Annotated in this window: 53 protein-coding genes, 1 tRNA gene, 1 other RNA gene, 2 pseudogenes and 1 riboswitch (1 of these 58 cut by a window edge); of the genes and pseudogenes, 25 read left to right on the forward strand and 32 right to left on the reverse strand. The window is 64.7% G+C overall.

Translation table 11 applies throughout. The features are described from left to right. Together CFE42_RS03745 and panC are read left to right on the forward strand one after the other, a co-directional pair. A protein-coding gene (locus CFE42_RS03745; RefSeq protein ID WP_004632115.1) for a ScpA family protein crosses the window boundary here: on the forward strand, positions 1-801 show its 3' portion. It extends 81 nt beyond the left edge of the window; only the last 801 of its 882 coding nucleotides appear in the window; its start codon lies off the left edge, out of view; its stop codon occupies positions 799-801. Between the two features lie 38 nt (positions 802-839). Continuing rightward, the gene (gene panC, locus CFE42_RS03750) at positions 840-1,691 is read left to right on the forward strand and encodes a pantoate--beta-alanine ligase (protein WP_004632112.1); all 852 of its coding nucleotides are present in this window, start codon (positions 840-842) and stop codon (positions 1,689-1,691) included. Positions 1,692-1,739: 48 nt separating this feature from the next. On the opposite strand, the gene CFE42_RS03755 is transcribed toward panC, so the two are convergent. Both CFE42_RS03755 and CFE42_RS03760 read right to left on the reverse strand, forming a co-directional pair. Continuing rightward, a complete protein-coding gene (locus tag CFE42_RS03755; RefSeq protein WP_004632110.1) occupies positions 1,740-2,405 on the reverse strand; it encodes a ParA family protein in 666 nt (221 codons plus the stop codon). A 74-nt stretch (positions 2,406-2,479) separates the two neighbouring features. Beyond that, positions 2,480-3,976: a cobyric acid synthase gene (locus CFE42_RS03760; protein ID WP_004632108.1), complete on the reverse strand. Its 1,497-nt coding sequence runs from the start codon at positions 3,974-3,976 to the stop codon at positions 2,480-2,482. 61 nt (positions 3,977-4,037) lie between these two features. Between CFE42_RS03760 and cobU the strand changes: the two genes are divergently transcribed. The 4 genes from cobU to CFE42_RS03780 are packed head-to-tail and all read left to right on the forward strand — an operon-like array spanning position 4,038 to position 7,561. After that, a complete protein-coding gene (cobU, locus tag CFE42_RS03765; RefSeq protein WP_004632106.1) occupies positions 4,038-4,613 on the forward strand; it encodes a bifunctional adenosylcobinamide kinase/adenosylcobinamide-phosphate guanylyltransferase in 576 nt (191 codons plus the stop codon). Beyond that, a complete protein-coding gene (gene cbiB, locus CFE42_RS03770) occupies positions 4,610-5,590 on the forward strand; it encodes an adenosylcobinamide-phosphate synthase CbiB (protein ID WP_004632104.1) in 981 nt (326 codons plus the stop codon). Before cobU ends, cbiB begins: the two co-directional genes overlap by 4 nt. Beyond that, on the forward strand, positions 5,587-6,594 hold the full coding sequence (cobD, locus tag CFE42_RS03775) for a threonine-phosphate decarboxylase CobD (RefSeq protein WP_004632102.1): 1,008 nt from the start codon (positions 5,587-5,589) through the stop codon (positions 6,592-6,594). The genes cbiB and cobD overlap by 4 nt, the downstream gene beginning before the upstream one ends. 10 nt (positions 6,595-6,604) lie before the next feature. Beyond that, a complete protein-coding gene (locus CFE42_RS03780; RefSeq protein ID WP_004632100.1) occupies positions 6,605-7,561 on the forward strand; it encodes a cobalamin-binding protein in 957 nt (318 codons plus the stop codon). Positions 7,562-7,573: 12 nt separating this feature from the next. Here the strand turns inward: CFE42_RS03780 and cobC are convergent, their stop codons facing one another. From cobC to CFE42_RS03815, 7 genes are read right to left on the reverse strand one after another with little or no spacing between them, the layout of a single operon-like run. Beyond that, positions 7,574-8,152, reverse strand: a complete 579-nt coding sequence (gene cobC / locus CFE42_RS03785; RefSeq protein WP_004632097.1) for an alpha-ribazole phosphatase — start codon at positions 8,150-8,152, stop codon at positions 7,574-7,576. Next, a complete protein-coding gene (locus CFE42_RS03790) occupies positions 8,137-8,907 on the reverse strand; it encodes an adenosylcobinamide-GDP ribazoletransferase (protein WP_004632095.1) in 771 nt (256 codons plus the stop codon). Before CFE42_RS03790 ends, cobC begins: the two co-directional genes overlap by 16 nt. Continuing rightward, positions 8,904-9,968, reverse strand: coding sequence for a nicotinate-nucleotide--dimethylbenzimidazole phosphoribosyltransferase (gene cobT / locus CFE42_RS03795; RefSeq protein ID WP_004632093.1), 1,065 nt, complete (start codon positions 9,966-9,968; stop codon positions 8,904-8,906). The genes CFE42_RS03790 and cobT overlap by 4 nt, the downstream gene beginning before the upstream one ends. Beyond that, the gene (gene cobO, locus CFE42_RS03800; protein ID WP_037044387.1) at positions 9,968-10,588 is read right to left on the reverse strand and encodes a cob(I)yrinic acid a,c-diamide adenosyltransferase; all 621 of its coding nucleotides are present in this window, start codon (positions 10,586-10,588) and stop codon (positions 9,968-9,970) included. Before cobO ends, cobT begins: the two co-directional genes overlap by 1 nt. After that, entirely contained in the window at positions 10,578-11,423 is an 846-nt protein-coding gene (locus tag CFE42_RS03805; protein WP_004632090.1) for an ABC transporter ATP-binding protein, read from the reverse strand. Before CFE42_RS03805 ends, cobO begins: the two co-directional genes overlap by 11 nt. Next, positions 11,420-12,430 carry an iron ABC transporter permease gene (locus tag CFE42_RS03810; RefSeq protein WP_004632087.1) on the reverse strand — a complete coding sequence of 337 codons (1,011 nt, stop codon included), beginning with the start codon at positions 12,428-12,430 and terminating at the stop codon, positions 11,420-11,422. Before CFE42_RS03810 ends, CFE42_RS03805 begins: the two co-directional genes overlap by 4 nt. Beyond that, on the reverse strand, positions 12,427-14,310 hold the full coding sequence (locus CFE42_RS03815; protein ID WP_004632085.1) for a TonB-dependent receptor: 1,884 nt from the start codon (positions 14,308-14,310) through the stop codon (positions 12,427-12,429). The genes CFE42_RS03810 and CFE42_RS03815 overlap by 4 nt, the downstream gene beginning before the upstream one ends. Positions 14,311-14,449: 139 nt before the next feature. Further along, positions 14,450-14,698, reverse strand: a riboswitch (cobalamin riboswitch). A 167-nt stretch (positions 14,699-14,865) separates the two neighbouring features. Here CFE42_RS03815 and CFE42_RS03820 point away from each other — a divergent pair. The 5 genes from CFE42_RS03820 (at position 14,866) to CFE42_RS03840 (ending at position 17,353) form a co-directional block, all read left to right on the forward strand. Further along, entirely contained in the window at positions 14,866-15,180 is a 315-nt protein-coding gene (locus CFE42_RS03820) for a hypothetical protein (protein ID WP_004632083.1), read from the forward strand. Between the two features lie 2 nt (positions 15,181-15,182). Beyond that, complete coding sequence (locus CFE42_RS03825; protein ID WP_004632081.1) at positions 15,183-15,500, forward strand: cell division protein ZapA; 318 nt, start codon at positions 15,183-15,185, stop codon at positions 15,498-15,500. A gap of 216 nt (positions 15,501-15,716) precedes the next feature. Then, a non-coding RNA gene (ssrS, locus tag CFE42_RS03830) (6S RNA) lies at positions 15,717-15,936 on the forward strand. Positions 15,937-16,087: 151 nt separating this feature from the next. Continuing rightward, complete coding sequence (locus tag CFE42_RS03835) at positions 16,088-16,558, forward strand: EVE domain-containing protein (protein WP_009277425.1); 471 nt, start codon at positions 16,088-16,090, stop codon at positions 16,556-16,558. 93 nt (positions 16,559-16,651) lie between these two features. Continuing rightward, on the forward strand, positions 16,652-17,353 hold the full coding sequence (locus CFE42_RS03840; protein WP_004632077.1) for an SIMPL domain-containing protein: 702 nt from the start codon (positions 16,652-16,654) through the stop codon (positions 17,351-17,353). 66 nt (positions 17,354-17,419) lie between these two features. On the opposite strand, the gene lgt is transcribed toward CFE42_RS03840, so the two are convergent. Together lgt and CFE42_RS03850 are read right to left on the reverse strand one after the other, a co-directional pair. After that, positions 17,420-18,322, reverse strand: coding sequence for a prolipoprotein diacylglyceryl transferase (gene lgt, locus CFE42_RS03845; protein ID WP_004632074.1), 903 nt, complete (start codon positions 18,320-18,322; stop codon positions 17,420-17,422). A gap of 14 nt (positions 18,323-18,336) precedes the next feature. Continuing rightward, a complete protein-coding gene (locus CFE42_RS03850; RefSeq protein ID WP_004632073.1) occupies positions 18,337-19,281 on the reverse strand; it encodes a LysR family transcriptional regulator in 945 nt (314 codons plus the stop codon). 128 nt (positions 19,282-19,409) lie between these two features. Between CFE42_RS03850 and ilvD (CFE42_RS03855) the strand changes: the two genes are divergently transcribed. Continuing rightward, positions 19,410-21,083, forward strand: a complete 1,674-nt coding sequence (gene ilvD, locus CFE42_RS03855) for a dihydroxy-acid dehydratase (protein WP_004632071.1) — start codon at positions 19,410-19,412, stop codon at positions 21,081-21,083. A 55-nt stretch (positions 21,084-21,138) separates the two neighbouring features. Here the strand turns inward: ilvD (CFE42_RS03855) and CFE42_RS03860 are convergent, their stop codons facing one another. The 3 genes from CFE42_RS03860 to CFE42_RS03870 are packed head-to-tail and all read right to left on the reverse strand — an operon-like array spanning position 21,139 to position 23,520. Further along, positions 21,139-21,564, reverse strand: coding sequence for a DUF2486 family protein (locus tag CFE42_RS03860; protein WP_004632069.1), 426 nt, complete (start codon positions 21,562-21,564; stop codon positions 21,139-21,141). Then, entirely contained in the window at positions 21,561-21,989 is a 429-nt protein-coding gene (locus tag CFE42_RS03865) for a DNA polymerase III subunit chi (RefSeq protein ID WP_004632068.1), read from the reverse strand. Before CFE42_RS03865 ends, CFE42_RS03860 begins: the two co-directional genes overlap by 4 nt. 22 nt (positions 21,990-22,011) lie before the next feature. Then, positions 22,012-23,520 carry a leucyl aminopeptidase gene (locus CFE42_RS03870; protein WP_004632067.1) on the reverse strand — a complete coding sequence of 503 codons (1,509 nt, stop codon included), beginning with the start codon at positions 23,518-23,520 and terminating at the stop codon, positions 22,012-22,014. Positions 23,521-23,658: 138 nt separating this feature from the next. Between CFE42_RS03870 and lptF the strand changes: the two genes are divergently transcribed. The 3 genes from lptF to CFE42_RS03885 are packed head-to-tail and all read left to right on the forward strand — an operon-like array spanning position 23,659 to position 26,341. After that, a complete protein-coding gene (gene lptF, locus CFE42_RS03875; protein ID WP_004632066.1) occupies positions 23,659-24,777 on the forward strand; it encodes an LPS export ABC transporter permease LptF in 1,119 nt (372 codons plus the stop codon). Continuing rightward, positions 24,777-25,970, forward strand: a complete 1,194-nt coding sequence (gene lptG / locus CFE42_RS03880) for an LPS export ABC transporter permease LptG (protein WP_004632063.1) — start codon at positions 24,777-24,779, stop codon at positions 25,968-25,970. Before lptF ends, lptG begins: the two co-directional genes overlap by 1 nt. After that, positions 25,970-26,341, forward strand: a complete 372-nt coding sequence (locus CFE42_RS03885; protein WP_004632061.1) for a CbiX/SirB N-terminal domain-containing protein — start codon at positions 25,970-25,972, stop codon at positions 26,339-26,341. Before lptG ends, CFE42_RS03885 begins: the two co-directional genes overlap by 1 nt. A gap of 10 nt (positions 26,342-26,351) precedes the next feature. Here the strand turns inward: CFE42_RS03885 and CFE42_RS03890 are convergent, their stop codons facing one another. The 8 genes from CFE42_RS03890 to CFE42_RS03925 form a co-directional block, all read right to left on the reverse strand. After that, positions 26,352-26,753: a 5-carboxymethyl-2-hydroxymuconate Delta-isomerase gene (locus tag CFE42_RS03890; protein ID WP_004632059.1), complete on the reverse strand. Its 402-nt coding sequence runs from the start codon at positions 26,751-26,753 to the stop codon at positions 26,352-26,354. 134 nt (positions 26,754-26,887) lie between these two features. Further along, positions 26,888-27,697: a uroporphyrinogen-III C-methyltransferase gene (gene cobA / locus CFE42_RS03895; protein WP_004632057.1), complete on the reverse strand. Its 810-nt coding sequence runs from the start codon at positions 27,695-27,697 to the stop codon at positions 26,888-26,890. 56 nt (positions 27,698-27,753) lie between these two features. Then, positions 27,754-29,085 (reverse strand): sulfate adenylyltransferase subunit 1, encoded by a 1,332-nt coding sequence (locus CFE42_RS03900; RefSeq protein WP_004632055.1) that lies wholly within the window; start codon positions 29,083-29,085, stop codon positions 27,754-27,756. 2 nt (positions 29,086-29,087) lie between these two features. Continuing rightward, positions 29,088-30,038 carry a sulfate adenylyltransferase subunit CysD gene (gene cysD / locus CFE42_RS03905; RefSeq protein WP_004632053.1) on the reverse strand — a complete coding sequence of 317 codons (951 nt, stop codon included), beginning with the start codon at positions 30,036-30,038 and terminating at the stop codon, positions 29,088-29,090. 10 nt (positions 30,039-30,048) lie between these two features. After that, complete coding sequence (locus tag CFE42_RS03910) at positions 30,049-30,852, reverse strand: phosphoadenylyl-sulfate reductase (protein WP_004632050.1); 804 nt, start codon at positions 30,850-30,852, stop codon at positions 30,049-30,051. Continuing rightward, a complete protein-coding gene (locus tag CFE42_RS03915; RefSeq protein WP_004632048.1) occupies positions 30,849-31,397 on the reverse strand; it encodes a DUF934 domain-containing protein in 549 nt (182 codons plus the stop codon). Before CFE42_RS03915 ends, CFE42_RS03910 begins: the two co-directional genes overlap by 4 nt. An 18-nt stretch (positions 31,398-31,415) precedes the next feature. Continuing rightward, positions 31,416-33,077 (reverse strand): nitrite/sulfite reductase, encoded by a 1,662-nt coding sequence (locus CFE42_RS03920; protein WP_004632045.1) that lies wholly within the window; start codon positions 33,075-33,077, stop codon positions 31,416-31,418. A 125-nt stretch (positions 33,078-33,202) separates the two neighbouring features. Beyond that, the gene (locus CFE42_RS03925; RefSeq protein WP_004632043.1) at positions 33,203-33,976 is read right to left on the reverse strand and encodes a sulfite exporter TauE/SafE family protein; all 774 of its coding nucleotides are present in this window, start codon (positions 33,974-33,976) and stop codon (positions 33,203-33,205) included. A gap of 153 nt (positions 33,977-34,129) precedes the next feature. Here CFE42_RS03925 and CFE42_RS03930 point away from each other — a divergent pair, with 153 nt between their 5' ends. The 5 genes from CFE42_RS03930 to ilvD (CFE42_RS03950) all read left to right on the forward strand — a co-directional run bounded on the left by CFE42_RS03930 (position 34,130) and on the right by ilvD (CFE42_RS03950) (position 39,419). Beyond that, positions 34,130-35,071 (forward strand): CysB family HTH-type transcriptional regulator, encoded by a 942-nt coding sequence (locus CFE42_RS03930; protein ID WP_004632041.1) that lies wholly within the window; start codon positions 34,130-34,132, stop codon positions 35,069-35,071. A 40-nt stretch (positions 35,072-35,111) separates the two neighbouring features. Continuing rightward, positions 35,112-36,281: an ABC transporter substrate-binding protein gene (locus CFE42_RS03935; RefSeq protein ID WP_004632040.1), complete on the forward strand. Its 1,170-nt coding sequence runs from the start codon at positions 35,112-35,114 to the stop codon at positions 36,279-36,281. Between the two features lie 41 nt (positions 36,282-36,322). Then, entirely contained in the window at positions 36,323-37,207 is an 885-nt protein-coding gene (locus tag CFE42_RS03940) for an NAD(P)-dependent oxidoreductase (RefSeq protein ID WP_004632038.1), read from the forward strand. A 65-nt stretch (positions 37,208-37,272) separates the two neighbouring features. Then, positions 37,273-37,357 (forward strand) — tRNA-Leu (locus CFE42_RS03945). A 202-nt stretch (positions 37,358-37,559) separates the two neighbouring features. Then, positions 37,560-39,419, forward strand: a complete 1,860-nt coding sequence (gene ilvD / locus CFE42_RS03950) for a dihydroxy-acid dehydratase (RefSeq protein ID WP_004632036.1) — start codon at positions 37,560-37,562, stop codon at positions 39,417-39,419. Between the two features lie 84 nt (positions 39,420-39,503). Here the strand turns inward: ilvD (CFE42_RS03950) and dkgB are convergent. From dkgB to CFE42_RS03965, 3 genes and pseudogenes are all read right to left on the reverse strand, one after another. Beyond that, positions 39,504-40,311, reverse strand: a pseudogene (gene dkgB / locus CFE42_RS03955) (2,5-didehydrogluconate reductase DkgB). Between the two features lie 24 nt (positions 40,312-40,335). Further along, positions 40,336-41,538: an MFS transporter gene (locus CFE42_RS03960; protein ID WP_004632032.1), complete on the reverse strand. Its 1,203-nt coding sequence runs from the start codon at positions 41,536-41,538 to the stop codon at positions 40,336-40,338. Next, a pseudogene (locus CFE42_RS03965) lies at positions 41,535-41,636 on the reverse strand (LLM class flavin-dependent oxidoreductase); the annotation flags it as partial. The gene CFE42_RS03960 and the pseudogene CFE42_RS03965, both read right to left, overlap by 4 nt. A gap of 252 nt (positions 41,637-41,888) precedes the next feature. Here CFE42_RS03965 and CFE42_RS03970 point away from each other — a divergent pair. Further along, positions 41,889-42,326 (forward strand): helix-turn-helix domain-containing protein, encoded by a 438-nt coding sequence (locus CFE42_RS03970; RefSeq protein ID WP_004632030.1) that lies wholly within the window; start codon positions 41,889-41,891, stop codon positions 42,324-42,326. A gap of 4 nt (positions 42,327-42,330) precedes the next feature. After that, on the forward strand, positions 42,331-44,148 hold the full coding sequence (locus tag CFE42_RS03975; RefSeq protein WP_004632028.1) for a chloride channel protein: 1,818 nt from the start codon (positions 42,331-42,333) through the stop codon (positions 44,146-44,148). 2 nt (positions 44,149-44,150) lie between these two features. On the opposite strand, the gene CFE42_RS03980 is transcribed toward CFE42_RS03975, so the two are convergent. Together CFE42_RS03980 and CFE42_RS03985 are read right to left on the reverse strand one after the other, a co-directional pair. Next, entirely contained in the window at positions 44,151-45,818 is a 1,668-nt protein-coding gene (locus tag CFE42_RS03980; RefSeq protein ID WP_004632026.1) for a sensor domain-containing diguanylate cyclase, read from the reverse strand. A gap of 1 nt (position 45,819) precedes the next feature. Continuing rightward, positions 45,820-46,821: an NAD-dependent epimerase/dehydratase family protein gene (locus CFE42_RS03985; RefSeq protein ID WP_193747929.1), complete on the reverse strand. Its 1,002-nt coding sequence runs from the start codon at positions 46,819-46,821 to the stop codon at positions 45,820-45,822. A gap of 82 nt (positions 46,822-46,903) precedes the next feature. Here CFE42_RS03985 and CFE42_RS03990 point away from each other — a divergent pair, with 82 nt between their 5' ends. The 3 genes from CFE42_RS03990 to CFE42_RS04000 all read left to right on the forward strand — a co-directional run bounded on the left by CFE42_RS03990 (position 46,904) and on the right by CFE42_RS04000 (position 49,970). Continuing rightward, positions 46,904-47,953, forward strand: a complete 1,050-nt coding sequence (locus CFE42_RS03990) for a CDP-6-deoxy-delta-3,4-glucoseen reductase (RefSeq protein WP_004632022.1) — start codon at positions 46,904-46,906, stop codon at positions 47,951-47,953. 271 nt (positions 47,954-48,224) lie between these two features. Then, on the forward strand, positions 48,225-49,412 hold the full coding sequence (locus tag CFE42_RS03995; protein WP_004632019.1) for an acetylornithine transaminase: 1,188 nt from the start codon (positions 48,225-48,227) through the stop codon (positions 49,410-49,412). 81 nt (positions 49,413-49,493) lie between these two features. Beyond that, positions 49,494-49,970, forward strand: a complete 477-nt coding sequence (locus CFE42_RS04000) for a GNAT family N-acetyltransferase (RefSeq protein ID WP_004632017.1) — start codon at positions 49,494-49,496, stop codon at positions 49,968-49,970. Between the two features lie 67 nt (positions 49,971-50,037). On the opposite strand, the gene CFE42_RS04005 is transcribed toward CFE42_RS04000, so the two are convergent. The 5 genes from CFE42_RS04005 to CFE42_RS04025 form a co-directional block, all read right to left on the reverse strand. Continuing rightward, positions 50,038-50,754, reverse strand: coding sequence for an ABC transporter ATP-binding protein (locus CFE42_RS04005; RefSeq protein WP_004632015.1), 717 nt, complete (start codon positions 50,752-50,754; stop codon positions 50,038-50,040). A gap of 16 nt (positions 50,755-50,770) precedes the next feature. Beyond that, positions 50,771-51,547: an ABC transporter ATP-binding protein gene (locus CFE42_RS04010; RefSeq protein ID WP_004632013.1), complete on the reverse strand. Its 777-nt coding sequence runs from the start codon at positions 51,545-51,547 to the stop codon at positions 50,771-50,773. Positions 51,548-51,560: 13 nt separating this feature from the next. Then, complete coding sequence (locus CFE42_RS04015; RefSeq protein ID WP_004632011.1) at positions 51,561-52,688, reverse strand: ABC transporter ATP-binding protein; 1,128 nt, start codon at positions 52,686-52,688, stop codon at positions 51,561-51,563. A 13-nt stretch (positions 52,689-52,701) separates the two neighbouring features. After that, a complete protein-coding gene (locus tag CFE42_RS04020; protein ID WP_004632009.1) occupies positions 52,702-53,637 on the reverse strand; it encodes a branched-chain amino acid ABC transporter permease in 936 nt (311 codons plus the stop codon). Between the two features lie 210 nt (positions 53,638-53,847). Continuing rightward, positions 53,848-55,053 carry a branched-chain amino acid ABC transporter substrate-binding protein gene (locus CFE42_RS04025; protein WP_004632007.1) on the reverse strand — a complete coding sequence of 402 codons (1,206 nt, stop codon included), beginning with the start codon at positions 55,051-55,053 and terminating at the stop codon, positions 53,848-53,850. Positions 55,054-55,499 lie beyond the last annotated feature (446 nt).

The raw sequence follows: 55,499 nt of genomic DNA on the forward strand, positions 1-55,499 counted from the left end.
CAGGTCGACGGCCTTGCCTTTGCGCGGCTCTACGGCGAGCCACTGTTCAAGCTCCCGCAGGATCTCTACATCCCGCCCGACGCGCTCGAAGTCTTTCTCGAAGCGTTTGAAGGGCCGCTGGACTTGCTGCTGTACCTGATCCGTCGCCAGAACTTCAATGTGCTGGACATTCCGCTGGCGCAGGTCACCCGGCAATATCTGGCATACATCGAGCAGATTCGCGCGACCAACCTGGAGCTGGCCGCCGAATACCTGCTGATGGCGGCCATGCTCATCGAAATCAAGTCGCGCATGCTGCTGCCGGTCAAGAAGACCGACTCAGGCGACGAGCCCGAAGACCCGCGCGCCGAACTGGTGCGCCGCCTGCTCGAGTACGAGCAGATGAAGCTCGCCGCGCAGAAGCTCGACACCGTGCCGCAACTGGGCCGCGACTTCCTGCGCGCCCAGGTCTATATCGAGCAGAGCCTCGCGCCGCGCTACCCCGACGTCAATTCCGACGACCTGCGTGTCGCCTGGGCCGACGTGCTGCGCCGCGCCAAGCTCACGCAGCACCACAAGATCTCGCGCGAAGAGCTGTCGGTGCGCGAGCACATGAGCCAGATCCTGCGTCGCCTGCAGCACGCGCGGTTCATGGAGTTCACCGAGCTATTCGAAGAAGCGATCCAGTCCGGCAAGGGCGCACCCATCGTGGTCGTCAACTTTGTCGCCATGCTTGAGCTTTCGCGCGAATCGCTGCTCGAAATCACGCAGGCCGAACCGTACGCGCCCATTTACGTGCGCCTCGCCTATTCTCCGACGTAATTCGTCCGGCCTGACCCGGGCCGAATCACACAACAACTATGAAAGTCATCTCGTCGATCCAGGAACTGCGCGACCAACTGCGCGGCCAGAACCGCGTCGCCTTCGTGCCGACCATGGGCAACCTGCATGAGGGCCACCTGAGCCTGATGCGCCTGGCGCGCCAGCATGGCGACCCGGTGGTGGCGTCCATTTTCGTGAACCGCCTGCAGTTCGGCCCGAACGAAGATTTCGACAAATACCCGCGCACCCTGCAGGACGACATCGAAAAACTGCAAAAGGAAGGCGTGTACGTGCTGTTCGCGCCCACCGAGCGCGACATGTACCCCGAGCCGCAGGAATACCGTGTCGAACCGCCGCATGATCTGGGCGACACGCTCGAAGGCGAATTCCGCCCTGGCTTCTTCAAGGGCGTCTGCACGGTGGTGATGAAGCTGTTCTGCTGCGTGCAACCACGCGTGGCCGTGTTCGGCAAGAAGGACTACCAGCAGTTGATGATCGTGCGCCGCATGGCGCATCAGTTTGCGTTGCCGGTCGATATCGTCCCGGCCGAAACGGTGCGCGCGGATGATGGCCTGGCGCTATCGTCGCGCAACGTCTACCTGACCAACGAAGAGCGGGCCGAAGCGCCCGAGCTCTACCGCACGCTGCATCAGGTGCGTCAGGACGTGCTCGAAACTGTGCTGCAAGGCCAGGCGTCGCACGAAGAGGTGACCACCAAGGCGATGGACTATCTGCGTGGCCGCGGCTGGCAGCCCGACTACGTGGCCGTGCGCCGCCGCTCCGACCTGCAGAAGCCGACACCCGAGAACATCGCCGCCGGCGAGCCGCTGGTCGTGCTGACCGCCGCGAAGCTCGGCAAGACGCGCCTGATCGATAACCTCGAAATCTGAGCGACGCAGCCTCGTTCCACGAAAAAGCCCGGCAGTGCCGGGCTTTTTTCATGCCGCCGCCGACGTGTCGGCAACCCTGGCCTGCGGGGGCGATTCCCCGAGCCAATTGAGAATGCCGCTCCACTGCTCCACATCCTTTGCCACACGCGAGGGCGCCACGTCCCACAGCGTCAGGCCATGCGCGGCCAGTTGCACGTAATTCTGGGTATCGCGCAGATAGCCAAGGATGGGCACTTCCAGCCCCTGTACGAAACGTTGAAGCTGTTCAGCGGCGCGCGTGCGCATATCCACGCGCATGCCGACCACGCCCAGTTTGACCTCGCCATGGCGCACGGGCTTTTCATCGGCCAGTTTGCGCAGGAAGGTCTGCGTGGCAAGGATGTCGAACATGGAAGGCTGCAGCGGCACGATCACGTAGCCCGACATCTTGACGAGATCCCCCAGCCGCCAGCCGTGCAGGCCCGCCGGCGTATCGAGCACCACGTGCGTCGTCCCCTTGGGCGGCTTGGCGATGTGGTCGGCGTTGATTTCCCATGTGCGGATGGGCTTGGCGGTCTCCGGGCGCAAGGCGAGCCATTCGCGTGAGGACTGCTGGCGGTCGGTGTCTCCCAGCATCACGGCGTGATCCCGCGCGGCAAAGTAGCCGGCCAGATTGGTGGCCAGCGTGCTCTTGCCCACCCCGCCCTTCGGATTCGCTACAACGGCCACCGGCATGCCCGCCTCCTTGCGCTCGTTGAATCATGTGTCGATTTGATCACTCGACAGATCTGTCCATCGGTAATTATGGCTCAGCCTGCACGTGGCGGCGTTCGCAGCAACGCGGCAAGGTCGAGATGCGCTTCGCAGGTGTCGGCCAGACGCTCGAGCGAAGCCTCACGCAATGCGGCGTAGTCCTGCGTCTGCGCATCACCCACGCCGGCCCAGGCTAGCAGCGCGCAGCACGCCTGTGGCGCATCGAACAGACCATGCAGATACGTGGCGAAGATCTGCCCATCGGCCGAGATCGCGCCATCTGCGTGGCCATCATCGAGCAACACGGCGGGGCATGCCAAGGCTGGCCCCGCGGTCACGCCCATGTGGATTTCGTAGCCGGCGACGGCCGCACCGCCTTCCGCCAGGCTGCCGCGCACCTGACGCAACTTCTTGCTGGTCTCCAGCGTGGTCTCGAAATCGAGATAGCCGAGTCCCTCGACGCTACCGGGCGCGCCCTCAAGCCCTAGCGGATCATGCAACCACCGCCCCAACATTTGCATGCCGCCGCAGATGCCGATCAGCTTGCCGCCATAGCGCAGATGTCGCGCGATGGCCGCTTCCCAGCCATTGGCGCGCAGCCAGGCGAGATCCGCCTGCACGCTCTTGCTGCCGGGCAGGATGATGAGGTCGGCGGGCGGAATCGGCTGGCCAGGGCCGACCAGTCGAACGTCCACCTGCGGATGCGCGCGCAGCGCATCGAAATCGGTGTGGTTGGACACACGCGGCAACACCGGAATAACGACGCGCAGCCCATCGGGTGAAGCTGCACGCTGCGCCGTCTGCACCGCGTCTTCTGCGTCGAGATGGAGGCCGGGCAGATATGGCAGCACGCCAAACACCGGCTTGCCCGTCTGCGCGGTCAGCCAGTCGAGCCCCGGCGTCAGCAATGAAATGTCGCCGCGGAACCGGTTGATGATGAAGCCCGTCACGCGCGCGCGTTCGCTGTCAGACAAGCAGGCGAGCGTGCCAACAAGGTGCGCGAACACGCCGCCGCGATCAATGTCGGCGACGAGCACGACGGGACAATCGACGGCTTCGGCAAAGCCCATGTTGGCGATGTCGCGGTCGCGCAGGTTGATCTCCGCCGGGCTGCCGGCGCCCTCTACCAGCACGAGGTCGTACTGCCCACGCAGCCGCGTGTGCGATTCGAGCACAGCGGCCATGGCGGTGGGCTTGTAGTCGTGGTACGCACGGGCGTCGAGGTCGCAGCGCGGCTGACCGTGGATGATGATCTGTGCGCCGGTGTCGCTGTTGGGCTTGAGCAGGACGGGGTTCATGTCGACCGTGGGCACGACGCCCGCCGCCTGCGCCTGCAACGCCTGCGCGCGGCCGATCTCGCCGCCGTCTGCGGTGACGGCGCTGTTGAGCGCCATGTTCTGCGGCTTGAACGGCGCCACGCGCACACCGGCGCGATGCGCGACACGGCACAGGCCGGCGACCAGCGTGCTCTTGCCGGCATCGGACGTGGCGCCCTGGATCATCAGCGTGCCCCGAAGCGAGTCCGGCGGCACAGAAAATGGAGCTTTCGACATGCGCGGATTATCGCACCCACCTTGTTATGCCTGGCTGCCGCGCCCTCGCTAAAATGCGGGAATGTCACGCCGTCTCACACTTGTCCTCGGTGGTGCCCGCTCGGGCAAGAGCCACCACGCCGAACAGCTCGCGCTGCAATGCGTCGGGCCGGTCACGTACGTTGCCACCGCTGGCGAGGACGATGAGGAGATGCAGTTGCGCGTGGCCCTGCACCGCGCGCGGCGTCCGGCCAATTGGGCGCTGGTCGAAGAGCCCGTGCACCTGGCCGAAGCGCTCTACACGCACGCGCAGCACGGTGGCTGTGTGCTGGTCGATTGCATGACGCTGTGGCTCAACAATCTGCTCTTTTCCGAACATCATGAATATCCCGAGACAGGCCTCGTCACGCCGCCCGAAGCCTGGACGGCCGAGATCGACGCGCTGCTGACCGCCCTGCCGCTGCTGCCCGGCGAGGTCATCCTCGTGAGCAACGAAATCGGCCTGGGCGTGGTGCCGATGGGTGCCGTCACGCGCTTCTACGTGGACGAACTGGGCCGGCTGAACCAACGCCTCGCCGCTCTGGCCGACAACGTGCATCTGCTGGTGGCCGGCATTCCGATGGTGGTGAAAGGGCCGGCACTCGGCACCGCAACGTGAGCTTGCCGTCGGGCGGCGTGTTCGATCTCGGGTGGCCCCTCGTGACGCTGGCAGCACTCGCGGGCGTGCTGCTCGATCAGGTATTCGGCGAGGTGTCGCGCTGGCATCCTTTGGTCGGCTTCGGGCGCATCGCCGCAGCGATTGAGCGCTGCATGAACCGCGCACCGGCTGCGTTGGCCAGGTCGCGCATAGTCGGTCTCGTCGCTTGGGCAGTCGCCGTGTTGCCGTTCGTGCTGCTGGCGGCATGGCTCGTCGTGATGGCGGGCGATGTGTCGCCACGGCTGGTGGTGGCGCTTGATGCGATTGCCCTCTATTTCGCCATTGGCGCGCGCAGCCTGTATGAACACATTGCGCCGATCGCGCTTGCGTTGCGCGATGCGGATTTGCCCCGCGCACGCGCCCTCGCCTCGCGCATCGTCTCGCGTGATCTCACACAAGCCGGCGACGAGCCCATTGCGCGTGCCGCCGTGGAATCGGCGCTGGAGAACGGCAGCGATGCCGTCTTCGCGCCGCTGTTCTGGCTTGTTGTGGCCGGCGCGCCCGGCGTGATGCTGTACCGGCTGGCCAACACGCTCGATGCAATGTGGGGCTACCGCAATGCGCGCTTTACCGGCTTTGGATGGGCAGCCGCACGCATCGACGACGTGCTCAACTGGATTCCCGCGCGACTCACGGCGATGAACTACGCGCTGCTTGGCCACACCGCCGATGCGCTGCGCTGCTGGCGCACGCAAGCCCCGCAATGGTCGAGCCCGAACGCGGGCCCGGTCATGGCCGCCGGCGCGGGCAGCCTGCGCGTCCGGCTTGGCGGCGCAGCACGCTACGAAGGCGTGGAAGAAGCGCGCCCGCCGCTCGGCACCGGCAAGCCGGCAACCGCTGTCGATATCACGCGTGCGTTGACGCTCGTATCGCGCACATTGTGGCTGTGGCTGGGCGTACTTGGCCTGATCGCAACATCGGCGCGGGGCTTGTCGTGAGCGTCATCGTCCACGGCGGCAATCTCGCCGCCGCACGCGCGCAGTACGGAGAGCCTGAAGGCGGCTGGCTGGATCTGTCCACGGGCATCAATCCGCACGGCTACCCCATCCCGTCGATCCCACCCGGTGCGTGGTTGCGCCTGCCCGAAGACGATGACCTCGAAGCGCTGGCCGCCGCGCACTACGGCGTGATCGATGCGCGCGCCGTGCTCGCGGTTGCAGGGTCGCAGGCGGCGATCCGCACGCTGCCGACCCTGCTGCCGCGAGGGCGAGCCGGCATCGCGCAGATCGGCTACAGCGAATATGCGCCGGCCTTTGCGCGCGCCGGCCACGACGTCGTACCACTGCCCGAAGCCGCCTTCCTCGGTGACGTGCCAAACGACGTGCAGCACCTGGTCGTCGTCAATCCGAACAACCCCACGGCACGCCTTCTGCCCGCCGAAATCCTGCGCAATTGGCACAGGCGCCTGCATGCGCGCGGCGGTACGTTGATCGTGGACGAGGCCTTTATCGAGGCGTTCGACGATGGCCCCACATTGGCGCCCCTGGCTGGCGTGCCGGGGCTTGTCGTGCTGCGCTCGATCGGCAAATTCTACGGGCTGGCGGGCGCCCGCATCGGCTTCGCGCTGGCCGCGCCTGAGCTGGTGTCTGCGCTACGCGAGGCGCTGGGGCACTGGACCGTCAACGGCCCCGCCCGTGCTGTGGTACGTGCGACGCTGGCCGATACCGCTTGGCAAGTTTCAACGCGCGCGCAACTCCAGCATGCCGGCGCACGGCTCTCGGCGTTGCTTGATCGCCACGGGCTGCCGAATGCCGCCACCCCGCTGTTTGCCTGGGCATCCGCCCCACGCGCGCAAGCGCTGCATGCAAGCCTGGCGCGCCTCGGCATCTGGACCCGCCTGTTCGATGCGCCCATCAGCGGCTTGCGCTTCGGCCTGCCCCCGGATGAGCCCGGATGGCAACGCCTTGCCGATGCGCTAGCATCGCTGTCGCACTCCGCTTGACCTCCCCCCGATGCCCACTCGTCTCTCTCGCCTCACCCGTCGCCTGTATGTGTGCGGCCTGTCCGCCATTGCGCTCACGATCGCTGCCGTACCGGCATGTGCGGCCATTTCCGTCACAGACGATAGCGGTGCCATCGTTACGCTGCAGCGCCCCGCACAACGCATCGTCAGCCTCGCGCCGCATGCGACCGAGTTGCTGTTCGCGGCGGGCGGCGGAGCACGCATTGTTGGCACTGTGGCTTACAGCGACTACCCGCCGCCCGCGCGCGACATTCCTCACGTAGGCGACAACCGCTCGCTCGATCTGGAGCGCATCGCCGCCCTCAAACCCGATCTGGTGGTGGTCTGGCGCCACGGCAACGCGCAGAAGCAGATCGCCCGCCTGCGCGCGCTCGGCATACCGCTGTTCTTCTCCGAGCCGCATCGCATGAGCGATATTCCGCGCTCGATCGAGGCGCTCGGCACGCTGCTCGACACCCACGCGAGCGCGCACGATGCGGCCCAGCAATTCCGCCAACGCGCCGATACGCTACGACAGCGCTACGCGAGCCGGCCGGCGGTTTCGGTGTTCTATCAGGTGTGGGAACAGCCGCTGATGACGCTCAATGGCCAGCACATCTTCTCTGACATGCTCGCGTTGTGCGGCGGCCGCAATGTGTTTGCGGGAGAGCCGTTGCTGGTGCCGACCGTATCGCCCGAGGCGGTGATCGCAGCCAACCCGGAAGTGCTATTGACCGCCAGCATGGGCGCCACGCAAGGCAGCCGTCCGATCGATACGCTCGACGCATGGAAGCGCTGGCCGCAATTGCTCGCTGTGCAGCGCGGCAACCTTTTCAGCATCAACGGTGACCTGATCAACCGCTTTGGCCCACGCCTTGTGGAAGCCGCGACCCTGTTGTGCGAAGACCTGGAACAAGCCCGCATGCGGCGCCTCGGTTCACAGGCCACCAACGGGCCGGGTCGTTAAACCGCGCGCCGCTCAACGATTCCAGAACAGCAGCACAGGCAACGTGTCGGGCAGCACGCGAAAACCGCAGGCTGCCCCCCATTGCAACGGCCATTGCAGGGTCTCGATTAGTGGCCGCTGCAGCCAATGCGCCGCCAGCGCACGCATACAGCCGGCATGCGTCACCGCCCATACGCAAGACGTGGGCATCGCGGTGGTTGCTTCAGCCCAGGTCGTCACGCGCGCCAGCAGATCCGCCGCCGATTCTCCGCCATGCGGATTGCCGAGCACGAGATCGCGCGCCCAATGGTCGATTTCCGCGCGCGGGATCTCATCCCACTGGCAGCCTTCCCAAGCGCCGAAATCGAGTTCCATCAATTGCGCATCGATTTCAATGGCGGGCAGCTGCGCCGCTTGCGCCATGGCTTCAGCCGTCAGGCGGCTGCGCCGCAACGGGCTTGCCAGCAGACGATGCGGAGTGTGGGCGGCGAGTTTCTCGACGATGGCCGACGGCTCCGGGTCCATGGGCGAGACCAACTCCAGATCGGTGCGGCCATAGCAGAGGCCCGCCGTCATGGCGGGCCGCGCGTGGCGGATCAGGATGACATCCATGCCAGCAACCCCCACAGGATCAGCAGCTCGAAAATCTGCTGCGCCATGCCCAGGCAATCGCCTGTGATGCCGCCGATGCGGCGCACGAAATAGCGACCCAGCAGCCAGCGCGCAAGGATCAGGCCGACAACGATGAGCGCCGCGCACATCGGCCCGAACCACAGCAACGGCACGACACCGAATACGCCAGCCCACAACGCGTCACTCCATCGCATGCGTTGCGCAACTGGCTTGGCCTTGCCTTCCGCCCGCACGTAGTCATGCGTGAGCAGGTGGCTGACAGCTGCGGCCCGGCTGGCAGCATGCGCAGCCACCATTGCAACGAGGATGCCTATGCTGTGCGGCGCCATCGCGCTCAGCAATTGCCACTTCAGCAGCAACGCCATGCACACGGCAATCGCCCCGAACGCGCCGATGCGCGAATCGTGCATGATGCGCAGCCGGTCTTCAGGCGTGTAGCCGCCGCCAAAGCCGTCGGCGCAATCGGCCAGCCCGTCCTCGTGAAACGCGCCGGTCAGCAACAGCGTAGCCCCCATCGACACGGCCACCGCCACACCTTGCGCGGGCACCGTGCGCAACACAAGCCAATACACCGCCGCTGCCACGGCGCCCACCAACCAGCCGATCAGCGGAAAGTAGCGCGCCGCGCGATTCAAGCCCGCTTGCGAGAACCCAACCGACGCCGGCACGGGGATGCGGGTGAAATACCCGACGGCCGTCCACAGCGCCTGCCAATGTTCGCGCAACGCGTTCATGGCGATGCGCGCTCGCTCACGCCTGCGCTGGCGAAGGTCGCCATTTCGCGCAGGAACGCCACCGCCGACACGACCACCGGATACGCCAACACCGCGCCGCTGCCCTCGCCCAGCCGCAACGACAGCGACAGCAGCGGCCGCGCATCGAGCAGCTCCAGCAAGGCGCGATGCCCGCGCTCGTCCGACACATGCCCGAACACGCAGAAGCGCAGCACATCGGGCGCCACGTGCGCGGCCACCAGCACGGCGGCCGTCGCGATAAACCCGTCGACGAGGATGACCATGCGGCGCTGCGCCGCCTCAAGCACCGCCCCCACCATCGCTGCGACCTCGAAGCCGCCGAAGCAAGCAAGCACGTCCAGCGGCTCGCTTGCGTCAGCGTGCCTGGCCATCGCAGATTCCAGCACGGCGCGCTTGTGGGCCAGGCCGTCATCATCGAGCCCGGTGCCGCGGCCAACGCATTGCGCGACCGGCAAATTGCATAAGCGCGCCATCAGGCACGCGGCAGACGCCGTATTGGCGATGCCCATTTCGCCCAGCGCGATCACGTTGGTGCCAAGCGCCGCATGGTGTGCCACCCGTTGCGCGCCGAGCGCCATGGCGCGGTCGCGCTCCTCAGTGGTCATGGCGGCTTGCTCAACACTCTCGTCGGCAAAGTTGCGTGTGCCGGGGCCGACAGGTGCATCGACCAGGCCCGGCGCATCTGCCGCCCACAACGGTGCGGCGACACCGGCGTTTACCACCTCCAGCGCAAACCCATGCTGGCGGCAGAACACGTTGACGGCTGCACCGCCCGCGATGAAATTGAGCACCATCTGCGCGGTCACCGCTTGAGGGTACGCGCTCACGCCTGCGTGCGCGATGCCGTGGTCTGCGGCAAACACCACCATCGCGGGGCGCGTCAGCTGCGGTGTGTCGGTGTTCTGGATCAGGCCGATCTGCACGGCCAGCGATTCAAGCCGGCCCAGTGCGCCGAGCGGCTTGGTCTTGCTGTCCACGGCCGCCTGCAGGCGCACGCGCAACGCATCGTCAAATGGCGGAATGTGCATGGTTTGGTTCATCACAATTCGACTCCGGGCTGGGCCTGGATGCCTCGGGAAAAGGCGTGCTTGACGAGCGTCATGTCGGTCACGGTATCCGCCGCCTCGATCAGCTCGGGTGGCGCACCGCGCCCGGTAATCACCACATGCTGCGCGGGCGGCCGCGCGCGCAAATCGGCCAGCACCGTCTGCACGTCAAGGTAGTGGTACTTGAGGGCGATGTTCAGCTCATCCAGCAGCACCAGGCCGACGGTGGGATCGCTCAGCAGCTCGCGTGCGCAGGCCCATGCAGCTTGCGCCTTCTCGATGTCGCGCGTGCGGTCCTGCGTCTCCCATGTGTAGCCTTCGCCCATCACGTGGAAGCTGCATTGCTCGGGAAAGCGTCGCAGGAAGCGCTCTTCGCCCGTCGGGATTGCGCCCTTGATGAACTGCACCACGCCGACCTGCATGTCGTGACCCATGGCGCGGATCACCATGCCAAAGCCGGAGCTGGATTTGCCCTTGCCGTTACCGGTGTTAACGAGCAGTACGCCGCGCACGTCCGTGGCGGCGACAATCTTGGCGTCCACCACGGCCTTCTTGCGCTGCATGCGGGAGCGGTGGCGCTCGTTCAGCGCGTCATTGTTCTCTTCAGTCGTCATCGGAATCATCAGGAATCAAGGCCGTATGGCGGCCGTTGGCCACCTCGGCAATGGGCGTGCGCAGCACACGTGCGCAATGCTCGGGGGTCAGCACCTCGGCCGCGATCCCGGCGGTCGTGTGACCGGCGCCGTCCATCAGCAGCGCATGCGTCGCGAAGCGGCGCGCGAGGTTCAAGTCGTGCACGGTCAGCACGACCAGCCAGCCCTGTTTGCGGCAGCCTTCGCGCAGCAGGCGGAGCACGGCAACCTGCTGATGCAAATCGAGGTGTGCGACGGGCTCGTCGAGCAGCAGCACGCGCGCCTCCTGCGCCACCACGGCAGCCATCGCCACGCGCTGACGCTCACCGCCAGAAAGCGTGCGCACATCGCGTTGTACCAGCGGCTGCAACTGCAGCGCAGACACCGCTGCGTCAACGGCGCGGACATCGGCGTCGCCCTCCCACTCCCAGCGCGCCAGGTGCGGGTGGCGGCCGGTCATCACCGCTTGGTACACGGTGATGGGGAACGAGTCATGCAAGGTCTGCGGCAGAAACGCGCGACGACGCGCCATCGCCAGTGCCGGCCAATCGGCAAGTGCTACACCGTCGAGCGTGACGCTGCCGCCGTCCGCCGAACGCAGGCCCGCCAGCACGGAAAGCCATGTCGACTTGCCCGCGCCGTTCGGGCCGACCACGCACCAGAGCTGGCCCGCGTTGGCCGTCAACGACAACCGCTCAATCAACACGCGCCCGTCGATGGTCACGCGCAGGTCGCGCAGCGCGAGTTCGGGCGCTGCATCCAAGTGCGCGAATGCATCCGGTGCAGGGGCCCGACGTGCACGACGCAACCAGCTCATCGCGTGCTCCGCATCAGCAGGTAGAGAAACGTCGGCACGCCAAGCATGGTGGTGATCACACCCACCGGCAGTTGCGTTGGGGCGATCAGCGTCCGGGCGATCAGGTCGGCCAGCATCAGCAGCCCGCCGCCGGCCATCGCCGTAGCGGGCAAGTGGATGCGCACGTCGCGGGTCCACGCCAGGCGCACCATATGCGGCACCAGCAGGCCGACAAAAGCGACCGAGCCCGCAATGGTCACCGCTACCGCCGTGCACAGCGACGCCACCACGTAGATCAACGCACGCACGCGCGCCACGGGCACCCCAAGCGCACGGGCGCGGGTTTCGCCGGTCAGCAGCACGTTCAGGTCGCGCGCATGCGGCAACACCACGGCCACCGCCGCCACGAGCGCCATCAACGCGCCCGCATAACGATCGGCGCCACCCAGGTCGCCGACCATCCAGAAAATCATGCCGCGCAGCTTGTTCTCGGGCGCCACCGTCAAGATGAGCGTGATCAGGCCGACCCAGCCGGAGGCCATCACCACGCCACCGAGCAGTAGGCGCGCATTGGCCTCGCCGGGCTCACCGCGCCACAGGTGCTGACGCGCCAACGCCGCCACCAGCGCCATCGACAGCAATGCTCCCGCGCCGGCACTCGTCTGCACCAACCACCACGGCAGCGAAAACAACATCGCCGTGAGCGCCGCCACTGCCCCGCCACCGGACACGCCCAGGACATACGGATCGGCCAGCGGATTGCGCAGCAGCATCTGCATGAGCGCCCCGGCAAAGGCCAACAGCCCGCCAGCAGCAAATGCAGCGCCCGCGCGCGGCAGGCGCAATTCGATGACGATGCCCGCAGCCAGGCTATCGCCACCGCCGATCAGCGCCCGCCAGACTTCAGCGAGCGACAGCTTCACACTGCCGAGCATCAACGACGCCGCCAGCACCACCACGCACGCGAGTGCCAGCAGCGACCACAGTCGCCAGGCAAAACCGCGTGCGGGCAGTGCAGGTGTTGTCATCGCTTCGGTTCGTGCTGTTGCCACGACAGCGTGAAGAACACCCCACGCGACGCCGTGTTGTACGGATAGATCAACTGGTAGTTCTTGTTCGTCACGTTTTCAACACGTGCCGACACTGCCCAGTCAGGCGTGATCTGGTAGCGGCCGACCAGGTTCAGCAGGCCATAGCCACCGAGCGTCTTGGTCGAATCCTGGCGGTCACCCGCTGCATTCCACTCCACGCCCGCCGAGAACGGCCCGAACGTCTTGTACGCCGAGACGCTGCCGAAGTGCCGTGCGCGGCGCGAGAGCAACTGGTTGGCCGACAGGTCCTGCGGGTTCTGCATGGTAAAGCTCGCACGCAGATCCACGCCATAGATCGAACCCCGATACGACGTCTCCAGCCCGTTCACGCGTGCGCGGTTGACGTTGGCTGCCGAGCAATTGAAATCTGCATCGCATACCGCCGTGATCAGGTTGCTGTAGTCCGTCTCGAACACCGTCACGCGCACCAGGCCGATCGCGCCGCTGTATTCCACGCCGCCTTCCACCGAGCGCGCCTTCTCGGGCTGCACGTTCGGGTTGCCGAAGAACGGGTAGTACAACTCGTTGAAGCTGGGTGCGCGGAAGGCATTGCTCACACTCGCAACCGCCTTCCATTGCGGGTTGAATGCGAAGCCGTAGCCGGCGTAGTAGCTGTTGGCGCCACCGAAGTCCGAGTAGCGGTCGCGGCGCAGGTTCAGCTGCAACTGGTGCGGGCCAAACTTGCCTTCGTAACCGATGTAGCCGGAATCAACGTTGCGCGTGGGCACGTTGTAGGCATCGCTGTCGATACTGGTCTGCAGATGCTCCAGGCCCACCTTGAGCAGCTGATTGGGCATGAAGGCCCAGTCGTTCTGCCAGCTCGCCGTCTGATTGCGTGTGTTGAAGCGCGCCGGCACCTGCAACACGCCGTTCGTGTAATTCAAGCTGCGGTCATCGCCCTGCGACAGCGTCAGGCGCGTCTTCCAATCCTGCGTTACCTTGCCGTCCACGTAGGCCGACATCGAGCGCACTACGTTGTGTGCGACGTTGTCATCGGTCGGCTTGCCGAAGGCGTTGTCGTAACTGACATCGCCCCAGGTCTGGAAGTACGTCAGGCCCGCTTGCCAATCTGCCGAGAAGCGATGCGACAACTGCGCCGACACGCTCTTGTTCGTGTACGGGTTGTCGTTCGGGTTGGCCTTGGGCGCCTGCTGCGGGTTGATGGTCGAGAAGCCGTTGGTCTTGAATTCCGACACCGACACCGCGAACGATGTATCGCCGTTCTCGCCCAGCGAGCCGCTGATGCCAGCCTGCGCGCGCTTGGTATTGCGGGCGCCGTACTCGATCTCTGCATTGGCCAGCGGGCCATGGCCACGGCCGTTGCGCGTGAAAATCTGCACCACGCCGCCAATCGCATCGGAGCCGTACAGCGCAGACACGTTGCCGCGCACAACCTCGATGTGATCGATCTGATCGGCCATCAATTGCGCGATCTGCGCGCCGCCCGAGGTGCCGGACGCCACACGCACACCGTCAATCAGAACCAGCGTCTGATTGGAACCGGCGCCGCGCATGAAAAGGCTGGCGTTGGTGCCTGGGCCGCCGCTCTGCGCGATTTCGATGCCGGCCTCGCGGCGCAGCAGCGTCACGGCGTCCGGCGCCTGCGAGCGCTCGATATCGGCGCGGCTGATGACCGTCGTATGCGGCAGTGCATCGGACAGGGGCTGCTCGCTGCGCGAGGCGGTCACCACTGTCGGATTCAGCTCGCCGACGGGCGTGCTGGCTACTTGTGTATTGCTTTGTGCCCAGGCCGGCGCAACCGCACCTGCCATGGCCCCCGCAACAACCCCCAATCGTGCGCTGGCAAGCGCGCGCATGGCCGTCCGGGGCATCCGGAGTGGCCGCTTTGTAGTCAAGCTCATGCTGAAAAGACAAGAAGCGTCAGCCGGACCCGTTCCCCCGCGGGTCGCTGGCAGCAGGATCTCGATGCGGTTCCCTCCAGGGTTGCACATCGGCTCTGAGATCCACCGTCCTGGCCGGTATCCGGGCTGGCGAAGCGGCCTGTCCGCCTTCCCATTCCGAAAGGAACAGTGGCGTATGGACAGACCGCGCGGCACCCATCTTCTTCGCGAGATGGCGGGTACACGCGACGTTCGCTTACCGTTGCGGGGGCAGCGCAGGTTGGCGCATCGCTTGGGGCGCGCGCTCCCTGCTTCCCGTTTAACTGCAGATGGTGCTGCGGGCACCAGGACGGGGCGAAGTTTAACGGAAAAGGCATTCCAAACCCGTCGCAGTCGCGGTAAAAACACACCCACCGCCCGTTGTGCCCGCCGCGTCGCCTCATTCCCCCGCATATTGCGCATCCGTATGGAGGACAGGCGCGAAGCGCATGATCGGCTAAAATCCCCCCACTCGATTCTGATTGACACCCAATGCTGAACGAACTCGAACAACTTGCCGGCAAGATCGCGCGCGTGCTGCGTCACGCCGATGCGCTCGCCGCCGAGAACCAGCGCCTGCGCGCCGAAGTCGAGCGGCTTCAGGCGGAAGCCGAGGCGTCCAAGACCGAGCGCGACGCGATGGTCGCCGATCGCAGCGTGCTCAATGCCAAGATCGAAGAAGCGCAACTGCGCATCCAATCGATTCTCGACAAGCTGCCCACGGCCACCGACGCGCGCCAGCTTGATCTCCTCGGCCAGGCCGCAGGGGCCGATGAAACAGCGGCCGCCCCGCATTCGGAGACCTAAGCATGAGCAGCAAGCAAATTGAAGTGAACATCGCCGGGCAGCCCTACAAATTTGCAGTCTCGGTCGATAACGAAGCCGCCCTGCGTGAAGCCGCCGCCATGGTCGACAACCAGATGACGCGCATCAAGAACGGCTCGAACACCAAGGGCATCGAGCGCGTCGCCGTGATGGCCGCCATCAGCATCGCATCGGATTTGCTGTCGATGCAACGCCAGGCCGCATCAGATTCCGCCCTGCCGATCGACACGATTCGCGCCAGACTGGCCGACTTGAACGCCCGCACCGACGAGGCTCTGCGCCAGTACGGCGAAGTGATTTAGCGAAGGTCAAAACGGGTTTGTAACCGGATCGCATCCGGGCTTGGGTTCGGATGCGAACGGGTGTATAGTGTCACGTAATGGCTTCCGAAATCTCCTGCAAACCCTTATGGTATAAGGCTTTAGCGGCTGCAGGGTAGAGAAAAAGCGGTTGCCTGCGATGAATCTCTCAGACGCATCGCCATGCGCTCGAAACACAGCGTGATGATGCGTCTGACAGTTTCCCTGCCTGGTTCGCCATGGCCATTAATTCCTTGAACCGATAAGCATTGCTTGGTGCGGGATATGCCGTGTGGGCGAGCGCGTCTTCCAGTGCATAGCGTGCGACGCAAGTCGTGGGCTCCCTGCGCCGGTGATGTACCCGAAATGCGGCTTCCGCTGCCACTCTGAACCTCACTTGGGTTCAGGATGCGGGTCTAGCGGCCAAGGTGGGGACCCAACAAAAGGCGGTAGTGCACATGTGCGCTACCGCCTTTTTCTTTGCCTATCTGCGATACGCCCCCGTTGCCGCACCGCCAATGGCAACGCCGCGGCCGTGTTGCTATGCTGCGCACACCGTCACTTCCGCACGTCGCCCGCGCATCCCAACGATGGCCACCCAATACTGGTTGATGAAGTCCGAGCCCGACGAGGCCAGCATCGACACGCTGCACGCCGAGGGCACCTTGCCCTGGACTGGCGTTCGCAACTATCAGGCACGCAACTTCATGCGCGACCGCATGCGCATCGGCGACGGCGTGCTGTTCTACCACTCGTCCTGTCCGCAGCCGGGCATCGCGGGGCTGGCGGAAGTCTGCTCGACCAGCTACCCAGATCCCACGCAGTTCGACGCCAAGAGCCACTACCACGACCCTGCATCGAAGCCGGAAGCGCCGCGCTGGATGCTCGTCGACGTGAAGTTCGTGCGCAAATGCGCGCTGATCGATCTGCCGACCTTGCGCGCACAGGAACAGCTCGCCGACATGACGGTGCTGCAACGCGGCAACCGCCTGTCCATCACGCCCATCACGCCCGCGCAATGGCGTTACATCACGACCAAATTGATGCGCGATCCTGAGTGAATGGCTGGCGCCGGCAGGGAATTGTTACAAACGTGATGAACGATGCGCGTAACAGCCAGTCAGACGCATCACATTGCTTTTTGGGAGAACACAATGAAATCTGTCCTGGCCGCAACCATTTTGGGGACCGCAATTATGACGACCGCTTTCGCGCAAGCCGCTCCTGAAGCGAATCATTCTGGCGTGCTGTCGCTGGATGCGCAGGCCGTGACGGAAGTCCCCACCGACACCGTCACACTGACGCTGAGCGCCGAGCAGGAAGGGGCAGACCCGGGCGCGATCTCCACCGCACTGTCGCGCAAGGCCGACGACGTGATCAACCAGGCAAAGCGCACCTCCGGCGTGCAGGCAGAAACGGGCGGCTTCAATATCTATCCGAACACCGATCGCAACGGCAAGATCAGCGTGTGGCGCGGCCGTGCCGAAGTACGCATCACGTCGAAGGACTTTGCAGCGGCGTCCAAGCTGGCGGGCCAGCTGGCCAATCAGATGCAGGTGCAGAACGTGAACTTCACGCTCTCGCGCGAGGCGCGCACAGCGGCGGAAGCCAAGCTCATCGATCAGGCTGTGAATTCGTTCCGCGACAAGGCACTGACGACCACCAAGCTGTTTGGCTACACGAGCTACACGATCCGCGACGTGCACGTGAGCGAGGGCAGCAACAACCCAGGCCCGCGTCCGATGATGCGCATGGCAGCCGCTCCGGCATCGTTCGATTCGGCGCCGGTGCCCATCGAGGGCGGCAAGGCGCAGGTCACGGTGACGGTTTCCGGCGCCGTGCAGATGCTGAAATAAGCAGCGATCCGCTCCATGAAAAAAGTCACCGAAGTTCGGTGGCTTTTTCTTTGCGCGGTTGCTGCGTCAGGCGTGCGCCTGGTTTTTTTCACCGTTGCCTGCACGACGATAGGACCAGACCAGCATGGCGATGCCGATCAGGATCATTGGCAGCGACAGCCACTGGCCCATCGACAGGTTCGCCGCGAGCAGGCCGAGAAAGTTGTCCGGCTCACGCGCGAATTCCGCGGCGAAGCGGAACACGCCGTAGCCAAGCAGGAATGCGCCGGACACCGCGCCCATCGGCCGCGGCTTGCGCGCATACAGCCACAGCAGGATGAAGAACAGCACGCCCTCGCCGAGGAACTGGTAGATCTGCGAGGGGTGGCGCGGCAGCATGTGGTACTGGTCAAAAACGGCCTGCAGGCCGCTGGTGACGGCCTCTTGCGCATGCGAAAGCAACCATTCACGGTCTTCGCCCTGTGCCTGCGGGAACATCATCGCCCACGGCAGATTGGGCGACGACACACGGCCCCACAGCTCGCCGTTGATGAAGTTGCCGAGGCGCCCCGCTGCGAGACCGCACGGGACCATCGGCGCGATGAAATCAGTCACCTGCATCCACGATCGACCGCGCATGCGCGCATACAGCATCATCGCCACGACCACACCGAGGAAGCCGCCATGGAAGGCCATGCCGCCTTCCCAGACCTTGAAGATGTCGAGCGGGTGGGCGAAATACCAGTCGGGCTTGTAGAACAGCACGTATCCCAGGCGCCCGCCGAGAATCACACCGAGCACGCCGTAGAAGAGCATGTCGTCAAGGTCGCGGCCGCTCCAGCCTTCGGCGGCGATGTGCGGCTGGCGCGTGCGCAGGCGGCCGAACCACAGGAACATGATGAACGCCGCCAGATACATCAGGCCGTACCAGCGGATGGCGAGCGGCCCCAGATGCAGGGCGACGGGGTCGAATTGCGGATGGATGAGCATGAATCCTGTGGGTTTCAGGTTTGGTTGTCTTCTTGCAGCTTGGCGACGGCTTCGGCACTGGACACGAACCACGGCAGCACCGGCGAAGCGGCATCGCGTCGCCACACCAGCCCGGTCTCGATGATCGGGCTCGGCGCGGCGAGTTCGAGATAGACCACGCCAGTCCGCTGGAGGTTGCATAGCGATGCCGGCACCAGCGCAACGCCCATCTCGGCGGAAACAAGGCTGACGATGGTCTGCATCTGGATGGCTTCCTGGCCGATGCGCGTGGCAGCGCCGGGGTGTTCGGGACGGCCGCCGTGCGCGGCATGATAGCCGGTAATGATGTCATACAGCGCGGGCGCGGACCGGCGCGGGAAGATGATGAGCGGTTCGGCCGCTGCATCTGCGAGCGCAATCGCCTGGCCCGGCGCCACGCCCCATTGCGCCGCGCGCGACACGGGCACCGCCAGCACGAGACGCTCGCGCACCAGCGGGCGGTATTCCAGCTCGCCCGGCACGGAGCCGGCGTGATGCGCAATCACGACGCCGGCATCCACATCGCCGGCCAGGAGCGCTTCGATTTGCACATCGCTGGTGGCCTCGCGCAGCAGAAGCTGCACATCGGGCCGCGCGTCGCGAAAGTGCCGCAGCAAGGCGGGCAGGATGCCGTAATCGGCGGTGCTGACGAAGGACAGCGACAGCGAGCCGACCTCGCCGCGCGCCAGCCGCTGCGCGAGCCCGGGCAGTGCATTCGCCTCCGCCAGCACACGCCGCACCTCAACCAGCCAGCGCGCACCGACAGCCGTCAGCGCCACGGAGCGCTGCGTGCGATGGAACAGCGTGACGCCCAATTCGTCTTCGAGCGCGCGAATCTGCTGCGACAGCGGCGGCTGCGTCATCGAAAGCCGCTCGGCGGCGCGCCCGAAATGCAATTCCTCGGCAACGGTTACGAAATAGCGAAGTTGGCGCAGGTCCATATCGGAGATTAATACTATTTACGACTCAATAAGCTATGAATAATATATTTGACGCCCTATTTCCTCAAGCGCATGCTGGGCGCCAAGCCGTTGACTACAACAATAGAGCCGACCCCACGGAGACCCCCATGCCAGACAACAAGCGTTCCCAGCACATCACTCAGGGCGTGGCGCGCTCGCCCAACCGCTCGATGTACTACGCGCTGGGCTACACAAAAGACGACTTCAACAATCCGATGATCGGCGTGGCCAACGGCCATTCGACCATCACACCGTGCAATTCGGGGCTGCAGAAGCTGGCCGATGCCGCCGTGGCTGCAATAAAGGACGCCCGCGCGAATCCGCAGATCTTCGGCACGCCCACCATTTCCGATGGCATGTCGATGGGCACGGAAGGCATGAAGTTCTCGCTGATCTCGCGCGAAGTGATTGCCGACTGCATCGAGACCTGCGTCAACGGCCAATGGATGGATGGTGTCGTCGTCATCGGCGGCTGCGACAAGAACATGCCGGGCGGCATGATCGCCCTGGCGCGCACGAATGTGCCGGGCATCTACGTGTACGGCGGCACCATCAAGCCGGGGCACTGGAAGGGCAAGGACCTGACCATCGTCTCGTCGTTCGAGGCCGTGGGCGAATTCACCGCCGGCCGCATGAGCGAGGAAGACTTCGAGGGCATCGAAAAAAACGCCTGCCCGTCGAGCGGTTCGTGCGGCGGCATGTACACGGCCAACACGATGAGTTCGTCGTTTGAAGCGCTAGGCATGTCGTTGCTGTATTCATCGACGATGGCCAATCCCGATCAGGAGAAGGTCGACAGCGCCGCCGAATCCGCTCGCGTGTTGGTTGATGCCGTGCGCCGCGACCTGAAGCCGCGCGACATCATCACGCGCAAGTCCATCGAGAACGCTGTCGCCGTCATCATGGCAACCGGTGGCTCGACCAACGCCGTGCTGCACTACCTGGCCATCGCTCACGCTGCGGAAGTGGAATGGACGATCGACGACTTCGAGCGGGTGCGCCAGCGCGTGCCCGTCATCTGCAACCTCAAGCCGTCGGGCCAGTACGTGGCCACCGACCTGCACGAGGCCGGCGGCATCCCGCAGGTGATGAAGCTGCTGCTCAACGCCGGCCTGCTGCATGGCGATTGCATCACCATCACCGGCAAGACGCTGGCGGAAGAACTCGCGAATGTGCCCGACCAGCCGCGCGCTGATCAGAACGTGATCCTGCCGATTGACAAGGCGCTCTACAAGGAAGGCCACCTCGCCATCCTGAAGGGCAACCTGGCCGAAGAAGGCGCCGTGGCGAAGATCACCGGGCTGAAGAATCCCGTCATCACCGGCCCGGCCCGCGTGTTCGAGGACGAGCAAAGTGCGATGAGCGCGATCCTGGGCGACCAGATCAAGGCCGGCGATATTCTGGTGCTGCGCTATCTGGGGCCGAAGGGCGGCCCCGGCATGCCGGAGATGCTGGCCCCGACCTCGGCCATCATCGGCAAGGGCCTGGGCGAGTCAGTCGGCTTCATTACCGACGGACGCTTCTCGGGAGGTACGTGGGGCATGGTGGTCGGCCACGTCGCACCGGAAGCCTACGTGGGAGGCACGATTGGATTGGTGCACGAAGGGGATTCGATCACCATCGACGCGCACCAGCGGCTGCTGCAATTGAACGTGCCGGACGACGAGCTTGCCCGCCGCCGCGCCGCATGGAAGCAACCTGCGCCGCGCTATACGCGTGGCGTGCTGGCGAAGTTTGCAAAACTGGCGGCAACGGCCAGCAAGGGCGCGGTAACGGACTGAGTGGTTGGCGAAACCAACAAAAAACCCGCCAGACGGCGGGTTTTTCTTGATCCGATCAGCGCTGCGGCGGTTTCTGCTGCGCGGCGAGTGCGTCGTCCAGCGCGGCGCCCAGCCAATCCATCAGGCGGGCCTCCAGCGTACGGGTCAATTCCGCCGCCAGTTGTTCACTCAGCAGCGACAGGCGCGACTCCATGGCGGCACGGCACTGCGCTTCGATCAACGCCGGCCATTCGGATTGAAAACGCCACATCACGTCGCCCATCACGCGGGCGGCATCGGTGCCTGCGGGCGGCATGGCCGACGTGGGCGCAAGCCCCTGCTCGCGCAGGGCGGGCGGGACGTCCACATTGGGCACTTCAGCGGGCGCGCGTGGCGGCGCAGCGGGCGCTACCGCGGGTGCCGCGTCCTCCAGTTCGACGATCTCCGTCAGAACAGGGATGTTGTTGTCCGCCTGGGACCCGGGATAGCGTCCGTCGGTCATGCGCGCCCCACGTCGTGGTGTTGGATCGGATAACCGCGATCGCGGTAGAAACGGAAGCGATCGCGCGCGGCGGCGCGGTCGGCATCGTCATCACTCACGATTTCGATCAACCGGCTGAAGCGCGCGAACAGCGCAGGCGGCTCAGGCGAGAGGTTGACCAGGATGTCGTGATGCGGCGCGTCGTCCAGGGGCTCGGTTGCATCAGCCAGCAGGATGGGCGTCTGCGCGGCGAGCGGATGCCGCAGGCCGCAGTGCGGCAGGAAATCGAGCTGGCTGAATGTCCACAACTGCGTGTCGAACGCCTCCAGCGCAGCCGGATCTCCGACCACGATCACTTTCTGGCCCGCGCCGTAGGCCTTGCGCACGAGCCGGCAGGCATACGCCAGCTTGCCGGGCACATTGCTGTGGAAATCGACGCGGGTCATACGGTGCAGTGCCTCCGGCTGATCAACCGCGGTCCATCAGGAAGCGCGTCAGCAACGGCACCGGGCGGCCCGTGGCGCCCTTGGCTGCACCGCTCTTCCAGGCCGTACCGGCGATATCCAAGTGGGCCCAGTCGTACTTTTCGGTAAAGCGCGCCAGGAAGCAGGCGGCCGTCACGCTGCCGGCCGGGCGACCGCCGATGTTGCCCATGTCCGCAAAGTTGGATTTGAGCTGTTCCTGGTATTCCTCGTCCAGCGGCATGCGCCACGCGGTGTCGAGCGACTGCTTGCCCGCCGCCACCAGCGCATCGGCCAGCGCATCGCTGCGGGCGTACATGCCGGTATTGATGTGGCCCAGCGCAATGATGCAGGCGCCCGTGAGCGTTGCCACGTCGATCACCACGGCCGGCTTGAAGCGCTCAACGTAGGTGAGCGCATCGCACAGGATCAGGCGGCCTTCGGCGTCGGTATTCAGGATCTCGATGGTCTGGCCCGACATGCTGGTCACCACGTCACCCGGCTTGGTGGCGATGCCGCTGGGCATGTTCTCGCAGGTCGGCACCACGGCAATGACGTTCTGCTTGAGGCCCATTTCGGCCACGGCGCGCAGCGTGCCCAGCACCGAAGCGGCGCCGCACATGTCGTACTTCATCTCGTCCATGCCCTCGCCCGGCTTGAGCGAGATGCCACCCGTATCAAACGTGATGCCCTTGCCGACCAGCACCACCGGGGCCTGCTTGGCCGGACCTCCCTCGTAGCGCAGCACGATGAACGCCGGCGGCTCGACGCTGCCCTTGGTCACGGCCAGGAAGGCGCCCATCTTCAGGGCTTCGATCTGCTTGCGGCCAAGCACTTCAACCTTGAGCTTGAAATCCTTGGCGATCTGGCGTGCGGTGTTGGCCAGGTACGTCGGCGTGCAGATGTTGGACGGCAGGTTGCCCAGATCACGCGTGAGGTCCATGCCGTTGGCGATGGCGGTGCCGCGGGCGGCAGCCACGCTGGCTGTCTTGGCGTCGGCAGCCGGCACGGCCAGCACGAGCTTGCGCAAACCGGTACCGTTCTTGTCGCGCTTGCTCTTGAGTTCCGGATGGCGCTCGATAAAGCGGTAGCTGGCTTCGCGGATAAGCGTGACGGCGGTCAACACGGCCCAGGCGGTGTCCTTGTCGCGCGCGGTGTGCTCGGTGAGCGTCCATGTCACGCTGGCGGCCTTGGTGCTGGCCAGCGCGCGCAGTGCGGTGCGCACGGCTTCAGCGTAAGCGCGGTCGGTAAAGTCGGCTTCCTTGCCCAGGCCGACCAGCAGCACGCGGGCAGCGCCCACGCCGGCCACTTCGTGCAGCAGCAGCGACGTGCCGCGCTTGCCTTCGAAGTCGCCCAGCTTGACGAGGCGGGTGACCAGGCCCTTGGTGGCCACGTCCAGCGCCTTTGCGGCGCCAGCCAAGGTCTGCGACTCGAACAGACCGATCACGAGGCAATCGCTCTTGGCAGCCAGGGCGCCCGCTTTGGCCCAGTCCAGGGCTTTTGTGCTAAATTCCATCGCGCTTCTCTCTATGAGGCGAGTCAACGAAAGCCCACATTATCCGCCATTTTGCGCGGGGGCTCCGATGGAACCTGGATGGGGCACGCATCGTCCCAACCTTGGCCCAGACCTCGCCCTCCCCCTTCCCGCATCCGCATGATTTTCGAACAAGCCCTGCGACGCGAGCTGTCCTTTACCGCCGGCGCCGTCTTCCTCGTGCTGCTGACGTTCATGCTGACCACCCTGGTGATCCGCATTCTCGGCATGGCCGCCAACGGCGAGGCCAACCCGAATGACGTCCTGCTCCTTATCGGCCTGGCAACGCTGGGCTACCTGGCGATTCTGCTGTGCGCCACGCTGTTCATCTCGGTGTTACTGGTGCTGACGCGCTGGTACAAGGATTCCGAGATGGTGGTGTGGTTCACCTCGGGCATCAGCCTGACGGATTTCATCCGACCGGTTCTGCGCTTCTCGCTGCCGTTCATCGTGCTGGTGGCGCTGCTGGCGCTGTTCGGCTGGCCGTGGGCCAACCAGCAGAGCGCGCTGTTCCGAGACCGCTTCGAGCAACGCGATGTGCTGTCGATGATCTCCGCCGGCCGCTTCATCGAGCCCGCGCACGGCAACTACGTACTCTTCATCGAGGGCGTCGATAGCGGCATGAAGCACGCCCGCAACCTGTTCGTCGCCAATGCCGAGCAGGACAAGATCGGCGTGGCGGTGGCCAAGACCGGCGAATTCAAGACCATGCCCAATGGCGACCGCTTTGTCGTGCTCGACAAGGGCCGCCGCTATGAAGGCACCCCCGGCAAGCTCGACTACCGCATCGTCGAATTCGACAAATACGGCGTGAAGGTCGCCAACAAGCCACCGCAGGCAGACGCCAACCTGCCGACCAAGAGCCGCTCCACAAAGGATTTGCTCGCCGACCCGACGCCCGAAAACCTGGGCGAACTGGTATGGCGGATCGGCCTGCCTCTGCTGGCGCTAAACTTTGTGCTGATCGCCATTCCGCTGGCCTATGTCAATCCGCGCCTGGGCCGCTACACACCGATGATCTTCGCGGTGCTGATCTACCTGACGTATTCGAACCTGTTGAACCTGTCGCAAGCGTGGGTTTCGCAGGGCAAGATGAACGTGTTCATGGCTTGGTGGCCGATCCATCTGGCCGCCTTCATCTGTGCGGTGCTGCTGTTCCGCTTCCGCCACTACAGCGCGGCCGGCCTGAAGGGCATTTCTGCCCTGCTGGGCTTCGCACCCAAGAAGGCGGGTGCGTGATGAAGATGCCGGTCTATGAGAAGTACTTCGCGCGTCAGATCTACGGCGTGTTCGTCTTCATCCTGTTTGCGGTGCTGGCGCTGTTCATCTTCTTCGACATGCTGGGCGAGCTGGGCTCGGTGGTCGGACGCTACACCACGCTGGTCGCGTTCTTCCACGTGATGCTGCAGGCGCCGACACGTGTGTACGAAGTGATTCCGGTGGCCGCGCTCATCAGCGCCATCTACGTGTTCTCGCAGATGGCCAGCCAGTCGGAGTTCACGATCTTTCGCGTGGCCGGGCTCGATACGCGGCGTGCGCTACTGTCATTGTTCAAGATTGCGCTGCCGCTGGCGCTCGTCACGTACCTCTTTGGTGAATTCATCGGGCCGAAAGCGGAAGAGTACGCACAGAAAGTGCGACTGGAAGCGCTGGGCGCGACGGTGTCGGCCGGCTTCCGTTCGGGCGTGTGGGTGAAGGACCGCGGCCCCACAAAGCCGGACGGCACGGGCGGCGAAGTCACCCGCTTCGTCAACGTGGGCGCGCTGCAGCCGGACCAGTCCATCAAGGGCCTGCGCATCTATGAGTTCGATTCGGATTACCGCCTGAGTTCGATTCGCGTGGCGGATCAGGCGCGCTACCAGGGCCACCAGAACTGGCAACTGAACGACGTGACGGAGACACGCTTCGTTGAATTCCCGCGCAAGCCCGGCACGGTTGCCCCGCAAGACACGGTGCAGGCCGTGCCCGGCGCGCCGGACGCGCTGGCGCCCGACTTCCGCGGCGAGCAGACCAAGCTGCCGCACCAGGAGATGCGCTCGGAACTCACGCCGCAGATCCTGTCGGTGCTGATGGTCACGCCCGACCGCATGGCCACGCTGGACCTCTTCCAGTACATCCGCCACCTGCGCGACAACAAGCAGGACACGCAGCGCTACGAGATCGCGCTGTGGAAGAAGGTGGTCTATCCGTTCACCGTGCTGGTGATGATGGCGCTGGCGCTGCCTTTTGCGTATCTGCACGCACGTGCAGGTGCGGTCGGCCTGAAGGTGTTCGGCGGCATCATGCTCGGGTTGTCGTTCCAGCTGGTGAACAACCTCTTCTCGCACGTCGGCCTGCTGAACACGTGGCCGGCCATCTTCACGGCCATCGTGCCGGGCGCGCTGTATCTGGCACTGGCGCTGGTCAGCCTGCGCTGGGTGGAGCGCCACTGATGGCTGGCCGTGCACTTGTCCTGTTTGCGCACGGCGCGCGCGACGCGCGCTGGCGTGAACCGTTCGACCGCCTGCGCGAGCGTTTGGCTGCGCAGCAGCCCGACGTTGACACGCGCCTCGCCTTTCTCGAACTGATGGCGCCCGATCTGCCGGGCACCATCGCTGACCTGGCCGCAAACGGCACGCAGAGCATCACCATCGTGCCCGTGTTCTTCGGCCAGGGCGGCCACCTGCGGCGCGATCTGCCTGCGCTGGTCGCGCAATGCACGCAGGCGCATCCCGCCCTCTCCATCCGCTGCGCCGACGCCGTTGGCGAAGACGACGCCGTACTCGACGCCATCGCGGGTTACTGCGTCCGGCAACTGGGCTAAACCAGACGCCCTACTGCGGTTCTGCCGCGCGCGCGAAGCGCGCATGCACGTTGTTCTCGACGTGAAAGCCATGCGCGCCGAACTCCACCAGTTCCAGTGTCAACCCGAGATAACGGCGCGCAAACACGTCGGCCAGATGCGCACGCATGGCGGCGAACATCGCTGCACAGATCGGCCCCGTCACGGCTTTGCGCCGCCCCGCCTTGATGCGGAACGTCACGTGGATGAAGGCATCGTCTTCCGCGCCATCGGCCATGCGGTATTGGTCGAGGCGCAGCGCGCGCGTGCGGATGCCACCAATGGGAAACACATCCGCATAGCCGATCAGCACATCGTTAAGCACGCGCATCAGCTCAGGAATGCGCGCATCGGCCTCGACATTGGCGGTGTATTCGATGATGACGTGCGGCATGGCACTGATCTCCCCCCGGAGAATGAAATAGGTCAAAGCATCTCATGCCCGGCAGCGTTGTCGCTGTACCCGGGCGGGTTTTGACTGCGTGAAGAAGGGGGAGTGAGAGAAAGCGCTGGCGCGCCGAGCGCAGCTCAGGCGGCCAAGCTATGGGGATGCGCGTCGAGCGCGGGTTCAGATGCGGCCGCCGATGCCCGCACGGCCAACGCGTCGCCGATCATCAGCAGGCTCGGATGCTCGGCGTTGATCCACTCCGCGGCGGCGCCATTGGCCATCTGCTGCAGCGTGAAGCACGCCGAGCGCTGCTCGGGCGTGGTGGCAGCCTCGACCACCCAAGCGGGGGTGGACGGCGCGCGGCCACGTGCGATCAGGTCTGCTGCGATGGAGGCGGCCTGATCACGGCCCATGTAGTAGACGAGCGAATCGGCCTGCGCTACGGGTTCCGGCACGGCGCCTTCGGGTTGCGGCGTGTCCGGGTCGGTCGCCTTGGCTTGCGTAACAAACGCGACGCTGCGGGCAACGCCGCGCTTGGTCAAGGGTTGACGAATGGCGGACGCGGCTGCCAGCGCCGCCGTAATGCCCGGGACGACTTCGTAGTCGATGCCGGCCTGCTCGAGCGCCTGCAGTTCCTCGTCGGCACGGCCGAACAGCATCGGATCGCCCCCCTTCAGGCGCACGACGCGCTGATATTTGGTGGCCAGATCGACGAGTTGGCGATTGATGAAGCGCTGCGCGGTCGAACGCTTGCCGCAGCGCTTGCCGACCGCAATCAACACGGCCTGCGGGCAGTACTGGAAGACCTCCGGCGAGACCAGTGCGTCATGCAGCACGACCTCGGCTTCGCCCAACAATCGTGCACCGCGCACCGTGATGAGGTCCGCGGCGCCGGGGCCCGCACCAATCAGGCTCACGTGGCCAAGTGTTTTGGGGGTCTTCGCTTCCATTGCCTGGATTCCTTTGCTTTTTCCTGCGGCGCGCAACTTAGCACGCGCCATCCACATTAGGAAAATGCACGGATCATGCCAGCCGCCACCGTATGGTGCGTGGCTTCGTCCACCAGGATGAATGCGCCGGTGGCCGGGTTGTCGCCATATGCGTCGCAGACGATCGGCTTCTGCAGGCTGAGGTTGACCGTGCCGATATCGTTGAGCGCGATCTGCTTGCGGCCGGTTTCGTGCGATAGCGTATGCACGTCCAGCACGCGCTCCACATCCGACACGCGTGCGAACACGGTGGCCGTGGTGTGCTTGAGCACGTACTTGCGGGCCGGGTTCAGCTCATGTTCGTCGAACCAGCACAGGTCGGCGTGCAGCTTCTTGGCGGCGTTGGCGGCAGTCGTCGGGGCAGCGACGACGGTGTCGCCGCGCGAAATGTCCACGTCGTCGGCCAGACGCACGGTGATGGTCTCGCCGGGGCCGGCGGAATCGGCTGCACCATTGGGCGTCAGCACTTCGGCCACGGTGGTCTCACGGTTGGCGGGCAGCACGCGCACGGCCTGGCCGACGCGCACCGTGCCGGCTTCCACACGGCCCATGTAGCCGCGGAAGTCATCGGCCTGCGAGCCATCCTGGCGCGCCACGAGCTGCACCGGGAAGCGCAGTGCATCGTCGCCAGCCGGGGCGGTCTCTTCCACCTTCAGGTCTTCAAGCAATGCCAGCAGCGGTTCGCCCTGATACCACGGCATGGCTTCGGACGCGTGAACGATGTTGTCGCCGCGCAGCGCAGACACCGGCACGTAGCGCACGTCACGCAGGCCCAGTTGCGTGGCCAGTGCATCGTAGGCGGTACGGATTTCGTTGAAACGCGCTTCGCTGTAGTCGACCAGGTCCATCTTGTTGATGGCCACGATCACGTGCTGCAGCTCCAGCAGCTTGACGATGGCCGAATGGCGCTTGGTCTGGGCCAGCAGCTCAGTCTTGCCGTCGACGGTCGTCACACGCGTGGCGTCGATCAGGATGATGGCGGCATGCGCGGTCGAGGCGCCCGTCACCATGTTGCGCGTGTACTGCTCGTGGCCCGGCGTGTCGGCAATGATGAACTTGCGGCGCGCGGTCGAGAAATAGCGGTACGCCACGTCAATCGTGATGCCCTGCTCGCGCTCGGCTTCCAGGCCGTCAGTCAGCAGCGAGAAGTCGATCTGCTCGCCGGCGGTACGCTTGTTTTTCGCGTTGGCCAGCGCTTGCAGCTGGTCGGTCAGCACAGCCTTGCTGTCATACAGCAGGCGGCCGATCAGCGTGCTCTTGCCGTCGTCAACGGAACCGGCAGTGATGAAGCGCAGCAGGCCTTGATGCGATGCAGGGTGCGTCGCTGGGTGCGTCGAATTCGTCGTCATGATCAGAAATACCCTTCCTTCTTGCGCTTTTCCATCGAGGCTTCGCTCGTCTGGTCGTCCATGCGCGTGGCGCCGCGTTCGGTGATTTCGGTAACAGCCGTTTCGGCGATGATCTCGGCCGGCGTGGCGGCAGTGCTCGCCACCGGGCACGTGCAGCTGATGTCGCCCACGGTGCGGAAGCGCACCGACAGGACCTCGCTCACGTCCCCATCCGCCTTGGGCGTGATCGGCGTGACGGGCACCAGCAGGCCGTTCTTGCGCACCACTTCACGCTCGTGCGCGTAGTAGATCGGCGGCAGGGCGAGGTTCTCGCGGGCGATGTACTGCCACACGTCGAGTTCCGTCCAGTTGGAGATCGGGAACACGCGCATCTGCTCGCCCTGCGCCATGCGTGCGTTGTACAAGCTCCAGAGTTCCGGGCGCTGGGCCTTCGGATCCCACTGGCCGAACTCGTCGCGGAACGAGAAGATGCGCTCCTTCGCACGGGCCTTTTCTTCGTCGCGGCGGGCACCGCCCATCAGGGCGTCGAAGCCGTGCGATTCGATCGTCTCCAGCAGCGTGACGGCCTGTGCGGCGTTGCGCGAATCGGTCTCTTTACGCAGGCGCACGGTGCCGCGCTTGATGGAATCCTCCACATGGCCCACCACCAGGCGAGCACCCAGCTTGGCGACCTGCTCGTCGCGGAAGGTGATCACCTCGGGGTAGTTGTGACCCGTGTCGATGTGCACCAGCGGGAACGGCAGCTCGATCTTGCGCTCGCCCAGGCGGAAGGCCTTGAGCGCCAGATGCAGCATGACGATCGAATCCTTGCCGCCCGAGAACAGCAGCGCCGGGTTGCGGCACTCGGCCACCACCTCGCGGATGATGTAGATCGACTCGGCTTCCAGCCAGTCGAGGTGCTCGTTCTGCACAGGCGTCAATGCCGTGCCGGGGATTTCGCTCATGACTCCCATGTTCCTTTCCTTAGCTCTTTTGCGACAGATTCGTCGCATGCAGACCGCATTCCTTGCTGTCGCGCGATTCCCACCACCAGCGGCCGGCGCGCACATCCTCACCAGCGCGCACCGCACGCGTGCAAGGCTCGCAGCCAATGCTGGGATAGCCCTTGTCGTGCAGCGCGTTGGTGGGCACGTTGTGCTGCTCGAGGTAGGCCCAGACTTCAGGCTCGGACCAGTCGAACAGCGGGTTGTACTTGGCGATGCCGCGGGCGTCGTCGTCTTCAGCAAACGGCAGGTCGGCACGGGTGACGGCCTGCTCGCGTCGCTGGCCCGTCAGCCATGCGTCGGCATCTTTGAGCGCGCGATTCAGCGGCACCACCTTGCGAATGTTGCAGCAGGCCTTGCGCAGTTCGATGCTGTCGTAGAAGGCGTTCAGGCCGTGGTCACGCACGTAGGCTTCCACTGCGCGGGCATCCGGTGCGTATTGCTCGATCACATAACCGTAGTGCTCGCGGATGCGCTCGAGCATCGCCAGCGTTTCGGCGTGCAGACGGCCGGTCTGCAGCGTGAAGATCGGCAGGTGCGCCCGCACGGCCTGGGGGCTGCGCAGGATCGCATCGGTCACGACCATGTCTTCGGCTGCCAGGCTGGTGGCGAACTTTGCCACGCCGTGCCTGGCGGCAATCTCGGCCAGGCGCTCGAACAGCGCGGCCTCCTTCGCAGCGAGGGCTTCAGCCGTGCCGGTGTAGACCGGACGCGTCCACAGCACCGGGCGCCCGATAGCGGACACCGGCACTTCGGACAGGGCAGCCTCTTGGAACTCGCTCATACTGCGCTCGCCTCGGTAGCACGGTCGCGGCGGAACAACGGACGCGGCTCGTCGATGGCGCCCTGATAGTGGACGCTGATCTCGCCAAAGCCATTCAGCGCGTCGTCGATGTTCTTGTCGGCACGCACGGCGTAAGCGTCGAAACCGCAACGGCGCATGAAGTCCAGTTGATCGCGCAGCACGTCGCCGATGGCACGCAACTCACGCGTGAAGCCCAGGCGCTGGCGCAGCAGGAACGCGGTGCTGTAGCCACGGCCATCACGGAAGACCGGGAAATCCACCGCCACCAGCGACAAGCTGGGCAGGTCTGCCTCCAGCGCGAACGGCTCGTCGTCCGGAGCAAGCCAGACGGCCAGTGTGCCGGCGCGGGCGCGGGCGAGCAGTGCGTCGCGGTGGGCTTCCCAATAGGGCAGCGGCACGATGGCGTGCGCGGCGGCGTCCACATCGGCTTGCGTCAGCTCACCGCCTTCCGGGGTGCGCAGCACGGTCCATTCGTCAGCCACGATTTGCGGGGCACCGTTTTGCAGCTTGATGATCTTGCTCATGTTCGTTTCCCTCGGCTTTCAGGCTTCTGCACGGGCGTAGACGCGTTCCTTGAACGGGGCCATGCCGATGCGGTGATAGGTGTCGATGAAGCGTTCGTCTTCCGTGCGGTTGGCGACGAAGGTATCGATGATGCGCTCGATCACGTCGGGCATTTCTTCGGCCTTGAACGACGGCCCGATGATCTTGCCGATCGCCGAGTCGTTGCCCTGTGCGCCGCCCAGCGATACCTGGTACCACTCTTCTTCGTGCTTATCGACACCCAGGATGCCGATGTTGCCGACGTGGTGGTGACCGCACGAGTTGATGCAACCCGAGATGTTGAGCGACAGCTCGCCCAGGTCGTGCACGTAATCGAGATCGTCGAAGCGCGCTTGAATCGCCTGCGCGATGGGGATCGACTTGGCGTTGGCCAGCGAGCAGAAGTCACCGCCCGGGCACGCAATGATGTCGGTCAGCAGGCCGATGTTGGCGGTGGCCATGCCGTGCTCCTTTGCCAGCTGCCACAGCTCCAGCAAGTCGTGCTTCTTCACGTCCGGCAGGATCAGGTTTTGCTCGTGCGCGACACGCACCTCGCCAAAACCGAACCGCTCGGACCAATCCGCCACCAGCGCCATCTGCTCGGCCGTGGCGTCGCCCGGGGGCAGCGCCGCGCCCGGCTTGAGCGAGAGCGTGACAGCGGCATAGCCCGGCACACGGTGCGGATGCACGTTGCGGCTCACCCAGCGGGCGAACGCCTTGTTCTCCAGTAGCGCCTTTTCATAGGCAGCGTCGGTGTCGGCCAGCTTTTCATACGCGGGCGGCGCGAAGAACTGCGCCACGCGGTCGAACTCGGCCTGCGTGATGGTCGACGGGCCGTCCTTGATGTGCTGCCACTCTTCTTCCACCTGGCGCGCAAATTCCTCAGCGCCGATGGCCTTCACGAGAATCTTGATACGCGCCTTGTACTTGTTGTCGCGGCGGCCGTAGCGGTTGTACACGCGCACGGCGGCCTCGATGTACGACAGCATGTGCTGCCACGGCAGGTCTTCCTTGATGCTCGCGCCCAGGATCGGCGTGCGGCCCATGCCGCCGCCGGCCAGGATGCGCAGCAGCGTCTGCCCGTCCTTCTCATAGGCGTAGACGCCGATGTCATGCAGTTGCGTCACGGCGCGGTCGTCTCGCGAGGCCGACACGGCAATCTTGAACTTGCGCGGCAGGAACGCGAACTCGGGGATGAAAGTCGACCATTGGCGCAGGATTTCCGCCAGCGGGCGCGCGTCGATCACCTCGTCCGGTGCCACGCCGGCAAACTGGTCGGTCGTGATGTTGCGGATGCAGTTGCCCGAGGTCTGGATGGCGTGCATTTCCACCGAGGCCAGCTTGGCCAGGATGTCGGGCACCTGCTCCAGCTCGATCCAGTTGTACTGGATGTTCTGGCGCGTGCTGAAGTGGCCGTAGCCGCGGTCGTGCTCGGCGGCGATGTGGCTGAGCATGCGCAGTTGCTTGGCGCGCAGGTGGCCATACGGAATCGCCACGCGCAGCATGTAGGCGTGGCGCTGGTAGTACAGACCATTCTGCAGGCGCAGCGGCAGAAACTCTTCTTCCGTCAGTTCGCCCGAAATGCGGCGGCGCACCTGGTCGCGGAACTGCGCGACGCGGTCGGCGACGAGGCGGTGATCGTAAGCGTCGTATTGGTACATGACTGTTCGGTCCAATCCGGCTGGGCCGGCGTGCGATTCAATTGGGGGAATGCGTTTCGTTATGGCGCTGCCGCCGATTCAACGACAGCAGCCACAGTCAAGCAGGGCCGGCATGAAGTCATGCATCACGACACCAGCTTGATGGCCGTGATCGTCAGCGTGGCGGCAAGCGCGCCGCGCACCAGACGTTCCGGCAGATTCTTGGACAGGCGCGCGCCCAGCCAGATACCCGGGATGGAGCCCACCAGCAGCGACACCAGCAGGTTCCAGTCGATCGTGCCCAGGTACATGTGGCCCAGGCCCGCCACGGCGGTCAGCGGCACGGCATAGGCGATGTCGGTGCCGGCCACTTCGGCGCTCTTCAATTCGGGATACAGGATGAGGATGAGCGTCGCGCCCACAGCACCCGCGCCGATGGACGACACCGTCACCAGCACGCCCAGCACCACGCCGACGATCACCGTGGCCACGGCCAGCGTGATGCCTTGCAAGCGATAGCGCGGGTTGCGGGCCAGCCAGCCCAGCACGCGCTGGCGGAACAGCAGCGAAATCACCGTCAGGATGACGGACACGCCAATCGTCACGCGGATAAGGTGCATCCACTCGGCATCGAGATTGCCCATGCGCTTGAGTACCAGCACCGTCACCAGCGCGGCGGGCAGGCTGCCCAGGCAGAGCAGCTTAACGATGTCCCAGCGAATATGACCGTGGCTGCGGTGTGCGATCGTGCCGACACCCTTGGTCAGCGAGGCGAAGGCCAGGTCGGTGCCCACAGCGGTCGCCGGCGAAAAGCCGAACATCAACGTCAGCAGCGGCGTCATCAGCGAGCCGCCGCCAACGCCCGTCAGGCCGACCAACAGGCCGACCAGCAGACCGGAAATCGTATAGGCAAGCGTCATGGCGCAGGGACAGTGAGGGCGTGTTATCACGAAGTTCGAGCATCGTAATGAACTGGCCTCATATCCCAAACCAATAAAAAATTGTTTGTTTATATGGCGTCGGTTATAAGTAGCGTTCAGTTCGCACCCGTTCTTCTTATTGACCGCGCAGCCATGAACCTCCACCAATTCCGCTTCGTGCGCGAAGCCGTGCGGCAGAAATTCAACCTGACAGAGGCCGCAAAAGCGCTCTATACATCACAGCCAGGTGTCTCCAAGGCCATCATCGAGCTGGAAGAGGAACTGGGTGTCGATATCTTCACCCGTCACGGCAAGCGCATCCGGGGCCTCACGGAACCGGGCCGGCGCATCCTGGCTTCAGTCGAGCGCGTGCTGGAAGAGGTGGAAACCCTCAAGCGCGTGGGCAAGGACTACGCCGCGCAGGACCAGGGCAACTTCACCATCGCCACCACGCACACGCAGGCGCGCTATGCGTTGCCCAAGGCGATTGCCGAATTCACGCGCAGGTACCCCAAGGTGCGCCTTTCCATTCAGCAGGGCACGCCCGCGCAGATTGCGGAGATGGTGCTGCACGACCAGGCCGACCTTGCCATCGCCACCGAAGGCATGTCGCACGTGAAGGATCTGATCTCGATCCCGGGCTACCAGTGGCAGCATGTGGTGGTGACGCCGCCTGACCACCCGCTTCTGTCGCGCCAGCACCTGACGCTGGACGACCTGAAGGGTTACCCAATCATCACGTACGACCACCACTTTGCCGGCCGGCCCAAGATCGACCACGCGTTCGAGCTGCGCCAGATCAAGCCCGACATCGTGCTCGAAGCCATCGACGCCGACGTCATCAAGACCTACGTGGAAGTGGGCCTGGGGGTGGGTATCGTGGCCGGCGTCGCGTTTGATGCCGAGCGCGACCGCAACCTGCGCGCCATTCCGGCCGGCCACCTGTTCGGCACCAACGTCACGCACCTGGGCGTCAAACAAGGCGCGTACCTGCGCGGCTTCGTCTACACCTTCATCGAACTGTTTGCGCCAACGCTCACGCGCAAGCTGGTCGAACAACTCATGTCGGGCGATCACGAAGCATACGAGCTGTGATTCGCCCGCATTCGCAATGCCTGAACTTCCCGGAGATTTCATGACGACCCGACGTCGCCTGCTGTGCGGCATGGCCCTCTTTGCCAGCGCTGCCGCACTCGCCCTGCCTGCCCGAGCCGACATCCGCGTGGGCGTGGTGCTGTCGACCACCGGCCCAGCCGCGGCCATCGGCATTCCCAGCAAGAACACCGTGCAGATGTGGCCAGCGACCATCGGCGGCCAGCGCGCGCAGGTCATCGTGCTGGACGACGCCTCCGACCCGTCGATGGCGGTGCGGGACGTGCGCAAACTGATCGCCGAAGACAAGGTAGACGTGATCGTCGGGCCGACGATCGTGCCGACGGCGCTGGCTTCGCTCGATGCAGTGGCCGAAGGGCAAACGCCAATGATCACGCTGGCAGCATCTGCCTCCATCGTCGAGCCGCAGGACGCCAAGCGCCGCTGGGCCTTCAAGATGCCGCAGAACGATTCGCAGATGGCCACGCTCGTCACCCAGCACATGGCGGACAACGGCGTGCACACCGTCGGCTTCATCGGCTTTACCGATGCGTATGGCGAGAGCTGGTGGCGTGAATTCTCGAAGCTGGCCGACGTGCGCAAGTTGCGCGTGGTGGCCAACGAGCGCTTTGCGCGCACGGATACCAGCGTGACCGGCCAGATTCTCAAGCTGATGGCCGCCAAGCCCGACGCCATCCTGATTGCCGGGGCCGGCACCCCGGCCGCCCTGCCCCAGCGCACGCTGGTCGAGCGCGGCTACAAGGGCCGCATCTACCAGACGCATGGCATCGCCAGTACGGAGTTCCTGAAGGTGGGCGGCAAGGATGTGGAAAGCACGCTCTTCCCGACCGGCCCCGTGGTGGTCGCGCGCGAACTCCCGGCCGGCCATCCGGTGCACAAGGTGGCTGTGGAATTTGCTGATCGCTATGAAGCCAAGTATGGCCCCAACACCGTCACGCAGTTCGCGGGCGACGCATGGGGCGCTTGGCAGTTGCTCGACAATGCCACGGCCCGTGCGCTCAAGACCGGCGCCAAGCCTGGTACACCTGCCTTCCGCGCCGCCCTGCGCGATGCGCTGGAAACCACGCGCGATCTGACTGTGCCCAACGGCGTGCTGAATCTGAATACCCAGGATCATCAGGGCTTCGATCAACGCTCGCGCGTGATGGGCATCATCAAGAACGGCCGCTTCGCTTACGCCGGCCCGCGCTAAATCAATATCGATACGCAAGACGTAATACGCAGAGATTCGCCATGACACGCATTGCCTTCATCGGCCTCGGCAACATGGGCACGCCGATGGTCCAACACCTGATTGCCGCCGGGCATACGGTGCGCGCCTATGTGCGCCGTCCGGAAGCTGTCGACAACGCCCGCGCCCTCGGCGCCGAGCCGTGCAACGCCCCTGCCGAAGCGGCGCGCGACGCGGAGGTCATCTTCACCAACGTCACGTCCACAGCCGATGTGGAAAGCGTGCTGCTCGGGCCGGACGGTGTCATCCATGGCGCGCCGCGTGGTGCGGTGTGCATCGATCACAGCACGATCTCCGCCGTGGCCACGCGCCGGATCGCGGCCGATTTGGAAGCGGCGGGTCTGGAGTTCCTGGATGCGCCGGTCTCAGGCGGCACCGCAGGCGCGCAGAAGGCCACGCTGTCGATCATGGTCGGCGGCAAGGCCGAGGTGCTGGCGCGCGTGCGCCCGCTGCTGCAGCTGCTGGGCACTACGATCACGCACGTCGGCGACTACGGTGCCGGCCAGGTCGCCAAGGCGTGCAACCAGATCGTGCAGGTCATCAATATCCAGGGCATTGCCGAAGCCATGCTGTTTGCGCGCGCCCAGGGCACCGACCCGTCGCGCGTGCTGGCGGCCATCGGCCCGGGCTTCGCGGGCAGCCGCATGCTCGACCTGGAAGGGCCCAAGATGGCCGAGCGCAACTTTGCCGCCGGCATCGAAGCGCGCCTGCACGACAAGGATTTCGGCCTGGTGCGCGAGATCGCCCAGGAACTCGGCCTGCAGATGCCGGCGATGGAGCTGGTGGCCTCGCAGCTCAATACGCTGGTCGCCAATGGCTGGGGGTATGACGATACGGCGTCGCTGCTGCGCGTGCTCGAGCAGCAGAACAACCACCACACAGATTGAGCGCCTTCCGGCCGCCTTGTTCGCTTGGCCGGACTTCTGGCATAATTGTTGGCTGATCAGCACCTGCCCGAGTGGTGAAATTGGTAGACGCAGGGGACTCAAAATCCCCCGCCGCAAGGCGTGCCGGTTCGATTCCGGCCTCGGGCACCAGAATTCAAGCCGCTTCTGTTCACGCAGAAGCGGCTTTTTCATTGGACGCTCGGCAACGCAACGGCAGCCGGCAACACGCCCCGCGCGGCGTGGGATAATAGCGGCTTTGCCCCGGGCGCGGCTCAAGAGGTTGATCGCACGGGCATGAGGGCCAGTATCCGCGTGGCCCGCTCCCCATTTCGAAACTTCTTCAGTACGCACAATGCCCGCATACCGTTCCAAAACCTCCACCGCCGGCCGCAACATGGCGGGGGCACGCTCGCTCTGGCGCGCCACCGGCATGAAAGACGAAGATTTCCAGAAGCCGATCATCGCGGTGGTCAACTCGTTCACCCAGTTCGTTCCTGGCCACGTGCACCTGAAAGACCTCGGCCAGCTCGTCGCGCGCGAGATCGAAGCCGCGGGTGGTGTGGCCAAGGAATTCAACACGATTGCCGTGGATGACGGCATCGCCATGGGCCACGACGGCATGCTGTATTCGCTGCCCAGCCGCGACATCATTGCCGACTCGGTGGAATACATGGTCAACGCGCACTGCGCCGATGCCATGGTGTGCATCTCCAACTGCGACAAGATCACGCCGGGCATGCTGATGGCCGCCATGCGCCTGAACATTCCGGTGATCTTCGTCTCGGGGGGCCCGATGGAAGCGGGCAAGACGCGCCTCGCCAACCCCGTCACCAAAGCCATCGAGATCAAGAAGCTGGATCTGATCGACGCGATGGTGATCGCGGCCGACAGCAAGTATTCCGACGAGGAAGTGGCGGAAGTCGAGCGCTCCGCGTGCCCGACCTGCGGTTCGTGCTCGGGCATGTTCACGGCCAACTCGATGAACTGCCTGACCGAAGCGCTCGGCCTGTCGCTGCCGGGCAACGGCACCGTGGTCGCCACGCACGCAGACCGCGAGCAGCTCTTCAAGCGCGCCGGCCGCCGGATCGTTGAACTCGCCCGCCAATACTACGAGCAGGAAGACGAGCGCGTGCTGCCGCGCTCGGTCGGTTTCAAGGCGTTCGAAAATGCGATGACGCTCGACATCGCGATGGGCGGCTCGACCAACACGATCCTGCACCTGCTGGCCATCGCGCAGGAAGCGGAGATCGACTTCACTATGGCGGACATCGACCGCCTTTCGCGCGTCGTGCCGCAGCTGTGCAAGGTCGCGCCGAACACAAACAAGTACCACATCGAAGACGTGCACCGCGCCGGCGGCATCATGGCCATCCTGGGTGAGCTGGATCGTGCCGGCAAGCTGCACACCGACGCGCCCACCGTGCACGCGCCCACGTTGAAGGACGCGCTGGACCAGTGGGACATCGTCCGCACGTCGGATGAAGCTGTGCAGACGTTCTACCGTGCCGGCCCGGCAGGTATCCCGACGCAGGTCGCCTTCAGCCAGAACACGCGCTGGCCGAGCCTGGATCTGGACCGCGCCGAAGGCTGCATCCGCTCGAACGAGCATGCGTTCTCGAAGGAAGGCGGCCTGGCCGTGCTGAGGGGCAATATCGCGCTGGACGGCTGCGTGGTCAAGACCGCCGGGGTGGACGAAAGCATCCTCGTGTTCGAAGGCACGGCGCACGTGACGGAATCGCAGGACGAAGCGGTCGCGAACATCCTCGCCGACAAGGTCAAGGCCGGGGACGTGGTGGTCGTGCGCTATGAAGGCCCGAAGGGCGGCCCCGGCATGCAGGAAATGCTGTATCCGACCAGCTACATCAAGTCCAAGGGCCTGGGCAAAGCCTGTGCGTTGCTGACGGATGGCCGCTTCTCGGGCGGTACGTCGGGGCTGTCGATCGGTCACTGCTCGCCGGAAGCGGCTGCAGGCGGCGCGATTGGCCTGGTGCGCAACGGCGACAAGATCCGCATCGACATCCCCAACCGCACGATCAACGTGCTGGTGTCGGACGAAGAACTCGCGCGTCGCCGCGAAGAGCAGAACGCCAAGGGCTGGAAGCCCGCGCAGCCGCGTCCGCGCAAGGTATCGGCCGCACTCAAGGCGTACGCCAAGTTGGTCATGTCGGCGGACAAGGGCGCGGTGCGCGACCTGTCGCAACTGGACGACTGACGCAACACGGGCCAAGCGCTCGATCAACGTGAAAAAAAGCCGCTCTTCGGAGCGGTTTTTTCTATTGCGCTGGTGGCGCGATGCTCAATCCCACTGCGGCGCGAGCCCGTCTGGTGAAACCCCGCGGCCGTTGCGCTCAAGCCAGGCAATCTGAGCCATGTCTTCGTACGTCAGGTGCAGCGTTTGCGCGCGCAGGTTGCTCGCAAGATTCTCTCGCTTGGTTGACGACGGGATTACCGAATAGCCGAGCTGCATGGCCCAGGCCAGCACGACCTGCGCCGGTGTCGCCTCGTGCCGCTGTGCAATCGCGCCGATCACCGGATCGCCCAGCACCTTGCCGTATGCGAGCGTCATGCACGACGTGACGTGAATGCCCTCGTGCTGCAGGAAATCGACGAGCTTGCGGTTCTGCAGATACGGGCTCAGCTCGATCTGGTTCGTGGCGATGGCGTCTTTGCCGACCGCCGCCATCGCCTGTTGCGTCAGCGAGATGTTGAAGTTCGAGACGCCGATCTCGCGCGTCAAACCCCGGGGCCTTGGCTTCGGCCAGCGCGGTCATGCATTCTTCGAGTGACGCGCCGTTGTTGGGCGCCGGCCAGTGGATCAGCGTGAGGTCGACGTAGTCGGTGGGCAGCTTGGCGAGGCTGTCTTCGAGACTCGTCACCAGCTTGCTCCGGGCGTAGTTGTCGACCCAGATCTTGGTCGTCAGGAACAGGTCTTCGCGGCGCACGCCGAAGCTGGCAATGGCCTCGCCTACCTCCGCTTCATTGCCGTAGATTTGCGCGGTGTCGATGACGCGGTAGCCAAGTTCGAGGCCATTGCGGACCGAGTCGATGACAACCTGGCCTTTCAGGCGGAACGTGCCGAGGCCGAAAGCGGGAATCCTGTTCATCTTGTGCTCCAACGGGAAGTCGGATCAGGGGTTCATGGCCAGACGCGTCCGGCGCTGCACGACATGCAGCCCGATCAGCGCGAGGCCAGCCGCGGCGATCACCGCGCCGACGATCGGCACGGCCGCATAGCCCAGTCCTGCCGAGATGGCCGCACCGCCCGCTGCCGCGCCCAGCGCGTTGCCGAGGTTGAACGCGCCCACGTTGACCGACGATGCAAGGCCCGGCGCTTCAGCCGCGGCACGCATCACGCGCATCTGCAGCGGCGGCACGACGGCGAAGGTGGCTATGCCCCACACCAGCAGCGCAGCGGCCGCACCCACGTGCGTCTTGGCGAGCACGGGGAACGCGAGCATCGTCACGATCAGCAGCAACAGAAAGCCGATCAGGCTGCCGTCGAGCGAGCGATCGGCTAGGCGACCGCCGGCGATGTTGCCAATCGAAAAACCGATGCCGATCAGCACCAGCATGGCCGTCACAAACGCCGGCGAGGCACCGGTCAGTTGCGCAAGCGTCGGGGCGACGTACGTGTAGAGCGTGAACATCGCGCCGGCGCCGAGCACCGTGGTGGCAAGCGCACCCAGCACGACGGGACGTGTCAGCACGGCCAGTTCGGCGCGCAGGTTGGGCATCTTGCCGGCATCGCCCTTCGGCAACGCAGTGAACAAGCCCGCAATGGCGATCAGGCCAAGGCTTGCCGTAGCGGCAAACGACATGCGCCAGCCGATCATCTGGCCAAGCCAGGTCGCGGCCGGCACGCCGCCAACGTTGGCGATCGTCAGGCCCATGAACATCGTGGCCACGGCGCTGGCCTGCTTCTCGCGCGGCACAAGGCTGGCGGCCACCACCGAGCCAAGCCCGAAGAATGCGCCGTGGTTGAGACTGGTGACGAGCCGGGCGAGCAGCAGCGTCGTGTAATCCGGCGCGAGGGCCGAAAGCAAATTGCCGATGGTGAAGATGCTCATCAGCGCGATCAGCGCCTTGCGTCGCGGCCAGCGTGCCAGCAGCAACGTCATGATCGGGGCGCCCACCATCACGCCGATGGCGTACGCGCTGATCAGCATGCCTGCCTGCGGAATCGATACATGCACGCCGTCGGCAATCACGGGCAGCAGGCCCATCGGAGAAAACTCGGTGGTGCCGATGCCAAAGGCGCCGGCGGCAAGCGCGAGCAGCGGCAGCGTTGCGCTGCCGCGTGTGGGCTCGGCGGAAGTGTGGGTGGGGTTCATGCGGTGTACTCCAAAGCGGAAGAATGGAAAGCGGGCAGAACCTCTGCCGCGATTTCCGCAAACGTTTCAGCAAGCGGGCGACGATTCCGGCGGAAATACGCTGCGTCCGATGCGTGCGCCAAGGCGATGGCGCAGCAGCGAGCGTCCGCGACCGGCGCAATGAGCATGGACCGCAGTGTGCGTGCTCTACCTTTGCAGAAAAACCCGTCCGTCGACGAAACAGTCTTGATTGCCAATCAACAATCGGTGTCACTCAGAACGCATGCCGGGTTGGCAACGCTGCAACGGGGCTCGCTCTCCAAAATATGTCATGTCGTGATATATTCCGCCACGAACCTTTTAATTCCGCCATGTCCACCCCCGCACGCCCTTTGTCCAAGCAGGATTTCGAGAACCTCTCCGATTTCCGCTACCACCTGCGTCGCTTCCTGCGCGCCTCCGAAGATCTGATCCACGCCAAGGGCATCACGCCCCTGCAGTATCAGTTGCTGCTGCACGTGAAAGGCTATGCCGGACGCGAATGGGCCACCGTCGGCGAACTGGCCGAGCGCCTGCAGGCCGCGCCGCACGGCACAGCGGCACTCATCACGCGCTGCGAAGAAGCGGGTCTGGTCGAAAGGCGCCAGAGCGACACCGACGCACGCCAGGTCGAAGTCCATCTCTCCAGGAAGGGCGACAACCTCGTCGCACTGCTGGCCGGGCTGCACCAGAGCGAGCTGTCGGCATTCCGCCGCGCTTTCAAGCTTCCGCACCTCGATCAACCCGCCGAACCCGCCTCCGAGCAGTAACGTCATGCAAGCCCTTGAACACCAACCGCATCGGCGCGACTTTGCGACCGACACCACGCTGTTCCGCACCACTGCGCTGGCGGTCGTCATCGCGGCGTTTGCCACGCTGGCAGCCGTGGTGCTGCTCAACCTGATCCGCTTCTTCACCAACCTGTTCTTTTTCCAGACGCTGTCGCTGGCGGACCGCTCGCCGGCCACCAACACGCTCGGCGCCTGGGTGATTGCGGTACCGCTTATCGGCGGGCTGATCGTCGGTCTAATGGCGCGCTTCGGCTCGGAGAAGATCCGCGGCCACGGCATTCCCGAGGCCATCGAGGCCATCCTGTTCGGCAAAAGCAAGATGTCGCCGAAGGTGGCGGTGCTCAAGCCTCTGTCGTCAGGCATCGTGATCGGCAGCGGCGGCCCGTTTGGCGCGGAAGGCCCGATCATCATGACGGGCGGCGCGCTCGGCTCGCTGTTCGCGCAGTTCTTCAAGCTGACGTCCGCCGAGCGCAAGACGCTGCTGGTGGCTGGCGCCACGGCCGGCATGACGGCCGTGTTCGGCACGCCCGTGGCCGCGCTGCTGCTCGCGGTGGAGTTGCTGCTGTTCGAATGGCGCCCGCGCAGCATGCTGCCGGTGGCGGTGGCATGCGCGGTGGCGGGCTTCCTGCGTGTACTGGTGCTGGAGCCCGGCCCACTCTTCCCGCTGGACACCGCACCCGCGACGCTGCCTGCGCTGGGCTCGTGCGTGGTCGCCGGGTTGCTGTGCGGCGCGTTGGCACGCTCGCTGTCGATGGCGCTGTACAAAACCGAAGACCTGTTCGGCCGCCTGCCGATCCACTGGATGTGGTGGCCGGCCATCGGTGGCCTGGTGGTCGGCATCGGCGGCTATTTCGAGCCGCGTGCGCTGGGTGTCGGCTACGACGTCATCGGCGATTTGCTGCACAACCATCTCGCCATCCGGGTGGCGCTCGCGCTGCTGGTGGTCAAGGCCATCATCTGGGTGATCGCGCTGGGCTCGGGCACGTCGGGTGGGGTGCTTGCCCCGTTGCTGATGATGGGCGCCGGCTTGGGGGTGTTGATCGGCCCAGTGCTGCCCGGCGGCGACCCGGGCCTGTGGCCGCTCGTGTGCATGGCGGCCATGCTGGCCGGTGTGCTGGGCGCCCCGCTCACGGCCATCGTCTTCGCCTTCGGCCTCACACACGATGTAAACGCGCTGCTGCCGATTCTGCTGGCGGTGGCAGTGTCCTACGGCTTTGTCGTACTGACGATGCCGCGCTCGATCATGACCGAGAAGATCGCGCGCCGCGGCTTCCACATCTATCGCGAATACGCTGTCGACCCGCTCGAGCGCCACGCCGTGGAAGAGGTGATGACGCGTTCGGTGCAGACCATCGACGCGCAGGCCACGCTGGCCGATACACTCGCCGACCGCTTCGGCGCCACGCAGGCGCACCGAGCGTTTCCCGTGGTGCAAGGTGGGCCGAATGGCACGTTGATCGGCATGCTCGACCGCGATGCGCTGCTGGCGGGCCAGAAGCGCGGTGCCGTCACCGTGGCCGAGTTGTTTGGTGCGAATGCCCCCGTGATGGCGCTGCCCGGTGAGACCTGCCGCATCGTCGCCACGCGCCTGGCAGTGCATGGGCTGGAGCGGCTGCCGGTGGTGGCCGATTCACAATCACGCGCGCTGGTGGGCATTGTCTCGCGCAGCGATTTGGTCAAGCCGTCGCTCGCGTTCTTTGATGAAGAACAGCGCCGCGAGCGCTTCCGCCGTGTGCCGCTGTCAGGCACGCGCACGCATCTTGAACTGCGCCGTCGGCGCGCAGGCCGCGTCGCGCGGTAATGTCAGCCGGCCACGTGCCGGTTACGTCCGCTTTCCTTGGCGCGATACAGCGCCAGATCGGCGCGCTTGAGCATTTCCGACGCGGTATCGCCCGGCCGGCAGCCCGTCATGCCCATGCTGACGGTCATCGACAGCCCGGTCGGGAAGCTTTCGTCCGTCTCGGCCACCGCCGTACGCAGGCGCTCGGCCACCTCGGTGGCGGTTTCCAGCGTGGTGCGTCCCATCACCATGGCGAATTCCTCGCCGCCCAAACGCCCCACCAGATCACTGCTGCGCAGCACGCCCGTGGCAAGCGACGCAAAGCGCTGCAGCGCCATGTCCCCCACAGCGTGGCCCCATGTGTCATTGATGCGCTTGAAGTGATCCAGATCGGCCAGCACGAGCACAAGTGGTTCGGCACGATTGTGCGCACGCGCGAGCACCGTATCGAACAGCGCCAGGAAGCGGCGGCGCGTCAGCACACCGGTCAGATGATCGAAATGCGCCTCGTTGGCGAGCGCGCTGTTGGTGCGCTGCAGCCGCTGGTTCAGATGGCGCGTCACGCGGTGGTGCTGCCGCTCGCGCACCAAAGACCACGCCACCAGCGCGAACGTCACCAACACACTCACGAACAACACAAAGCCGATCATGCGGTTGCGCGCATGGTTGGCGATCTGCTGGCCCCACGCCGGCAGCGGCTCGGCCACGACGACCGTGAGGTCCGCACTGGCATTGCGCGACACGGTCAGCGATGGCATCGCACTGCCCTCGCGCCAGGCCAGCGTATCGCGCACCTCGGCCGGCACCCAGGAGGGCACATCGCGATGCGCCCTCGCGGTAGGCTGATAGGGCCAGGGCTCGAAGTCGACGCGTTGGTAGGCGTTGTACCGGTCGCTGGCGCCCATGTGCTGCAGGCGAGCATCCGGCAGGACCTTGCCGACCAGCGATGCATCGGTCGACAGAATGATCAAGCCGTTCGGATCGGTCACCAACGATGTCGGGTGCGATACCCAGTGCTGCAGCCTCGCGAGGCTCACCTTGGTGCCCATTGTTGCGACCAGGTAACCTCCGGCGTCATATACCGGCGCGGCGAAGAACAGGCCCGGCACGCCCGTCACCGGGCCGATCGTGAACTGCTCGCCCAGGCCACCCAGCATCGCCTCCTTCATGTACGGCTGCATGCTCAACTGCACGCCGACGAACGAATCGGCATGACCGGCGTTATTGGCCAGCACCACGTAATTGTGTTGGTTCACGACCCACACGTAGTCCAGCCCGAGATTGCCTGCGGTGGCGTTGAGGAAAGCATCGATGTCGACCACTTCCGGGTGCGACATCGCCTCTTCGGCACATGAGCCCTGGTCCATCAGGTTCCAGCGCCGGGTGTCGACGCGCGCCACCGCGCGCGGGATGGCGTCGATCTGCGCGAGCGTCTGCGGCAGCGCGCGCAGCAGGGCCACGTCGGCGGTGATCTGGCTCGACATTCCCTCCGCTACCTGCGCAGCCAACTGGCGCCGCGCATCGACCATCTGCTGCATGTCGCGCGCACCCATCGAATCCGCCACGAAACAGGCGGCAAACCATGAGGCGCCTACGCCCACCACCGCCACCGACAGCCAAAGCGCCAGCGGCGCAACGCGCAGCCAGGCGCCGTGCGACGACGTTGCAGGGGCGGGCTCAGGCGCCTTCACGTCAGACCTCGCTGCTCAGGAAATCCGCCACCGTCGGGTAGCGCAGCGCCACGCGCAACTCGCGCGCAAGCCGCGTGTTGCGCAGCCGGCGCGATTCGCTCATGAAGGACAGCAGCGCAGGCTCGATCTTCTGGACGGCCTCGGCTCGCGAAATGCGCGGTGGCCGCTGCAAGCCGCGCGCGTCGGCCACCGCGTCAAAGTAGTCCCCCATACGGAGCTCGGACGCGTCGCTGGCATGCACCACGCGCTGCGGTTTCCCTCGGAACAGGGCGGCAATGACCGCGCGCGCCAGGTCGTCGGCGTGAATGTGGTTGGTGTAGACATCGTCCTCCGCGCGCAAGGCGGGCGTACCGCGTTCGAGCCGCGCGATGGGTAGCCGATCCGCCGCATAAATGCCGGGGATGCGCAAGATCGACGTGCGCCAGCCGCCGCCCGCGCCAAACCAGCGCACGCGCCGCTCGGCCGCGACCCGGCGTTGGGCACGCGCCGTGGTTGGCTTCACCGGGCGGGATTCGTCGACCCAGGCGCCAGCCGCATCGCCGTAGACGCCGCTGGTGCTGGCGTACACGAACGCGCGCGCTTGGAGGTGAGTTTTCAAGCGGCCAGTGAGGCCACCCGTCCTGCGCGCCCGCTCGGGTAAAATGCGACGTCTTGTGGCGGCGGAATTCGGGGACGGCTGCGCCAGCGTATGCAGCAGCGCGGCCGTACGTGGATCATCGTTGCCGACAGTGGGCGGCGGTGCCAGATGCAGCACGCGGGGGCTTAACCCTCGCAGGCGGCGCAGCGATGCGGCATCGTCCAGATTGGCGACAATCGGCACGGCGCCGGCTTCGCGCAGCGAAGCTCGACCTTCAAGGCGCGAGGTGACGGCAAAGACGCGAAAACGCGTGCGGAGCATCGCCAGGCAGCGTTGCCCGACGTCGCCGCAGCCGACGATCAGCACGCGGGGAAGGCCCAAGCGTAGTGCGGATTTGGATGGCCGAACGACTAACTGATTCACCATCGGACGTGCTGCCGGATTGACCACCATTGCATGCCCAGACGGGCGACCAGACACTCTTTTCAACATATTCTCGGATTGTAGTATGGCTTACCAGATCAACGTGTTGCCCAGCGGCCGCCAGTTCCAGGCCGAAGACGGCGAGACCATCCTTGCAGCAGCGCTGCGCCAGGGTATCGGCCTGCCGTACGGCTGCAAGAACGGCGCGTGCGGCTCGTGCAAGGGCAACGTGCGCGAAGGTTCCATCGTCCAGGGAACGCACTCCCCCAACGCGCTCTCCGCCCAGGAGGCCACCGAAGGCCGGGCGCTGTTCTGCTGCGCCACACCCGCCACTGACGTCACCATTGAAGTGCGTGAGGTGCATGGCGCCGGCGATGTCCCCATCAAGAAGATTCCGTGCCGCGTCGCGTCACTGGAAAAGGCCGCGCCGGACGTCACCATCGTCAAGCTGCAACTGCCTGCCACCGAGCGTATGCAATTTCTGGCCGGGCAGTACGTGGAATTCCTCCTGCGCGACGGCAAGCGCCGCAGCTACTCGATCGCCAACCCGCCGCACGACGACGGCCCGATCGAGCTGCACATCCGCCACATGCCGGGCGGCGTATTTACCGATTACGTGTTCGGCGCCAAGGAAGGCGCTCCGGCCATGAAGGAGCGCGACATCCTGCGCTTCGAAGGCCCGCTGGGCAGCTTCTTCCTACGTGAAGAGTCCGACAAGCCGATCATCCTGCTGGCCTCGGGCACCGGCTTCGCGCCCATCAAGGCGATCATCGAGCATGCCCAGTTCATCGGCAGCACGCGCCCCATGACGCTGTACTGGGGCGGGCGCCGCCCGCAAGACCTGTACATGCACGCCAAGGCCGAAGAATGGGCGCGCACGCTGCCGAACTTCACCTACGTGCCGGTCGTCTCCAACGCCCTGCCCGAAGACGCCTGGACGGGCCGCACCGGCTTCGTCCACCAAGCCGTGATGGCAGACCACCCCGATCTGTCTGGCCACGAGGTCTACGCCTGCGGCGCGCCGGTAGTGATCAATTCGGCCCGCGCGGATTTCGCCGCCCAGTGCGGGATGCACCCGGATGCGTTCTTCGCCGATTCCTTCACCTCAGAGGCGGACCTCCACCCGGCCGGCTGACGTTGCACAAATCCAAAGAAGGCCAAAATTTCGTTTTGACTTGACTTGGCATCCGTCTTATTCTTGCGCCTTATGAACCAAGCCCTGCACCTCCGACGCCGCCGTACGTTGCTCCCTCCGGGAAGCCACGCGGCTGTCTGCTGATTGCATATCGGGTTCACAGGATTCGACGATCACAAGGCCACGGGGCGACCCCCGTGGCCTTTGTCTTTTTCCAACTCGCGTTTTTCCGCTTTTTCATCTTCCTGCCGCCTTTTTCTGGAGCTTTGCCATGGCGTTTGCTGACTACCCCGTCCAGTCCCTGATGTACATCACCAACCGGCCCGAGATTGTCTTCACCGAAGGCAAGGGCTCGTGGCTGACGGACCACAACGGCAAGCGCTACCTGGACTTCGTGCAAGGCTGGGCTGTCAACTGCCTCGGCCACTCCAACGACGGCATGATCGAAGCGCTGAACGCGCAGGCCCGGAAGCTGATCAACCCGAGCCCGGCGTTCTACAACGAGCCGATGGCCAAGCTGGCCGGCCTGCTGACGGCGCACAGCTGTTTCGACAAGGTGTTCTTCGCCAACAGCGGCGCCGAAGCCAACGAAGGCGCCATCAAGCTCGCCCGCAAGTGGGGCAAGAAGCATAAGAACGGCGCCTTCCAGATCATCACGTTCGACCACAGCTTCCACGGCCGCACGCTCGCCACCATGAGCGCGTCGGGCAAGGCCGGCTGGGACACCATCTTCGCGCCGCAGGTGCCGGGCTTCCCGAAAGCCATCCTGAACGACATTGCCTCGGTGGAAGCGCTCATCACCGACGAGACTGTCGGCGTGATGCTTGAGCCGGTCCAAGGCGAAGGCGGCGTGCTGCCGGCCACGCCGGAATTCATGCAGCAGCTGCGTGCGCTGACCAAGAAGCACAAGATCCTGTTGATCGTTGATGAAGTGCAGGCCGGTTGCGGCCGCTGCGGGACCCTCTTCGCCTATCAGCTCTCGAACATCGAGCCGGACATCATGACGCTGGGCAAGGGCATCGGCGGTGGTGTACCGCTGTCGGCCCTGCTGTGCACGGATGAAGTCGCCAGCTTTGAAGCCGGCGACCAGGGCGGGACCTACAACGGCAACCCGCTCATGACGGCCGTCGGCTGCTCGGTGATCGAGCAACTCCTGGCGCCGGGCTTCCTGGCTGGCGTGGAAGAACGCGGCGCCTATCTGCGCACGCAACTGCTCAAGCTGAGCGAAGAGTTCGGCCTGGCCGGCGAGCGCGGTAACGGCCTGCTGCGCGCGCTGCTGCTCGGCAAGGACATCGGCGGCCAACTGGTCGAAGCTGCACGCGAGATGAACCCGACGGGCTTGCTGCTGAACGCCCCGCGTCCGAACATCCTCCGATTCATGCCCGCGCTGAACGTGACGACCGAAGAAATCGACACGATGATCGGCATGCTGCGCACGCTGCTGAAGGCGCACGCCTAAGGCGTACTGCATACCCTGGGGCGGCGCGCAATGCGTCGCCCTGCATCGCCCTATACCCCTGTTCCCACTCTGAGGTTTGCCATGGCCGTGACGCGAGAAGTGCCGGCCACGGGGATCGTGTTGTCCGATGATTCCGCGTGGCTTCCGCTGGACGACATCTACAACTTCCTGTCACAGGAGACGTTCTGGGCCCGCGGCCTGCCGCGCGATGTGTTCGACCGATCGGTTGCAAACTCGCTCTGCTTCGCCGCTTATCGACTGAACGGCGATGGCTCACATGCGGAGCTTGTTGGTTTTGCGCGCGTCATTACCGATCGGGCGACGTTCGCCTACCTGTGCGATGTGTTCGTGCTGCCGGCGTTGCGCGGGAAAGGCATCTCACACGCTTTGATGGACTTCCTGCGCGAGCACCCTGACCTGCAGACGCTGCGCCGCACAGTGCTCGTAACAACGGGCGCCGACTGGCTTTATCGCAAACACGGCTTTGCCGATGTGCCGGAGGGTGTCGGGTTCATGCAATTGCATCGGCCGAATATCTACACGGCGGCTTCTGCCTGAAACGCGGGTCGCGCGCAAAAGAAAAAGCCCCGCAATCGCGGGGCTTTCTCGTGGTGCTTGAGGGTGCTTATTCGCCCAGGTAGGCGGCACGCACCTTCGGATCGTCCAGCATCTGCTTGGCATCGCCGCTCATGGTGATGAGACCGGAGTCCATCACGTAGCCGCGGTGCGCAGCCTGGAGTGCCAAGCGCGCGTTCTGCTCGACGAGCAGCACGGTCACGCCTTGCGCCGAGATGTCGCGCACGACCTCGAAGATCTTTTCCACCATGATCGGCGAGAGACCCATCGACGGCTCGTCCAGCAGCAGCAGCTTCGGTTGGCTCATCAGCGCACGCGCCATGGCCAGCATCTGCTGCTCGCCGCCCGACATCGTGCCGGCCAGCTGGTTTGCACGTTCCTTCAGGCGCGGGAAGATGCCGAACATGCGGTCGATGTCGGCCTTGATGTTGGCCTCGTCGTTGCGCGTGAAGGCGCCCATCTGCAGGTTCTCGGTAATGGTCATGCGCGCGAACACGCCGCGGCCTTCCGGCACCATCGCCAGACCCTGCTTGAGCAGGTTGTAGCTGGGCACGCCCTTGATGGACTTGCCCAGATACTGCACATCACCGCCGGCCCAGCCCTGCAGGCCGGTGATGGCCTTCATGGTGGTCGTCTTGCCGGCGCCGTTGGCACCGATCAGCGTGACCAGCTCACCTTCGCGAATCTCCAGATCCACGCCCTTGACCGCCTGGATGCCGCCGTAAGCGACCTTCAGGCTGTCGATCTTCAACATTACTGGTTTCATATTCCGTTCCTCTGCGTCAGTGCGCTGACGCGCCGAGGTAGGCCTCGATCACGGCCGGGTTGCTCTGCACTTCCTGCGGCAGGCCTTGGGCGATCACCTTGCCGTAGTCCAGCACGGTCAGGCGGTTGCACAGGCCCATCACCAGCTTCACATCGTGCTCGATCAGCAGGATGGTCTTGCCGTCGGAACGGATCTTGTCGAGCAGGCCGCGGAGTTCCACCTTTTCCGTGGCGTTCATGCCGGCGGCCGGCTCGTCCAGGGCCAGCAGCTTGGGCTGCGTGGCCAGGGCACGGGCGATTTCCAGACGACGCTGGTGACCGTACGACAGGTTGCGCGCCGTGTAGTTGGCGTACTTGCCGATGCCGACGTAGTCCAGCAGATCATGCGCCCAGTCTTCGATGGACTGCTCTTCCTCGCGTGCCGCCTTGGTGCGGAACACCGCGCCGATCAGCCCCGCCTTGGTGCGCACGTGGCGGCCCACCATGACGTTTTCCGCCGCGGTCATGTCGCCGAACAGGCGGATGTTCTGGAACGTGCGCGCAATGCCGGCCTTCGCCACTTCGTGCACGGCGGTCGGCTGGTAGGGCGTGCCGCCCAGCACGAACTCGCCCGCGTCAGGCGTATACAGGCCGGTGATGACGTTGAAGAACGTGGTCTTGCCGGCGCCGTTCGGGCCGATCAGACCGTAGATTTCGCCTTCGCGAATTTCCAGGCTCACGTCGGACAGCGCTTGCAGGCCGCCGAAACGCTTCTGGACTCCTCGGATCGAGAGGAGGACGTTGTTATTGCTCATGTGCGTGCCTCCATCAGATACGGGACAGTCCACCAGCCCGCTGCTTTTGCGGACGGTCTTCCTTGCGCGGCGAGGGCCACAGGCCCGACGGGCGATACAGCATCACCACCACCATCGCCAGGCCGAACAGCAGCTGACGAAGCACTTCCGCTTCCACGATCACATGGCCGAACAGCTTGTTCTGCACCGGCTCGGCCAGCGCACGCAGCAACTCCTGGAAACCGACCAGCAGAATGCCGCCCAGGATCACGCCCGGGATATGGCCCATGCCGCCCAGCACCACGATCGCCAGAATGTAGATCGACTCCCACAGCACGAACGATTCCGGCGACACGAAGCCCTGGAACGACGCAAACATCGCACCCGACACGCCACCGAACGACGCACCCATCGCAAAGGCGAGCAGCTTGATGTTGCGGGTGTTGATGCCCATTGCCTTGGCGGCGATTTCATCTTCACGCAGCGCCACCCATGCACGACCGATACGCGAGTTCTGCAACCGCAGGCACACGATGATGATGATCGCGGCCAGGATCACGAACAGGTAGTAGTACATGTAGACCGAGTCGAAGCGGATGCCGAAGAAATCATGGCGCTTCGAGAAGTCGAACCCGAAGATCTTGACCGGCTCGATCAGGTTGATGCCCTTCGGGCCGTTGGTGATGTTCACCGGACGGTCGAGGTTGTTCATGAAGATCCGGATGATTTCACCAAAGCCCAGCGTCACGATGGCGAGGTAGTCACCGCGCAGCTTCAGCACCGGCGTGCCCAGCAGAATGCCGAACAGCGCCGCCAGCCCGGCACCGAGCGGAATCACCCACCATACGATCAGGTGCAGCCCGTTGGGGAACAGGTTGTGGATCCACTCGAACTGATTGGACAGGTGCGGCGAACCCAGCAACGCCATCATGTAGGCACCCACCGCATAGAACGCGATGTAGCCCAGGTCGAGCAGGCCGGCAAAGCCCACCACGATGTTCAAGCCCAGGGCCAGCATGATGTACAGCAGTGCGAAGTCCAGCACGCGCACCCAGTAGTTGCCACCTGCGGCGCCCACGATGAACGGCGCGAAGATCGCAAGGATCAGGAAGCCGTACAACGCGGCGCGCGTCTTCATCGGCGCTTTGAAATTTTCTGTCATGGCGCTCCCCTTCTTATGCGCGGTCCGCAACGCGTTCGCCCATGATGCCGGACGGGCGGAACAGCAGCACGCCAATCAGCACGATGAATGCGAACACATCCTGGTAGTTCGAACCGAACACACCGCCAGTCAGATCGCCGATATAACCGGCACCCAGTGCTTCGATCAGGCCCAGCAGCATGCCGCCAACCATGGCGCCTGCCAGGTTGCCGATGCCGCCCAGCACCGCGGCGGTAAACGCCTTCAGGCCGGGGATGAAGCCCATGTAGAAGTGAGCATTGCCGTAGTTGGTCGCCATCATCACGCCTGCAACCGCAGCCATGGCAGCACCAATCATGAAGGTGGCAGAGATCACGAAGTTCGGGTTGACGCCCATCAGGCCTGCCACACGCTGGTTCTCGGCGGTCGCGCGCATCGCGCGGCCGAGCTTGGTGCGGTTGACCAGCAGGATCAGCCCGACCATCACCAGGATCGACACCAGGATGATGGCGATTTCCTTGCCCGTAATGGTTGCGCCCGTGGAGCCGATATCAATCGGGCTCGAAGGCAGCAGTTGCGGGAAGGTGAGCGGGTTGCGCGACCAAATCATCATCGCGAGTGTCTGCAGCACGATCGACACGCCGATGGCGGTGATCAGCGGCGCCAGGCGCGGCGCGTTGCGCAGCGGCCGGTAAGCGACACGTTCGATGGTGTAAGCCACGATGGCGCAGACCGGCATGGCAAACAGCAACGCGAACACCAGCGTGAGCCAGTCAGGCAGATTGGGGAAGTACTTCTGGAGGAAGTTGATGGCGGTCAGGGCAGACATTGCACCGACCATCAGAACATCGCCGTGGGCGAAGTTGATGATGCCGAGAATACCGTAGACCATGGTGTAGCCAAGTGCGATCAGCGCGTAAATGCTGCCGAGCACCAGACCGTTCACGATCTGCTGGATAAAGATATCCATGAGAACAGCTCCTGCTATGCCTTGCTTTGTTGTAGGCGACGGGATGACGTGCCCGCAAGGTATGCGATCAATCGGATGGGTAAGGTGAGGTTGCTGGTAAGCGGCCTGCCGACACGCCCATGGTGAGGGCCTTGTTTCATTGGCGAGGCTATAAAAAACGGCACCGCAGGGGTAGTCGCGGTGCCGTTTTTAGGGCGGATAACCCTTCGATTACATCTTCACAACGTCAAGAACACTCTTCTTCTTGTCCTTGTAGTTGTACAGGGTGATGGAACCTTGCTTCAGGTCACCCTTGTCGTCGAACGCGATGTTGCCGATCACGCCGTTGTAGTTGGTTGCCGGCATGGCAGCCAGGATCTTGGCAGCGTCGGTCGAGTTGGCACGCTTCATCGCGTCGATGATCACGTTGACGGCGTCATACGTGAACGGTGCGTAGATCTGCACCGGCGTGTTGAAGCGCGCTTGATACTTCTTCTCGAAGTCCGCGCCCTTTTCCATTTTCGACAGCGCCAGGCCTGCTTCCGAGCAGACGATGTTGTCGATCGCGTCGCCAGCCAGTTCGGCCACCTTGTCGGTACACACGCCGTCGCCGCCAACGATCTTGGCCGTGATGCCCAGTTCCTTGGCTTGCTTGGCGAACGGACCGCCGGTGGCGTCCATGCCGCCGTACATGATCACGTCCGGCTTCTTGCCCTTGATCTTGGTCAGAATGGCCTTGAAGTCGGTGGCCTTGTCGTTGGTCGCCTCGCGCGCCACGACGTTCACGCCGTCGGCCTTCGCGGTTTTCTCGAACTCGTCAGCCAGGCCCTTACCGTAGGCGGTGGCATCGTCAACAATTGCCACGGTCTTGGCGCCCAGGGTCTTGGCGGCGTAGTTCGCCAGTGCCGGGCCTTGCTGCGCGTCGGTGGCCACCACGCGGTAGGTCGTCTTGAAGCCTTGCTTGGTGTAGTCGGGGTTCGTCGACGACGGCGAGATCTGCACGATGCCCGCATCGCTGTAGATCTTCGAGGCCGGGATCGAAACGCCCGAGTTCAGGTGGCCGACGACGGCAACAACGTGCTCGTCAACCAGCTTCTGCGCCACGGCGGTGCCCGTCTTCGGGTCGCCTGCATCGTCTTCACCGACCAGTTCCAGCTTGATCTTCTTGCCGTCGATGGTCAGGCCTTCCTTGTTGGCTTCTTCAACGGCCAGACGTGCACCGTTTTCGTTGTCTTTGCCAAGGTGAGCAATACCGCCCGTGAGCGGAGCCGCGTGACCAATCTTGACGACGGTCTCGCCGCCGGCAGCCGCCGCCGGAGCCGACGTTGCTGCAGGTGCAGCAGCTTGGTTTGCGGGCTTTTCCTCGTTCTTACCGCAAGCTGCTACGAGTGCCACGGCAGCCGCAAGCGGCAGAACTTTGGCAAACTTAATTTGCATGAGTGATCTCCTAGATCTCGCAAGAGCAAGAAGAGCGTCCTGCCTCCCGGCCGCTCCCCCCGCGCCGATTGTTTCAATTTGAAACGCGCGAATTGTATCCCCTTTTATTGCGGATGCAATACGCGTCGCAACAACGATTTTTACTGTAACTACGCCGCTTTACGGGCTTTCCCCAATGCCCAAACAGGCGTCATTTCGCGCAGGCATTCGCGAACGGCGCATAGGCTAATCAAGAAGCGTGCCAGAGTAGGGGAAACCCCCTATTCATGCGGCTTGGCGGGCAATTGCCACGGCAAATCAAGGCTTCGCCGGTATTGACGAGGTTTTTGCGACGCACAAAACAATACGGCCACTCCCGGAGAAGTGGCCGTCGATTCCTCAAAAGCGCTTTATGCACCGCATTAGGGCGCACCGTTTTTGTGCGCTTTTAAGTGGGCATTTACATA

It is taken from the genome of Ralstonia sp. PBBBR1, assembly GCF_002256165.1.
In the GTDB taxonomy this organism is placed as follows: domain Bacteria; phylum Pseudomonadota; class Gammaproteobacteria; order Burkholderiales; family Burkholderiaceae; genus Ralstonia; species Ralstonia thomasii.

Excerpts from the sequence above, each read along its gene's own strand:
- CFE42_RS03975 (WP_004632028.1), top strand. The coding sequence starts at position 42,331 with ATGCAAGCCCTTGAACACCAACCGCATCGGCGCGACTTTGCGACCGAC.
- cobC (WP_004632097.1), bottom strand. The coding sequence starts at position 8,152 with ATGGATGTCATCCTGATCCGCCACGCGCGGCCCGCCATGACGGCGGGC.
- CFE42_RS03995 (WP_004632019.1), top strand. The coding sequence starts at position 48,225 with ATGGCGTTTGCTGACTACCCCGTCCAGTCCCTGATGTACATCACCAAC.
- CFE42_RS03760 (WP_004632108.1), bottom strand. The coding sequence starts at position 3,976 with ATGTCGAAAGCTCCATTTTCTGTGCCGCCGGACTCGCTTCGGGGCACG.
- CFE42_RS03885 (WP_004632061.1), top strand. The coding sequence starts at position 25,970 with ATGGCTGGCCGTGCACTTGTCCTGTTTGCGCACGGCGCGCGCGACGCG.
- CFE42_RS03865 (WP_004632068.1), bottom strand. The coding sequence starts at position 21,989 with ATGACCCGCGTCGATTTCCACAGCAATGTGCCCGGCAAGCTGGCGTAT.
- CFE42_RS04005 (WP_004632015.1), bottom strand. The coding sequence starts at position 50,754 with ATGAAACCAGTAATGTTGAAGATCGACAGCCTGAAGGTCGCTTACGGC.
- CFE42_RS03790 (WP_004632095.1), bottom strand. The coding sequence starts at position 8,907 with ATGAACGCGTTGCGCGAACATTGGCAGGCGCTGTGGACGGCCGTCGGG.
- CFE42_RS03820 (WP_004632083.1), top strand. The coding sequence starts at position 14,866 with ATGCTGAACGAACTCGAACAACTTGCCGGCAAGATCGCGCGCGTGCTG.
- CFE42_RS03930 (WP_004632041.1), top strand. The coding sequence starts at position 34,130 with ATGAACCTCCACCAATTCCGCTTCGTGCGCGAAGCCGTGCGGCAGAAA.
- CFE42_RS03755 (WP_004632110.1), bottom strand. The coding sequence starts at position 2,405 with ATGCCGGTGGCCGTTGTAGCGAATCCGAAGGGCGGGGTGGGCAAGAGC.
- CFE42_RS03970 (WP_004632030.1), top strand. The coding sequence starts at position 41,889 with ATGTCCACCCCCGCACGCCCTTTGTCCAAGCAGGATTTCGAGAACCTC.
- CFE42_RS04015 (WP_004632011.1), bottom strand. The coding sequence starts at position 52,688 with ATGACAGAAAATTTCAAAGCGCCGATGAAGACGCGCGCCGCGTTGTAC.
- CFE42_RS04025 (WP_004632007.1), bottom strand. The coding sequence starts at position 55,053 with ATGCAAATTAAGTTTGCCAAAGTTCTGCCGCTTGCGGCTGCCGTGGCA.
- CFE42_RS03925 (WP_004632043.1), bottom strand. The coding sequence starts at position 33,976 with ATGACGCTTGCCTATACGATTTCCGGTCTGCTGGTCGGCCTGTTGGTC.
- CFE42_RS03915 (WP_004632048.1), bottom strand. The coding sequence starts at position 31,397 with ATGAGCAAGATCATCAAGCTGCAAAACGGTGCCCCGCAAATCGTGGCT.
- lptG (WP_004632063.1), top strand. The coding sequence starts at position 24,777 with ATGAAGATGCCGGTCTATGAGAAGTACTTCGCGCGTCAGATCTACGGC.
- CFE42_RS03985 (WP_193747929.1), bottom strand. The coding sequence starts at position 46,821 with ATGGTGAATCAGTTAGTCGTTCGGCCATCCAAATCCGCACTACGCTTG.
- CFE42_RS03920 (WP_004632045.1), bottom strand. The coding sequence starts at position 33,077 with ATGTACCAATACGACGCTTACGATCACCGCCTCGTCGCCGACCGCGTC.
- CFE42_RS03935 (WP_004632040.1), top strand. The coding sequence starts at position 35,112 with ATGACGACCCGACGTCGCCTGCTGTGCGGCATGGCCCTCTTTGCCAGC.
- cobO (WP_037044387.1), bottom strand. The coding sequence starts at position 10,588 with ATGACGACTGAAGAGAACAATGACGCGCTGAACGAGCGCCACCGCTCC.
- CFE42_RS03860 (WP_004632069.1), bottom strand. The coding sequence starts at position 21,564 with ATGACCGACGGACGCTATCCCGGGTCCCAGGCGGACAACAACATCCCT.
- ilvD (WP_004632071.1), top strand. The coding sequence starts at position 19,410 with ATGCCAGACAACAAGCGTTCCCAGCACATCACTCAGGGCGTGGCGCGC.
- cobU (WP_004632106.1), top strand. The coding sequence starts at position 4,038 with ATGTCACGCCGTCTCACACTTGTCCTCGGTGGTGCCCGCTCGGGCAAG.
- cobA (WP_004632057.1), bottom strand. The coding sequence starts at position 27,697 with ATGGAAGCGAAGACCCCCAAAACACTTGGCCACGTGAGCCTGATTGGT.
- ilvD (WP_004632036.1), top strand. The coding sequence starts at position 37,560 with ATGCCCGCATACCGTTCCAAAACCTCCACCGCCGGCCGCAACATGGCG.
- CFE42_RS03825 (WP_004632081.1), top strand. The coding sequence starts at position 15,183 with ATGAGCAGCAAGCAAATTGAAGTGAACATCGCCGGGCAGCCCTACAAA.
- CFE42_RS03990 (WP_004632022.1), top strand. The coding sequence starts at position 46,904 with ATGGCTTACCAGATCAACGTGTTGCCCAGCGGCCGCCAGTTCCAGGCC.
- CFE42_RS03900 (WP_004632055.1), bottom strand. The coding sequence starts at position 29,085 with ATGACGACGAATTCGACGCACCCAGCGACGCACCCTGCATCGCATCAA.
- lgt (WP_004632074.1), bottom strand. The coding sequence starts at position 18,322 with ATGCTCATCCATCCGCAATTCGACCCCGTCGCCCTGCATCTGGGGCCG.
- cobT (WP_004632093.1), bottom strand. The coding sequence starts at position 9,968 with ATGAACCAAACCATGCACATTCCGCCATTTGACGATGCGTTGCGCGTG.
- CFE42_RS03840 (WP_004632077.1), top strand. The coding sequence starts at position 16,652 with ATGAAATCTGTCCTGGCCGCAACCATTTTGGGGACCGCAATTATGACG.
- CFE42_RS04000 (WP_004632017.1), top strand. The coding sequence starts at position 49,494 with ATGGCCGTGACGCGAGAAGTGCCGGCCACGGGGATCGTGTTGTCCGAT.
- CFE42_RS03940 (WP_004632038.1), top strand. The coding sequence starts at position 36,323 with ATGACACGCATTGCCTTCATCGGCCTCGGCAACATGGGCACGCCGATG.
- CFE42_RS03780 (WP_004632100.1), top strand. The coding sequence starts at position 6,605 with ATGCCCACTCGTCTCTCTCGCCTCACCCGTCGCCTGTATGTGTGCGGC.
- panC (WP_004632112.1), top strand. The coding sequence starts at position 840 with ATGAAAGTCATCTCGTCGATCCAGGAACTGCGCGACCAACTGCGCGGC.
- CFE42_RS03835 (WP_009277425.1), top strand. The coding sequence starts at position 16,088 with ATGGCCACCCAATACTGGTTGATGAAGTCCGAGCCCGACGAGGCCAGC.
- CFE42_RS04010 (WP_004632013.1), bottom strand. The coding sequence starts at position 51,547 with ATGAGCAATAACAACGTCCTCCTCTCGATCCGAGGAGTCCAGAAGCGT.
- CFE42_RS03810 (WP_004632087.1), bottom strand. The coding sequence starts at position 12,430 with ATGACAACACCTGCACTGCCCGCACGCGGTTTTGCCTGGCGACTGTGG.
- CFE42_RS03850 (WP_004632073.1), bottom strand. The coding sequence starts at position 19,281 with ATGGACCTGCGCCAACTTCGCTATTTCGTAACCGTTGCCGAGGAATTG.
- CFE42_RS03870 (WP_004632067.1), bottom strand. The coding sequence starts at position 23,520 with ATGGAATTTAGCACAAAAGCCCTGGACTGGGCCAAAGCGGGCGCCCTG.
- CFE42_RS03960 (WP_004632032.1), bottom strand. The coding sequence starts at position 41,538 with ATGAACCCCACCCACACTTCCGCCGAGCCCACACGCGGCAGCGCAACG.
- CFE42_RS03910 (WP_004632050.1), bottom strand. The coding sequence starts at position 30,852 with ATGAGCGAGTTCCAAGAGGCTGCCCTGTCCGAAGTGCCGGTGTCCGCT.
- CFE42_RS03890 (WP_004632059.1), bottom strand. The coding sequence starts at position 26,753 with ATGCCGCACGTCATCATCGAATACACCGCCAATGTCGAGGCCGATGCG.
- CFE42_RS03815 (WP_004632085.1), bottom strand. The coding sequence starts at position 14,310 with ATGCGCGCGCTTGCCAGCGCACGATTGGGGGTTGTTGCGGGGGCCATG.
- cysD (WP_004632053.1), bottom strand. The coding sequence starts at position 30,038 with ATGGGAGTCATGAGCGAAATCCCCGGCACGGCATTGACGCCTGTGCAG.
- CFE42_RS04020 (WP_004632009.1), bottom strand. The coding sequence starts at position 53,637 with ATGGATATCTTTATCCAGCAGATCGTGAACGGTCTGGTGCTCGGCAGC.
- lptF (WP_004632066.1), top strand. The coding sequence starts at position 23,659 with ATGATTTTCGAACAAGCCCTGCGACGCGAGCTGTCCTTTACCGCCGGC.
- CFE42_RS03805 (WP_004632090.1), bottom strand. The coding sequence starts at position 11,423 with ATGAGCTGGTTGCGTCGTGCACGTCGGGCCCCTGCACCGGATGCATTC.